The 57,174-nt window shown below is 55.2% G+C and carries 57 protein-coding genes and 2 pseudogenes (1 of these 59 only partly in view); 21 read left to right on the plus strand and 38 right to left on the minus strand.

Annotated elements, in window-relative coordinates:
- Positions 1-53: 53 nt before the first annotated feature.
- From U869_RS0106635 to U869_RS0106680, 10 genes are all read right to left on the minus strand, one after another.
- Positions 54-1,373, minus strand: coding sequence for an ATP-binding protein (locus U869_RS0106635; RefSeq protein ID WP_025120825.1), 1,320 nt, complete (start codon positions 1,371-1,373; stop codon positions 54-56).
- 5 nt (positions 1,374-1,378) lie between these two features.
- Positions 1,379-2,059, minus strand: coding sequence for a response regulator transcription factor (locus U869_RS0106640; RefSeq protein ID WP_025120824.1), 681 nt, complete (start codon positions 2,057-2,059; stop codon positions 1,379-1,381).
- 197 nt (positions 2,060-2,256) lie between these two features.
- A complete protein-coding gene (gene cysM / locus U869_RS0106645; protein WP_025120823.1) occupies positions 2,257-3,138 on the minus strand; it encodes a cysteine synthase CysM in 882 nt (293 codons plus the stop codon).
- A 74-nt stretch (positions 3,139-3,212) separates the two neighbouring features.
- Positions 3,213-4,301, minus strand: coding sequence for a sulfate/thiosulfate ABC transporter ATP-binding protein CysA (gene cysA, locus U869_RS0106650; protein ID WP_025120822.1), 1,089 nt, complete (start codon positions 4,299-4,301; stop codon positions 3,213-3,215).
- Positions 4,291-5,166, minus strand: coding sequence for a sulfate/thiosulfate ABC transporter permease CysW (gene cysW / locus U869_RS0106655; protein ID WP_025120821.1), 876 nt, complete (start codon positions 5,164-5,166; stop codon positions 4,291-4,293). The genes cysA and cysW overlap by 11 nt, the downstream gene beginning before the upstream one ends.
- Entirely contained in the window at positions 5,166-5,999 is an 834-nt protein-coding gene (cysT, locus tag U869_RS0106660; protein ID WP_024527114.1) for a sulfate/thiosulfate ABC transporter permease CysT, read from the minus strand. The genes cysW and cysT overlap by 1 nt, the downstream gene beginning before the upstream one ends.
- On the minus strand, positions 5,999-7,021 hold the full coding sequence (locus U869_RS0106665) for a sulfate ABC transporter substrate-binding protein (RefSeq protein WP_025120820.1): 1,023 nt from the start codon (positions 7,019-7,021) through the stop codon (positions 5,999-6,001). The genes cysT and U869_RS0106665 overlap by 1 nt, the downstream gene beginning before the upstream one ends.
- Positions 7,022-7,325: 304 nt before the next feature.
- Positions 7,326-8,225: a Dyp-type peroxidase gene (locus tag U869_RS0106670; RefSeq protein ID WP_025120819.1), complete on the minus strand. Its 900-nt coding sequence runs from the start codon at positions 8,223-8,225 to the stop codon at positions 7,326-7,328.
- 149 nt (positions 8,226-8,374) lie between these two features.
- Positions 8,375-8,959 (minus strand): RpoE-regulated lipoprotein, encoded by a 585-nt coding sequence (locus tag U869_RS0106675; RefSeq protein WP_025120818.1) that lies wholly within the window; start codon positions 8,957-8,959, stop codon positions 8,375-8,377.
- 120 nt (positions 8,960-9,079) lie between these two features.
- Positions 9,080-9,544 (minus strand): DUF2919 domain-containing protein, encoded by a 465-nt coding sequence (locus tag U869_RS0106680; RefSeq protein ID WP_025120817.1) that lies wholly within the window; start codon positions 9,542-9,544, stop codon positions 9,080-9,082.
- A 158-nt stretch (positions 9,545-9,702) separates the two neighbouring features.
- Here U869_RS0106680 and U869_RS0106685 point away from each other — a divergent pair, with 158 nt between their 5' ends.
- Positions 9,703-10,095, plus strand: coding sequence for a YgiW/YdeI family stress tolerance OB fold protein (locus U869_RS0106685; RefSeq protein WP_025120816.1), 393 nt, complete (start codon positions 9,703-9,705; stop codon positions 10,093-10,095).
- A gap of 207 nt (positions 10,096-10,302) precedes the next feature.
- Here the strand turns inward: U869_RS0106685 and U869_RS0106690 are convergent, their stop codons facing one another.
- Positions 10,303-10,728 carry a GNAT family acetyltransferase gene (locus U869_RS0106690; RefSeq protein WP_021807072.1) on the minus strand — a complete coding sequence of 142 codons (426 nt, stop codon included), beginning with the start codon at positions 10,726-10,728 and terminating at the stop codon, positions 10,303-10,305.
- A gap of 272 nt (positions 10,729-11,000) precedes the next feature.
- Between U869_RS0106690 and amiA the strand changes: the two genes are divergently transcribed.
- The 3 genes from amiA (at position 11,001) to U869_RS0106705 (ending at position 13,326) form a co-directional block, all read left to right on the plus strand.
- Positions 11,001-11,882, plus strand: a complete 882-nt coding sequence (gene amiA / locus U869_RS0106695) for an N-acetylmuramoyl-L-alanine amidase AmiA (RefSeq protein WP_025120815.1) — start codon at positions 11,001-11,003, stop codon at positions 11,880-11,882.
- Positions 11,883-11,950: 68 nt separating this feature from the next.
- A complete protein-coding gene (gene hemF / locus U869_RS0106700) occupies positions 11,951-12,871 on the plus strand; it encodes an oxygen-dependent coproporphyrinogen oxidase (protein WP_025120814.1) in 921 nt (306 codons plus the stop codon).
- Positions 12,871-13,326: a YaiI/YqxD family protein gene (locus tag U869_RS0106705; RefSeq protein WP_024527105.1), complete on the plus strand. Its 456-nt coding sequence runs from the start codon at positions 12,871-12,873 to the stop codon at positions 13,324-13,326. Before hemF ends, U869_RS0106705 begins: the two co-directional genes overlap by 1 nt.
- Positions 13,327-13,408: 82 nt before the next feature.
- On the opposite strand, the gene U869_RS0106710 is transcribed toward U869_RS0106705, so the two are convergent.
- From U869_RS0106710 to U869_RS0106725, 4 genes are all read right to left on the minus strand, one after another.
- Positions 13,409-15,649: a TonB-dependent receptor domain-containing protein gene (locus U869_RS0106710; RefSeq protein ID WP_025120813.1), complete on the minus strand. Its 2,241-nt coding sequence runs from the start codon at positions 15,647-15,649 to the stop codon at positions 13,409-13,411.
- Between the two features lie 128 nt (positions 15,650-15,777).
- Positions 15,778-17,913, minus strand: coding sequence for an oligopeptidase B (locus tag U869_RS0106715; protein ID WP_025120812.1), 2,136 nt, complete (start codon positions 17,911-17,913; stop codon positions 15,778-15,780).
- A gap of 92 nt (positions 17,914-18,005) precedes the next feature.
- Entirely contained in the window at positions 18,006-18,806 is an 801-nt protein-coding gene (locus tag U869_RS0106720) for an energy transducer TonB (RefSeq protein ID WP_025120811.1), read from the minus strand.
- A gap of 102 nt (positions 18,807-18,908) precedes the next feature.
- Positions 18,909-19,748, minus strand: a complete 840-nt coding sequence (locus U869_RS0106725) for a ChaN family lipoprotein (protein WP_025120810.1) — start codon at positions 19,746-19,748, stop codon at positions 18,909-18,911.
- 186 nt (positions 19,749-19,934) lie between these two features.
- Between U869_RS0106725 and mmuP the strand changes: the two genes are divergently transcribed.
- On the plus strand, positions 19,935-21,347 hold the full coding sequence (gene mmuP, locus U869_RS0106730; RefSeq protein ID WP_025120809.1) for an S-methylmethionine permease: 1,413 nt from the start codon (positions 19,935-19,937) through the stop codon (positions 21,345-21,347).
- Complete coding sequence (gene mmuM, locus U869_RS0106735; protein ID WP_025120808.1) at positions 21,337-22,275, plus strand: homocysteine S-methyltransferase; 939 nt, start codon at positions 21,337-21,339, stop codon at positions 22,273-22,275. The genes mmuP and mmuM overlap by 11 nt, the downstream gene beginning before the upstream one ends.
- A gap of 46 nt (positions 22,276-22,321) precedes the next feature.
- Here the strand turns inward: mmuM and maeB are convergent, their stop codons facing one another.
- The 3 genes from maeB to U869_RS0106750 form a co-directional block, all read right to left on the minus strand.
- Positions 22,322-24,601: an NADP-dependent oxaloacetate-decarboxylating malate dehydrogenase gene (gene maeB / locus U869_RS0106740; RefSeq protein WP_025120807.1), complete on the minus strand. Its 2,280-nt coding sequence runs from the start codon at positions 24,599-24,601 to the stop codon at positions 22,322-22,324.
- A gap of 190 nt (positions 24,602-24,791) precedes the next feature.
- A complete protein-coding gene (locus U869_RS0106745) occupies positions 24,792-25,193 on the minus strand; it encodes a M15 family metallopeptidase (protein WP_025120806.1) in 402 nt (133 codons plus the stop codon).
- Positions 25,183-25,509, minus strand: coding sequence for a phage holin, lambda family (locus U869_RS0106750; RefSeq protein ID WP_025120805.1), 327 nt, complete (start codon positions 25,507-25,509; stop codon positions 25,183-25,185). The genes U869_RS0106745 and U869_RS0106750 overlap by 11 nt, the downstream gene beginning before the upstream one ends.
- A 439-nt stretch (positions 25,510-25,948) precedes the next feature.
- Between U869_RS0106750 and tal the strand changes: the two genes are divergently transcribed.
- A complete protein-coding gene (tal, locus tag U869_RS0106755; RefSeq protein ID WP_025120804.1) occupies positions 25,949-26,899 on the plus strand; it encodes a transaldolase in 951 nt (316 codons plus the stop codon).
- Positions 26,900-27,115: 216 nt separating this feature from the next.
- Here the strand turns inward: tal and nudK are convergent, their stop codons facing one another.
- The 9 genes and pseudogenes from nudK to napF all read right to left on the minus strand — a co-directional run bounded on the left by nudK (position 27,116) and on the right by napF (position 33,798).
- On the minus strand, positions 27,116-27,691 hold the full coding sequence (gene nudK, locus U869_RS0106760; RefSeq protein ID WP_025120803.1) for a GDP-mannose pyrophosphatase NudK: 576 nt from the start codon (positions 27,689-27,691) through the stop codon (positions 27,116-27,118).
- Positions 27,692-27,815: 124 nt separating this feature from the next.
- On the minus strand, positions 27,816-28,433 hold the full coding sequence (gene napC, locus U869_RS0106765) for a cytochrome c-type protein NapC (protein ID WP_025120802.1): 618 nt from the start codon (positions 28,431-28,433) through the stop codon (positions 27,816-27,818).
- A pseudogene (locus tag U869_RS32855) lies at positions 28,420-28,524 on the minus strand (hypothetical protein); the annotation flags it as partial. The pseudogene U869_RS32855 and the gene napC, both read right to left, overlap by 14 nt.
- Positions 28,478-28,894: pseudogene (gene napB, locus U869_RS0106770) on the minus strand (nitrate reductase cytochrome c-type subunit); the annotation flags it as partial. The pseudogenes napB and U869_RS32855, both read right to left, overlap by 47 nt.
- The gene (napH, locus tag U869_RS0106775) at positions 28,891-29,802 is read right to left on the minus strand and encodes a quinol dehydrogenase ferredoxin subunit NapH (RefSeq protein WP_025120800.1); all 912 of its coding nucleotides are present in this window, start codon (positions 29,800-29,802) and stop codon (positions 28,891-28,893) included. The gene napH and the pseudogene napB, both read right to left, overlap by 4 nt.
- Complete coding sequence (gene napG, locus U869_RS0106780; RefSeq protein WP_025120799.1) at positions 29,802-30,554, minus strand: ferredoxin-type protein NapG; 753 nt, start codon at positions 30,552-30,554, stop codon at positions 29,802-29,804. Before napG ends, napH begins: the two co-directional genes overlap by 1 nt.
- Before the next feature lie 10 nt (positions 30,555-30,564).
- A complete protein-coding gene (napA, locus tag U869_RS0106785) occupies positions 30,565-33,051 on the minus strand; it encodes a nitrate reductase catalytic subunit NapA (protein ID WP_025120798.1) in 2,487 nt (828 codons plus the stop codon).
- Positions 33,048-33,314 carry a chaperone NapD gene (napD, locus tag U869_RS0106790; RefSeq protein ID WP_025120797.1) on the minus strand — a complete coding sequence of 89 codons (267 nt, stop codon included), beginning with the start codon at positions 33,312-33,314 and terminating at the stop codon, positions 33,048-33,050. Before napD ends, napA begins: the two co-directional genes overlap by 4 nt.
- Complete coding sequence (napF, locus tag U869_RS0106795; protein ID WP_025120796.1) at positions 33,301-33,798, minus strand: ferredoxin-type protein NapF; 498 nt, start codon at positions 33,796-33,798, stop codon at positions 33,301-33,303. The genes napD and napF overlap by 14 nt, the downstream gene beginning before the upstream one ends.
- 370 nt (positions 33,799-34,168) lie before the next feature.
- On the opposite strand from napF, the gene narQ reads away from it, so the two are divergent.
- Positions 34,169-35,851: a nitrate/nitrite two-component system sensor histidine kinase NarQ gene (narQ, locus tag U869_RS0106800; protein ID WP_025120795.1), complete on the plus strand. Its 1,683-nt coding sequence runs from the start codon at positions 34,169-34,171 to the stop codon at positions 35,849-35,851.
- A 125-nt stretch (positions 35,852-35,976) separates the two neighbouring features.
- The gene (narP, locus tag U869_RS0106805; RefSeq protein WP_025120794.1) at positions 35,977-36,609 is read left to right on the plus strand and encodes a nitrate/nitrite response regulator protein NarP; all 633 of its coding nucleotides are present in this window, start codon (positions 35,977-35,979) and stop codon (positions 36,607-36,609) included.
- A gap of 27 nt (positions 36,610-36,636) precedes the next feature.
- Here narP and U869_RS0106810 read toward each other — a convergent pair whose 3' ends face one another.
- The gene (locus tag U869_RS0106810) at positions 36,637-36,915 is read right to left on the minus strand and encodes a helix-turn-helix domain-containing protein (RefSeq protein WP_025120793.1); all 279 of its coding nucleotides are present in this window, start codon (positions 36,913-36,915) and stop codon (positions 36,637-36,639) included.
- 287 nt (positions 36,916-37,202) lie between these two features.
- Between U869_RS0106810 and acrD the strand changes: the two genes are divergently transcribed.
- Positions 37,203-40,322 carry a multidrug efflux RND transporter permease AcrD gene (gene acrD / locus U869_RS0106815; RefSeq protein WP_025120792.1) on the plus strand — a complete coding sequence of 1,040 codons (3,120 nt, stop codon included), beginning with the start codon at positions 37,203-37,205 and terminating at the stop codon, positions 40,320-40,322.
- A 126-nt stretch (positions 40,323-40,448) separates the two neighbouring features.
- Here acrD and ypfM read toward each other — a convergent pair whose 3' ends face one another.
- Positions 40,449-40,508 (minus strand): protein YpfM, encoded by a 60-nt coding sequence (gene ypfM / locus U869_RS32860; protein WP_137751254.1) that lies wholly within the window; start codon positions 40,506-40,508, stop codon positions 40,449-40,451.
- Between the two features lie 217 nt (positions 40,509-40,725).
- On the opposite strand from ypfM, the gene U869_RS0106820 reads away from it, so the two are divergent.
- Both U869_RS0106820 and U869_RS0106825 read left to right on the plus strand, forming a co-directional pair.
- Positions 40,726-41,205 (plus strand): tetratricopeptide repeat protein, encoded by a 480-nt coding sequence (locus U869_RS0106820; RefSeq protein WP_025120791.1) that lies wholly within the window; start codon positions 40,726-40,728, stop codon positions 41,203-41,205.
- A 10-nt stretch (positions 41,206-41,215) separates the two neighbouring features.
- On the plus strand, positions 41,216-41,647 hold the full coding sequence (locus U869_RS0106825) for a GNAT family N-acetyltransferase (RefSeq protein ID WP_025120790.1): 432 nt from the start codon (positions 41,216-41,218) through the stop codon (positions 41,645-41,647).
- Between the two features lie 11 nt (positions 41,648-41,658).
- On the opposite strand, the gene U869_RS0106830 is transcribed toward U869_RS0106825, so the two are convergent.
- The gene (locus U869_RS0106830) at positions 41,659-41,982 is read right to left on the minus strand and encodes a hypothetical protein (RefSeq protein WP_025120789.1); all 324 of its coding nucleotides are present in this window, start codon (positions 41,980-41,982) and stop codon (positions 41,659-41,661) included.
- Between the two features lie 174 nt (positions 41,983-42,156).
- Between U869_RS0106830 and U869_RS0106835 the strand changes: the two genes are divergently transcribed.
- Genes U869_RS0106835 through U869_RS0106850 form a run of 4 tightly spaced genes read left to right on the plus strand, consistent with a single transcriptional unit; the run spans position 42,157 to position 44,526 of the window.
- Complete coding sequence (locus U869_RS0106835; RefSeq protein ID WP_025120788.1) at positions 42,157-42,543, plus strand: ArsC family reductase; 387 nt, start codon at positions 42,157-42,159, stop codon at positions 42,541-42,543.
- Entirely contained in the window at positions 42,540-43,667 is a 1,128-nt protein-coding gene (gene dapE / locus U869_RS0106840) for a succinyl-diaminopimelate desuccinylase (protein WP_025120787.1), read from the plus strand. The genes U869_RS0106835 and dapE overlap by 4 nt, the downstream gene beginning before the upstream one ends.
- Positions 43,664-44,338, plus strand: a complete 675-nt coding sequence (locus U869_RS0106845) for a M15 family metallopeptidase (protein WP_037408558.1) — start codon at positions 43,664-43,666, stop codon at positions 44,336-44,338. The genes dapE and U869_RS0106845 overlap by 4 nt, the downstream gene beginning before the upstream one ends.
- A 2-nt stretch (positions 44,339-44,340) precedes the next feature.
- A complete protein-coding gene (locus tag U869_RS0106850; protein ID WP_025120785.1) occupies positions 44,341-44,526 on the plus strand; it encodes a YpfN family protein in 186 nt (61 codons plus the stop codon).
- Between the two features lie 29 nt (positions 44,527-44,555).
- On the opposite strand, the gene ypfH is transcribed toward U869_RS0106850, so the two are convergent.
- From ypfH to U869_RS0106865, 3 genes are all read right to left on the minus strand, one after another.
- Positions 44,556-45,245, minus strand: coding sequence for an esterase (ypfH, locus tag U869_RS0106855; protein WP_025120784.1), 690 nt, complete (start codon positions 45,243-45,245; stop codon positions 44,556-44,558).
- A 106-nt stretch (positions 45,246-45,351) separates the two neighbouring features.
- Positions 45,352-47,361 (minus strand): tRNA(Met) cytidine acetyltransferase TmcA, encoded by a 2,010-nt coding sequence (locus tag U869_RS0106860; protein WP_025120783.1) that lies wholly within the window; start codon positions 47,359-47,361, stop codon positions 45,352-45,354.
- 56 nt (positions 47,362-47,417) lie between these two features.
- Complete coding sequence (locus U869_RS0106865) at positions 47,418-48,284, minus strand: neutral zinc metallopeptidase (protein ID WP_025120782.1); 867 nt, start codon at positions 48,282-48,284, stop codon at positions 47,418-47,420.
- A 261-nt stretch (positions 48,285-48,545) separates the two neighbouring features.
- Between U869_RS0106865 and U869_RS0106870 the strand changes: the two genes are divergently transcribed.
- Positions 48,546-49,466: an Rpn family recombination-promoting nuclease/putative transposase gene (locus U869_RS0106870; protein WP_037408556.1), complete on the plus strand. Its 921-nt coding sequence runs from the start codon at positions 48,546-48,548 to the stop codon at positions 49,464-49,466.
- 76 nt (positions 49,467-49,542) lie between these two features.
- Here the strand turns inward: U869_RS0106870 and purC are convergent, their stop codons facing one another.
- From purC to dapA, 3 genes are all read right to left on the minus strand, one after another.
- Positions 49,543-50,256, minus strand: coding sequence for a phosphoribosylaminoimidazolesuccinocarboxamide synthase (purC, locus tag U869_RS0106875; protein ID WP_025120780.1), 714 nt, complete (start codon positions 50,254-50,256; stop codon positions 49,543-49,545).
- 166 nt (positions 50,257-50,422) lie between these two features.
- Positions 50,423-51,475, minus strand: a complete 1,053-nt coding sequence (gene bamC, locus U869_RS0106880) for an outer membrane protein assembly factor BamC (protein WP_025120779.1) — start codon at positions 51,473-51,475, stop codon at positions 50,423-50,425.
- Between the two features lie 16 nt (positions 51,476-51,491).
- The gene (gene dapA / locus U869_RS0106885; RefSeq protein WP_025120778.1) at positions 51,492-52,373 is read right to left on the minus strand and encodes a 4-hydroxy-tetrahydrodipicolinate synthase; all 882 of its coding nucleotides are present in this window, start codon (positions 52,371-52,373) and stop codon (positions 51,492-51,494) included.
- Positions 52,374-52,482: 109 nt separating this feature from the next.
- Here dapA and U869_RS0106890 point away from each other — a divergent pair, with 109 nt between their 5' ends.
- The gene (locus U869_RS0106890) at positions 52,483-53,088 is read left to right on the plus strand and encodes a glycine cleavage system transcriptional repressor (protein ID WP_071998208.1); all 606 of its coding nucleotides are present in this window, start codon (positions 52,483-52,485) and stop codon (positions 53,086-53,088) included.
- Positions 53,089-53,090: 2 nt separating this feature from the next.
- Positions 53,091-53,555, plus strand: a complete 465-nt coding sequence (gene bcp / locus U869_RS0106895) for a thioredoxin-dependent thiol peroxidase (RefSeq protein WP_021178751.1) — start codon at positions 53,091-53,093, stop codon at positions 53,553-53,555.
- Positions 53,556-53,599: 44 nt separating this feature from the next.
- On the opposite strand, the gene U869_RS0106900 is transcribed toward bcp, so the two are convergent.
- Positions 53,600-54,676 (minus strand): AI-2E family transporter, encoded by a 1,077-nt coding sequence (locus U869_RS0106900; RefSeq protein WP_025120776.1) that lies wholly within the window; start codon positions 54,674-54,676, stop codon positions 53,600-53,602.
- 302 nt (positions 54,677-54,978) lie between these two features.
- Here U869_RS0106900 and U869_RS0106905 point away from each other — a divergent pair, with 302 nt between their 5' ends.
- Positions 54,979-56,448 (plus strand): M48 family metallopeptidase, encoded by a 1,470-nt coding sequence (locus U869_RS0106905; protein ID WP_025120775.1) that lies wholly within the window; start codon positions 54,979-54,981, stop codon positions 56,446-56,448.
- Between the two features lie 21 nt (positions 56,449-56,469).
- Positions 56,470-56,823 carry an arsenate reductase (glutaredoxin) gene (gene arsC / locus U869_RS0106910; RefSeq protein ID WP_025120774.1) on the plus strand — a complete coding sequence of 118 codons (354 nt, stop codon included), beginning with the start codon at positions 56,470-56,472 and terminating at the stop codon, positions 56,821-56,823.
- Positions 56,824-56,867: 44 nt separating this feature from the next.
- Here arsC and U869_RS0106915 read toward each other — a convergent pair whose 3' ends face one another.
- Positions 56,868-57,174, minus strand: partial view of an MFS transporter gene (locus U869_RS0106915; RefSeq protein ID WP_025120773.1) — the final stretch only. 1,019 nt of this gene lie beyond the right edge of the window; only the last 307 of its 1,326 coding nucleotides appear in the window; its start codon lies beyond the right edge, outside the window; it ends in the stop codon at positions 56,868-56,870.

Below are 57,174 nucleotides of genomic sequence, written 5' to 3' on the forward strand. Positions count from 1 at the left end.
CCGGTCTGTACAGGGAGAGGGTCGGGGTGAGGGGCTGAATAACCATCTAGCGCTTAGCTCCAGCGTGGCACACGCAGCGTGATCACCAGGCCGCCCTGCTCGCCGTTATGTGCCTCAACCTGTCCACCGTGGGCCAGTACCACTTTACGGGTGATCGCCAGGCCCAGGCCGTAGCCTTTACCGGACATCGCCGATTTCACCCGGACAAAGGGATCAAAGATGCTGGAAAGCTTCGACTCTTCTACCCCCGGCCCCTGATCGCTGACTTGGATCTGGAACGACTGGTCGATGCGTGTCAACGCCACCGTAACCCGCTGGCCGTGGCTGGAAAAACGCAGGGCATTACGCACAATGTTCTCCACCGCCCTACGCATCAGTTCGGCATTGCCTTTCACGGTGTATTCCACATCGGAGCTGGCCTGCAAAACGATCTCTACGCCTGGGATCTGCGCCTCGTAGCGCGCATCATTGACCACCGCCTCCACCAGCCCGTAAAGGTCGAAATACTCCTCGTCATCCGGCAAGCTGTTGTTCTCGGTACGTGACAGCGCCAGCAGTTCGCCAATCATCTTGTCCAACCGCCCGGCTTCATGCTCAATCCGCTGTAACGAGTTCTCCACGTTGCTCGGATTTTGCCGCCCCAGACCAATAGCCAGCTGCAAGCGGGCCAGCGGTGAACGCAACTCATGGGAGACATCATGCAGCAATTGCTCACGGGCGCTGACCAACACTTCCAGCCGCTCTGCCATGCTGTCAAAGTCACGCGCCACCTCGGAAAGTTCGTCATGCCGCCGCCGCATCGCCGGGAACAGCCGCACCGCCAGATCGCCCTGCGCCACCCGCTCAAAACCGGCGCGCAGTTGTCGCATCGGGCGCGTCAGGTTCCAGGCCAACATGGCGCTGAACAGCAACCCCCCCAGCCCACCGACCCACACCATCGGTTCCGGAATGTTCAGTAACCGCCAACGCTTGGCTGGCCGGTATTCGGCCCGTAGCCCTTCCACATCGTAGCTCAGCAGATAGCCCTGGTTGTCAGCTCCTTTGACCCATTCCACCATCTTGGTCGGCCTTTCCTTTACCTGGCTTTGCTCTGGTTCCTCAGCAGGAGGTTGAGCCGCTGGCGTCACGCTGAAGAAGCGCCGCTCAACTTCGGGCCAGTCTTCAACCATCGCGTTCAAAGCCGGCATTCCACCACTGTGTAACACCGAGGCCGCAGAGGTCAGTTGCAGACTGACAATACGCCGGGCCATGCTGTTTTCCGGCGATTCATGGCGATTGCCGTAGAACGCGAACGTCACCCACAGCGCCTGGGTCATGATGATAAACGTCAGCCAGAAACCGAGCAGTATTTTCCAAAACAGTCTTCCGCGCATCGGCATTACCTGATGCGGTAACCGATACTGCGCACGGTTTCAATGCTCAGTCGATTATCCGTTAGCGCGCCCAGCTTCTGGCGGATGTTGCTGATATGCACGTCCACGCTGCGATCGTAAGCCTCGCGCGGCCGCCCCAGCCCTTTCTCTGACAGTTCATCCTTCGAGACCACTCGTTCAGGCGAACGCAACAGCAGCTCCAGCAGATTGAACTCAGAGGCGGTGAGATCGAACGCCTTTCCTTGCCATGCGCTGCTGCGGGTGGACGGGTTGAGCGTCAATTCGTTAAAGCTCAGAACAGAAACTTTATCCACCGCTTCCGGCTGCTCTTCAAACCGGCGCAATACCGCGCGCAGGCGTGCAACCAGTTCGCGCGGATAACAAGGTTTGGGCACGTAGTCGTCGGCCCCCATCTCCAGGCCGATCACCCGGTCGATATTGTCACCCTTGGCCGTCAGCATAATGATCGGCAAGCGGCTCTTTTTACGTACTTCGCGCAGCACGTCGATGCCGCTCATGTCCGGCAGCATGATATCGAGGATCATCGCGGTATAATCGCCAGAAAGCGCCCCATCCACACCTGCCTTGCCGGTCAGCACCAGGGACGCGTTGAATCCTTCAGCCGTCAGGTATTCGCTCAGCATGGTGCCAAGTTCCAGATCGTCATCGACCAATAAAATTTTCATGCTCACTCCTTCGCTGATTTGCCGCCATTTTCGCGTCTATTGCCCCGCAACGCAGCCGGTTTTACCTAATCCTTACAATATGCGAACGCTGGCAGAAAATCGAATTGGAGACATTGGGAAGAGGGTCGGATAAAAGGCAAGAAGGGTATTAGAAAATCGGTAGTGGAGTGAACATGCCACTACCGACAATCACTCGGCTATGAGAATACGCCGGTAGACAGATAGCGGTCACCGCGATCGCAAATAATGGCGACAATGACGCTGCCAGGGTTGGCCGCAGCGATGCGTAACGCACCGGCTACGGCACCGCCGGAGCTGACGCCACAGAAGATACCTTCGCGCTGTGCCAGTTGGCGCATGGTCTGTTCCGCTTCGCTTTGTGCCATATCCAGCACCTGATCCACCAGCTCAGAGCGAAAAATGCCCGGCAAATAGGCCGGTGACCAACGGCGGATCCCCGGAATGCTGCTACCTTCAGCGGGCTGTAATCCGATGATCTTCACCTGCGAACTTTGGCTTTTCAGATAGCCACCAACGCCGGTAATGGTGCCGGTGGTACCCATGCTGGAAACGAAATGGCTGATGCGGCCTGCGGTCTGTTGCCAGATTTCCGGCCCGGTGGTAGTGAAATGTGCGTAGGGATTATCCAGATTATTGAACTGATCCAACACCTTGCCCTGCCCCTGCTGCTGCATCTCCAGCGCCAGATCACGCGCCCCTTCCATCCCCTGTTCGCGGCTGACCAGGATCAGTTCGGCACCATAGGCACGCATCGCCGCCTGGCGTTCCATGCTCATGTTTTCCGGCATCAGCAGCTTCAGCGTGTAGCCTTTCATCGCACAGATCATTGCCAGCGCGATACCGGTATTACCACTGGTAGCCTCGATCAGCGTGTCGCCCGGCTGGATTTCACCGCGCAGTTCCGCCTGCTGGATCATCCCCAACGCGGCACGATCCTTCACCGAACCCGCCGGATTGTTGCCCTCCAGCTTGACCCAGATTTCACTGTCCAGCCCCTCGGCCAGTCGTTGTAGTTTTACTAACGGTGTATTACCGATGCACTGTTCCAGCGTGGTCACAATCGTTGCCTGTATATGAAGTAAAAAGGCAACCCAAAGGTTGCCTTGAAATGGGAGTAATAGGTTAGAAACTATCAGGCGCTTTTCGCTAACGCAACCGGTTGTAGCAATTGTTCACCGGCGTAGAGGCGGGCATTCAGGCTGCCAACGTAATAACGGTCGCCGCGAACTGGCGTGACATGGCCTTCCGACATAATCACGCTGATCGGCTCCTGATGCCAACCAATCGGCTGTACGGTCAACTGCCAGAAATGGCCGCGTGGGCTGACTTCCAACACCTGTACCGGCAATGGGCAGCGGGTGCTGCAATCGGTGCCGATCTCCATTTCCCACGGACGCAGGAACAGCTCGACACTGCCCTGGTGCATTGGCTGGAACGACAGCGGCCATTGGTGAGCGCCCACAAACAGTTGGGAACCACGAATTTCACCGTTCAGGCGGTTCACTTCGCCCATAAACTCCAGCACGAAACGGGTTGCCGGCTCGCGCATGATCTCGGTCGGCGACCCCACCTGTTCGATATTCCCCTGGCTCATCACCACGATACGGTCAGCGACTTCCATCGCTTCTTCCTGATCGTGGGTGACGAACACGCTGGTGAACTTCAGTTCTTCATGCAGTTGACGCAACCAGCGGCGCAATTCTTTACGCACCTGAGCATCCAGCGCACCAAACGGCTCATCCAGCAGCAGGATTTGGGGTTCTACCGCCAACGCACGCGCCAAAGCCACACGCTGCTTCTGGCCACCGGAAAGCTGCGACGGGTAGCGGTTGGCCAGATGACCCAACTGCACCATCTCCAGCAACTGTGTGACTTTCTGTTTGATCGCCGCCGCATTCGGACGTTCGCGGCGTGGCAACACGCTCAGGCCAAAGGCGATATTGTCGAATACCGTCATATGGCGGAACAGCGCATAGTGTTGGAACACGAAACCGACACGGCGGTCACGCGCATGCACGCGGCTGACATCGGTGCCGTGGAAGCCCAGCTTACCGCTGCTCTGGCTTTCCAGCCCGGCGATGATACGCAGCAAGGTAGTCTTGCCAGAGCCTGACGGACCTAACAGCGCCACCATCTCACCGGAGGGAATATCGAGCGAGATATCGTTCAATACCTTGGTACGACCAAAAGACTTGTTGATACCGTTAATCTCAATGCTCATGATTTTCCTCCCGCTCGAGACGCGCATCCTGACGCGCCAGGCGCCATTGCAGTCCGCTTTTCAAAAATAGGGTGACGATCGCCATCAGGGTCAGCAGTGCCGCAGCGGTAAATGCCCCGGCGGTGTTGTAATCCTGATGCAGTAATTCCACTTGCAGTGGCAAGGTATAGGTCTCGCCACGAATAGAGCCGGACACCACCGATACCGCACCAAACTCGCCAATCGCGCGGGCATTGGTCAGCACCACGCCGTACAACAATGCCCAGCGGATGTTCGGTAAGGTGACACGGCGGAACATCTGCCAGCCGGAAGCGCCCAACAGCACGGCAGCTTCGTCTTCCTGGCTGCCCTGGCTCATCATCAGCGGCACCAGTTCACGCACCACAAACGGACAGGTCACGAATATGGTGACCAACACCATGCCCGGCCAGGCGAACATCAGTTGAATGTCGTGGGCATCCAGCCAGCCGCCAATCGGGCCGTTGGTGCCGTAAAACAGCAGATACAGCAGCCCCGCCACTACCGGCGACACCGCAAACGGCATATCAAACAGCGTCAGCAGCAGTTGACGGCCTGGGAAGGTAAAGCGTGTGACCAACCAAGCCAGCAAAGTCCCGAATACCAGATTGACCGGCACGGTGATCAGAGCCACCAGCACCGTCAGCCAGATGGCGTGCAGCATGTCCGGATCCGACAGGTTATGCCATACAGCGCCCACACCGGAGGAGAATGCCTCGATAAAGATCATCACCATCGGCACGACCAGCAGCAGGATGGAGAACAGCGCGCCGATGGCGATCAGCGTCCACTTCCCCCAATTCACGCGTGGACGCGCTGCGCCGTTCAGGGCGGTAACATCAGCCATCAGTGACCTCCAATACGGCGGCCAAAGCGGCTCTGCAAAGTGTTAATCGCAAACAGCAGCAACAGCGATGCCGCCAGGATCACCGAGGCAATCGCACTGGCTGCCGGGTAATCGAATTCCTGTAAGCGCACAAAAATCATCAAGGACGTCACTTCGGTTTTCCAGGCGATATTGCCGGCGATAAAAATCACCGCGCCGAATTCCCCCAGGCTGCGGGTAAACGACAGCGCCGTCCCCGCCAACAGCGCGGGTGCAACCTCTGGCAATACCACACGGCGGAAGCTCTGCCAGCGGGTCGCCCCGAGCGTTTCGGCAGCCTCTTCATACTCCGGCCCCAACTCTTCCAGCACCGGTTGTACCGTGCGCACGACGAAAGGAATGCTGGTAAAGGCCATCGCTACCGCGATCCCCAGCCAGGTGAATGAAACCTTGATATCAAAATGCGCCAGCCATTGACCGTACCAGCCGGTGGTCGAAAACAGCCCCGCCAGCGTCAGACCGGCCACCGCCGTAGGCAGCGCAAACGGCAAATCCATCAGGCCATCCAGCAAGGAGCGACCAGGAAACTCGTAACGGGTCAGGATCCAGGCCATCAACATGCCAAATACCGCGTTGAAAATACTGGCAACCCCTGCTGCCAACAGCGTCACTTTATAAGCGGCTACCACCTGTGGATTGGTGATCACTTCCCAATACTGTGCCAGGCTCATCTGCGCCAGCTGCATCACCAGCGCGCTGAGCGGCAACAGCAAAATCAGGCAGGTGAAAAGCAGGCTGCTTCCCAGACTGAGAGTGAACCCAGGCAGAACCCGCTTGCTGGCCATCGAAAACATTACTTATGCCCTGCCGCTAACAGTTGATCCAATTCACCACCGGTTGCAAAGTGGGCAGTCATTACCTGCGGCCAGCCGCCAAACTGATCTTCCACGCTGAACAGCTTGGTGTCTGGGAACTGGCCTTTGGCCGCCGCCATCACCTGCGCGTCATTAACGCGATAATAGAAGCTGGTGATCAGTTTCTGCGCCGCCGGGCTATAGAGATAGTTCAGGTACTCTTTCGCCACCTGCTCGGTGCCGTTTTTCTCGACGTTTTTGTCCACCCAGGCTACCGGGAACTCAGCCAGAATATCGACCGGTGGCACGATCACTTCATATTTGTCTTCACCGTACTGTTTGCGGATGTTGTTCACTTCCGATTCGAAGCTGATCAGCACATCACCCAGGCCACGTTCGACAAAGGTCGTCGTTGCACCACGGCCGCCGGTATCAAACACCACCACGTTCTTCAGGAAGCGGGTCATGAACTCACGGGTCTTGGCCTGATCGTTGCCGTCGGCCTGGCTGGCAGCACCCCAGGCGGCCAGATAAGTGTAACGGCCATTACCAGAGGTTTTCGGATTCGGGAATACCAGCTTCACGTCATCACGCACCAGATCGCTCCAGGTGTGGATCCCTTTCGGGTTGTCCTTGCGTACCAGGAAGGCCATGGTGGAATAGAAAGGTGAGCTGTTGTTCGGCAGGCGTTGCTGCCAGTCTGCCGGGATCAACTGGCCACGGTCGTGCAGGATTTGCACGTCGCTGACCTGGTTATAGGTGACGACATCGGCACGCAGACCCTGCAAAATCGCCAGCGCCTGTTTGGAAGAGCCGGCGTGGGACTGCTTGATGGTCAGTTTGTCGTTCGGATGCTGCTGATCCCACTGCTTTTCAAAACCAGGATTCAGCGCGGAAAACAGTTCGCGGGAGACGTCATAAGAGCTGTTGAGCAATTCTGCCGCCGAGACCGTGCCGCTGGCTAACAATGCAGCCACCAGCCAACCTTGCAACAGCGTATTTTTTACCCGGGAATGTTTCATTCTGCACCTTATCACTGAGTCTTGCCGCCGGGCTTACGCCCTGATTATGACCAGTGTATTTATAACTTGATGCAGACCTGTAACGCTTTTATATACCGTTTAGTGATTTTCAAGCATCAAACGCTATAAGGCAGGAGGGGAGCGGTTCACCGCAGAGGGAGGGGAAAACCGGGGCCAGCGGAACTGGCCCAGGAATGATGGCAAAGCGGCAATGCTGGCGAGTTTGTCTTGTAGGGGCGCCGCATGCTGCGCCCTTTAGCCGCATGCAGAGCCCGTTTAACCGCCCACATAGGAGCCAATCAAATTAAAGCGACATCAAACGCGTCAGTGAAGGTGCAAAGTAGTAACTGCCGGTCACCGCACGGCTGAAACGCAGCATTGCATCATGCTTGCCATCCAACTCGCCGAACATGCTCAACAACTGCTGTTCGATGTTATGCAGACGCGCGCAATAGGCGATGAAATACAGGCCATGTTTGCCGCTGGCGGTGCCATAAGGCAGGCTCTGGCGCAAAATTTTCAGCCCTTTGCCGTCTTCTTTCAGATCGACACGGCTGACGTGCGAGGTATCTGGGCGTTGCTCCGGCGGCAGCTCTTCGCTGTCGTGCTTGGTGCGGCCAATGATCTGCTCTTGCTGCTCGGTGGTGAAACGCTGCCACTGGCGCAGGTTGTGCTCGTAACGCTGTACCAGCACGTAGCTGCCGCCTTCGTCTTCTTCGCCTGCGCCAATCACCGCCACTTCTGGGCGCTGCTCGCCCTGCGGGTTTTCGGTGCCGTCGATAAAGCCGCTCAGATCGCGCTCTTCTACCCAGCGGAAACCGTGCGTTTCTTCTTCAATGCGAATAGTGTTGCCAAACGCGGCCAGAGCGGCCTGCGCCAAGGTAAAGTTGACGTCATGACGCAGCGATTGAATATGGATCAGCATATCGCGCTGAGTTGCCGGTGCCAGCCCTTTGCCCAGCGGTGCGAAAGGCTTCAGTTCTTTGGCACCCTGGCCGTTGGAAAGGTCATGCCAAACGTCGGAACCAAAGGCAATCACCGCCCCTAAATGCGCATCTGGAAACTGTTGCTGCAACTCGCCGAGCACCTGACAAAACTGTTTGCAACCCTGGCGCAGATCGACGAATTCGCCCTGCACCATCGCTTCCATAAAAATGCCAAAACGGCAGTGTTCCAGCAGGATGCCGCTCTGAACCTGTGTCATGTTGTTGTCCTCAAGACCTGAATCGGGTAACAGGTTTCCCTGTTATAAACGCGTAATAGCATAACGTATCGCAGGCTGATTGCCTTGCCCGAACGCAAAGAAAATAGGGTTTTAGGCGGGCACACCGGTAGGTGCGCCCACAATGAGAATTATTGCGCTTTGGCATGCCAGATGATTTTGCTCACCGTCCAGCTTTGCAGGGTATCATCCGGTGGGATCAGATCTTGCGGGCCAGCCCATTTGCCAGTGAAGATATAGCTGACATTGCGGCTTTGCTCCGCCACGCATTCGACCTTGCCGGCATCCTCGCCTTCGGCCGGTCTACAGGCACCGTAGGCCTTGCTGAACAGTTCGCTAAACGGTGTGCCCAGCTTGCTGCCCCATTCGGTGGCGATCTTGGCGTCCATCACGTCAACCCGCTGCACGTGGCCTTTCGGTTCCCCGGTGATCACCAGCTTCACGTCATCTCCGTCCAGCGCCTGGAAGTAGGACACAATCTGCCCCTGGTTGGTCGCCATCCCGCCACGCATGCGGTAGTTGTTATTCAGACCCTGACCAATCGCCGCCTCCGTCATAGGGGTACCGGCTCCCACATCACCGACGCCTTTAGCGCTCACCTGCACGCTGCCGCCAAACCAGTTGAACGGCGACAGGCTGGACCAGGAAAAGTTTGACATGGCCGAACAGCCGGTCAACAACAGCGGTAGCCCTAACAGCAGTGGGCGAATATTCATTCATAGCTCCTTAACATCAAACACATCGGCGACAGGCAGGCTCTCATAACCGCGGAGGCTGCGCCATCAATTGCCAGATTGGAGTGCGTAAATTGGGAAAAGTGCCGCAGTTTTTAACAATTAACCGGCCTCATCCTGCGGGATAAAACAGGCGCGCAAACGCTGATTCATTAACAGATACCCCATCGCCAGTACATCCAGCAGCACCAGCAACAGATCCAGCGGAGGCTCATTGCTATCTTGCTGCCACAGGCTGTAAAGCGAACCAAGCAGTGCCGCTGCCAGCGAAACCACCAGCACCCAACGCCAACAGCGCCACAGACGGGGCCAATGCTGGCGGCGGCCGCCAATCAGAAAGGCCAACGCCGCCGGTAATCCCAGCAGCATGCCGTACCAAAAACGCTGGCTATCCGGGTAAAACAGTTGCAGCAGGCCGCTGCCCTGATCGCGGGAGGTTCCCGCCATCACAAACAGCAGCCAGGTACGAGCCTGCAAGATCAGTACGCCCCAAAACCACAGCGGCAACCGTAGCATACCGTGCTGATCGTAATCGTCCGGTGAAAACCGGTGTGTTGACGCCTTCAAACGCTGTTCCTTGCCGATGTTATGATTACCCTTGCAAATGGCGGCAACGATCCCCAATTTCAATGTCCAGCTTAAGAAGCTCTTAAGATCCTTATGGTTTAATCAGGCTATCTCCCGCTGACGGGAAATTATTCAGACCACTGATAAGGAAGACTCAGATGAAAAAGATCGCTTTACTTACCCTCATCGCATTATGCAGTGCCCCCGTTCTGGCTCAACAAGGCGGATTCCTGGATCCTAACGCGCAGCAAACTCAAACCACTACCCAAGGCGGCTTTTCCGGCCCAAGTGCCGCACTGACCACGGTAGATAAGGTCAAGTCACTGAGCGACGATACCTGGGTGATGTTGCAGGGCAATATCGAACAGCGCGTCGGTGATGATACCTACACCTTCCGCGATGCCACCGGGACACTGACGGTCGAGATCGACAAAAAACGCTGGAACGGTCAGACCATCACCCCAAAAGACAAAGTCCAGTTGGAAGGGAAAGTGGATAAAGACTGGAGCAACGTAGAAGTGGATGTGAAAAACATCAAGAAATTGCCATAATTCTCCCCCTCACCCCAACCCTCTCCCACAGGGAGAGGGAGCTGATTCGGAGCCATGGTCAGGTACCGTGGCTAAACTGTAACTCAGTGCAAAATGGGGCTGATTCGGAGCCGTGGTCAGGCAATCTTCTCTAACGAATAACGAACTCGATCGGTCCCCTCTCCCTGTGGGAGAGGGTTAGGGTGAGGGGACATTAGGCACAACAATCTAATACTCCTGATCCTCGATCAGCCGTTTCCCGAGGCTGGTAATCGCCTGGATCTCGTAGCCGAGCTTTTCATACATCTCGATCACGGTATCGTTATCTTCACGCACCATCAGCTGAATTTTTGGGCAGCCGCGCGCAATCAACTTTTTCTCCAGCCGACTAATCAGCGCATTGGCAATGCCGCGCCCGCGATAGTCTGGGTGAACGCCCAAATAATAGGCCGAGCCACGATGACCGTCGTAACCCCCCATCACCGAGCCAACCACCTCACCGCCCACTTCCGCCACCAAAAACAGATCCGGATCGTGGTTCAGTTTGCGTTCAATATCCATCTCGGGATCGTTCCATGGCCGCAACAGGTCGCATCGCTCCCACAGGGTGATGACCTCTTCAAAGTCGTCTTGCCGAAATACGCGAATTTCCATTAATGTTCGCCGCTGTTAATTAATAGGTTTATCTGCTTATTGCGTGATTATTCACTGTTAACCGCCGTGTTTCAAGCCACCGGGCGCTAGCTATGGGTGATAACTTGCCATACTGCGGATCATCTTAAATTGATAGTAGTTGGCTTACGCCAACCTGCCAACGTCACCCTCCGCAAGCCAGGTAATAAATGGCAATAGTTATCAAGTCGATTAATGAGTATCAATACGCTATAACGTCGCGAAATAGATTGATCGAGTTGGAGCCGCGCGTGATGAAGAAACAGAGCAAACCCTACCTCAATTTTACCCCCCTCACCGCTGCACCGACCCGCCGCCAACTGCTGCTCTCCGGCCTGGCTTTGGCCCTGCTCGGTGGCAAAACCGCCCCCACTCAGGCCAATATGCTGCAACCCAAGCCGCACAGCAAACCGCTGCCCAAGGCCACGGGGAGCAAAAGAGTAGTGATGATCGATCCCGGCCATGGCGGTATCGACTCCGGTGCTGTCGGCCATGAAGGCTCGCAGGAAAAACACGTGGTGCTGGAAATCGCCAATCATGTACGGCGTTTTTTGCATGAGCACGAACATGTAGAAGCCCGCCTGACCCGCGAGGAGGACGAGTTTATCCCGCTGTTCCAACGCGTGGAAATTGCCCACCAGCATCAGGCCGATCTGTTTATCTCGATCCATGCCGATGGCTTTACCAGCCCGGATGCCGCCGGAGCCTCGGTGTTTGCCCTTTCCAACCGCGGAGCCAGCAGCGCGATGGCACGCTATCTCTCCAATAAGGAGAACGCCGCCGATGACGTCGCGGGGGGCAAATACAAAGATCAGGACAACTATCTGCAACAGGTGCTGTTCGATCTGGTGCAAACCGACACCATCAATAACAGCCTGACCCTGGGCCGCCACGTGCTCGGGCAGATCAGGCCAGTCCATCGCCTGCACAGCGAGAGCACCGAACAGGCGGCGTTTGCCGTACTAAAGTCCCCTTCCATTCCTTCGGTATTGGTAGAAACCTCTTTTATCACCAACCCTGGTGAGGAACGCCTGTTGGGAACGACAGCCTTTCGCGAAAAAATTGCGCGCGCCATTGCCGACGGCGTGATCAAGTTCTTCCAATATTACGACATACACCAACGCAAAACGCACTAGGCCTGCAAAATACGAGGCGAAAAGGTATACTTGCCGCCCTGTTCAGTTACCCGTTGTGAATAACCCGTATGAGTTTACCCACCGTTGCCGCAGTAAAAACCTTCCTGCTGGCGTTGCAAGACCAGCTTTGTGAGCAGTTGGCCCAGGCCGATGGCAAAGCCAGTTTTATCGAAGATCGCTGGACGCGCGAGGAAGGCGGCGGTGGCCGCAGCCGGGTGCTGACTAACGGCGCGGTATTCGAACAGGCCGGGGTAAACTTTTCCCACGTTTCCGTTGCCGCGCTGCCCGCCTCTGCCACCGCACATCGTCCAGAACTGGTCGGGCGCAGCTTCCAGGCAATGGGCGTATCACTGGTGATCCATCCACTCAGCCCTTACGTTCCCACCAGCCATGCCAACGTACGCTTCTTTATCGCGGAAAAACCGGGAGAAGAGCCAGTATGGTGGTTTGGCGGCGGCTTCGACTTAACGCCCTTTTATGGCTTTGCAGAGGACGCCATTCACTGGCACCGCACCGCACAACAGCTCTGCGCGCCCTTCGGTGACGACGTCTACCCGAAATACAAAAAGTGGTGCGACGACTATTTCTTCATCAAACACCGCAACGAAGCTCGTGGCATCGGCGGCCTGTTTTTTGACGATCTCAATACCCCGGATTTCGACAGCTGTTTCGCGTTTACCCAAGCGGTTGGTGAAGGTTTCCTGGCAGCCTATCTGCCGATCGTGGAAAAACGTAAAGCACTGCCTTGGGGTGACCATCAACGCCAGTTTCAGCTGTATCGCCGTGGCCGCTATGTCGAGTTTAATCTGGTGTGGGATCGCGGTACGCTGTTCGGCCTGCAAACCGGGGGCCGCACCGAATCGATCCTGATGTCGATGCCGCCATTGGTCCGTTGGGAATATAACTTCCAGCCCGCCCCCGACAGCCCGGAAGCCGCGCTATACCGTGACTTCCTGCCGGTGCGCGACTGGCTACAGGAGCAACCATAATGCAGATTTGGGTCGATGCCGACGCCTGTCCGAACGTGATTAAAGAAGTGCTGTTCCGTGCCGCCGACCGCGCAGCGATGCCGGTAACCCTGGTGGCAAATCAGCCGCTGCGCACGCCACCGTCCAAATTTATCCGCACCTTGCAGGTTGCCGCAGGCTTTGACGTGGCGGATAACGAGATCGTGCGCCGCTGTGAAAAAGGCGATCTGGTGATCACCGCCGATATTCCGCTGGCCGCCGAAGTGATAGAAAAAGGTGCTATAGCCCTCAATCCACGCGGCGAGCGGTATACGCCAGACACCATTCGTGAACGCCTGAACATGCGTGACTTTATGGATACTCTGCGCTCCAGCGGTATCCAGACCGGAGGGCCGAATACCCTCAACCAGCGCGATCGCCAGCAGTTCGCCAATGAGTTAGATAAATGGCTACAACAGGCGAAGCGGGCTAACTAGCGTTGGGTGATGCCCTTCACCCCCAACCCTCTCCCACAGGGAGAGGGAGCCAGTTCCAGTGCCGTATGCTGCGCCTCTTGAACTAGAAACGCACCTCGCCGCCAAACAGATAGGTCCGTCCGCGAGCGGTGTTGGCCGCAGTGGCATCGTCCCCCTGGATCGGCAACATATTCAGCTTGTTAAGCGCGTCGGAATAGCTTTTGTCCATCACGTTCTGCACGCTGAACTTCAGCAATACGTTGCGGTTGATCTGATAGGTGCTGTACAGGTCGATCACGGTGGGAATATTCGGCATCTCCTGTTTCATCAACTGTCCGGTTTGCTCACTCGTTTCATAGTCTGGAGAAAGGCGGCGAGCCTTGCCGGTATATTTGATGATGCTGCCTACGGTCAACGTTTCATCAAAGAAACGCAGCCCGCTATCCAGCGTGAAATACATGTCCGGCAATTCGTTGATATCTCCCGCACCAAAATAGCTACTGGCGATAGAAGTCGGTTGGTCGGTGTGCTGTTTGCTGAATGAGGCGCGGGCAAAGCCACGGCCAGCATCGTAGTTGGCTTCCAGCTCAACCCCATGAGTGCGCACCGGCGTCAGCGAGTTAACGTAGATATACATATTATCCGAGAATTCCTCGCTTTCATCGCTCCAGTCATTCTGCAAGTTTTCACCCAGGCTGCACTTGCGGCCATTGCGGCACACCATGTACGACTCACTGAAGATATAGTTTTTGATTTTACTGGTATAAACCACCGCCTTAAAGCGTAGGGTATCTTGCTTGAACAACAGATCGTTACCGCTGAGGTTAAAGCCCGCCTGCCAGGTTTCTGACCGCTCGCCCTTCAGGAATGGGTTCATCGAAGCGCCGCCGGAGTTGGAGTAGAACACTTCCTGAATATTCGGTGCACGCATGGATTTACTGTAGCTGGCAAAGGGTTGCAGCCAAGGCGTAACCTGCGCGGACAGCATCACCGAAGGGTTAAATCCGTGTTCCTTCAGATTGATGTTGGCGCCGCCCTGCGGAAAACACTGCACCCGCAAATCACAGGCCGGTTTATAGCCGCTGAGCTTGTTGTTGGCATAGTTCAGATTGAGATCGAGCTGGTAGATATCACGGTTGAGTTGCAAACCGGTATACAGGCTGGCGATACGCTGATCGCCCGACGGCGCAAAGGTGTTGTTCTCAATCGCCTCGTGCGCCGTCTGCGGATCCTCTATCTGCGACTCGACGTGCTTTTCGTACTGGTTACGCATCAGTTTGCCGCCGTAAGTCAACGCCACGTCGGTCTGCCACAGGTTGAAGCGGCTGGTATTATTGATATCCAGCGCGTCGGAGCGGTTTTCCGCATTGGTATTAAAGAAAGTGAACAGCGAATCGCTGTCATATTTCTGATTACCCTTGCTATGGCTGGCGGTAATATTCACATCCACCAGTTCGGAGAATGGCGCATAATGATACTTGATATAAAAGTCGTTGCTGTCGATATCACGGCGCGAGAATTTATTCTGGTAAGTACGGGCAGACAGTTCAATGCTGTTATATTCGTTGGGCTTGATATCTACCTTGAACAGCTGCGACTTGGGGTTTTGCTTCATAAACTCGTCGTAGCCAAAATCCTCACTGCTCACGCCGTCGCCGTTGTTAAAGTTGGAATAGATGGAACTACCGCTAATGGCCGCCATCACGCCCAGACTGCCGGTATCGCTGAACGCGCCACCTTTAGCCCCGACGGCGATCATCCCACTGCGGCCAATGCCGTTGCTCCCCACAGAAAACTTGGTGCGCACGCCAAATGGGTTGTCAGCAAACACCACATCATCCACACCGATTGTGCGGAAGTTGGCGCTACCGGCCAACGCATTCACCCCAGACGCACCGCTGTTTTCCCCCCGAGCCACATCAACGCCGACAATAAAGTTCGGGTCAATCAGCACCCCGGATTGGTTATTGGTGGAGCCATGTGACATGACGCCGGAGGTTGAGGTGCCAAAATAGCTCTGGGTAACGCCATCAACCATGGTATTGACCCGGCCAAAGCCGCTCATGCCACGGATATTGACGCTAACCGCCCCCTGACTGGGATCGATTTGCGTAAAGGTACCGGGCATACTGCGCAAGATATTATCTATCGACTGTAGGTTTTTACTCTCGTCACGCGAACTGAATGCTCCTGGTTTTTCCAATGCCTCCTGCTCGCTGTTATTCGCCACCGCCGAAACGTTCAGCGGGCTGAATGTCGCCTGGCCTTTATCATCTGCGGCCAGCAGCGGGCCAGCCAAAACCATACCGGTGCCAACGGCACCAATAAACAGTTTGATTTTCATAATTCCCCTAAAGTATTGCTATCAAAGTCAGAAATGATCAGTGCTCAGCAAAAAATACCGTAATAAAAACGGTGAAGACTTATTGTTGTTATTTTCCATGCGGCCATTAAGCCGCATGGCCAAACGGGTTATTGCTGTGTTTTTTCATCCATCGCCAAAATAAAGCTGTATTCCAGGGCGCTATTTTCCAACCGGCTTAAACGCCCCGATTTACCGCCGTGCCCTGCGGACATATCCGTAGACAGCAGCAGCACCGCATCCCCTTGCTGGAATTGGCGCAGTTTCGCCACCCATTTGGCGGGTTCCCAATACTGCACCTGCGAATCGTAGAGCCCGCTGGTGACCAGCAGATTCGGGTAATGCTGCGCTCGCACGTTATCGTACGGGCTATAGGACTTGATCAGCGCGTAGGGCTGCGGCTGGTTAGGATTGCCCCACTCTTCGTATTCACCGACGGTCAGAGGAATGCTGTCATCTAACATAGTGGTCAGTACATCAACAAAAGGCACCTGCGCCACCACCGCGTTATACAGTTGGGGAGCCTGATTGATCACCGCCCCCACCAGCAAACCACCGGCACTACCCCCCATGGCGTAAATACGTCCCGGTTGCCCGTAATGCTGGTCGATCAGCGCCTGGGTGGCATCAATAAAGTCGTTGAAGGTGTTTGGCTTGTACGCCAACTTGCCCTGTTGATACCAGTTTTGCCCAAGCTCGCCGCCGCCGCGCACGTGGATCAGCGCATAGACAAAACCGCGATCCAGCAGGCTGATGCGGTTGGCGCTGAACGCCGGGTCCATGCTCATGCCATAGGCACCGTAGCCGTAAACTACCAGCGGACTTTTGCCAGGTGTGAATTTGGCACGGTTATACACCAGTGAGACCGGCACCTTGACCCCGTCGCGGGCGGTGATCCACAAACGTTCACTGTGATACAGGCTGGGCTCAACGCCCTTCACTTCCTGCTGTTTCAGCAATTGCCGGGTGCCACTATTCAGATCCCACTCATAGGTGCTGGTTGGCGTAGTCATGGCCGAGTAGCCATAGCGCAGACGGTCACTTTGCGGGTCCGGGTTAAAGCCAAGCCAGACCATATAGCTGGCATCATCAAACGGAATGCTGCGCTGCTCACCCCCTTGCCAGGCAATCTGACGCAGATGCACCAACCCTTCACTGCGTTCTTTCACCACCAGCCAGTCACGAAACAGGGCAAAGCTTTCCAGCTCGCTGCTTTCCTGTGGGGCGATCAATGGCCGCCAAGGCTGACTAGCGGACGCAGTCTGGTACAAACCGAAATGCGCGCTTTGATGATTGGAACGCAGATAAAACTCACCGCGATAATGGTCGAGGTAATATTCGCACCCGGCCTGACGCGGGGCAAAGAGTTGCACCGGGCTTTGCGGCTGGTTGGCGTCGATCAGGCGTACTTCGGAAGTGGTATTGCCGCTGATGGTGACGATCACGTAATCCCGCGAAGAGGAACGATCCAGGCTCAGGTAAAAAGCCCGATCGTTTTCCTGATATACCAGCTTATCATCGGCAACAGACGTACCAAATTGATGGCGGTATATCTGATAGGGTGACAGGGTTTGGGGATGATTGCGTACATAGAACAGGCTGTTGCCATCGTTGGCCCACACCATATTGCCAGAGGTGTTTTCAATCACCTCCTTGGCCCAGTCACCACTGGCCAGATCGCGCAGGGAGATGTTGTATTGCCTGCGGCCCTGGGTATCTTCTGCCACGGCCAGGCGGCGGTTATCTTCACTGACCGCCAACCCGCCCACCCGATAGTAATCCTGACCCTGAGCGCGCTGATTGGCATCCAGCAACGTCTGCCAGGCAGAGTCACCCGCCACCGCCTGCCGCTGGTAGACGGCAAACTCTTTACCTGCATCGATGCGTTCCTGGTAGCGGTAGCCGTTGAACTGGTAGGGAACCGAGCGGTCTTCCGGACTCATGCGGCCAAGCATCTCCTGATACAACCGATCGCGTAACGCCTGATACGGCTGCATCATCTGCTCGGTATAACGATTTTCGGCCGTCAGATAGGCCAACACCTTATTATTCTGGCGCTGGTCATCGCGCAGCCAATAATAATTATCGATGCGGGTTTCACCCTGGGCGGTTAATTTATGCGGAATAATGTCAGCCTGGGGCGGGCTTATCACCGCTGCGCTGGCAGTGCTTAATAACCCCATAAAAATCAGAAGATAAGCAGTAGAACGCCTGCGATAACGAGCCAATTGAACACGCAATGTCATAACCCCTCACGATAATTTGAACGTAGCAAACCCCTCTCCTGTTGCGCACAACCAGAGATAAAGCCTGATGGGTAAAACCTTTTTTGGCTGGCTTACAACAGCGCCAGATTAAAATCCACCGCCATGGTCACGGCAACCTTGCCTTGGCGTAACATTTCCACCGGTGGCGTAGGTAACGGCTGCGCACGCATAATCACCGCCAATGCCTCACGATCTAATGATGCGGTGGCTGAGGGCGTTTTAAGCATGATATCGGCCACTCGCCCCTGAGCATCCACCACAAAGCTCACCACCGGAGCCCCCGAGCGCTGCCGCCGTTTGGCATCTGCCGGATAGCGCTTCACACGGTTGAGTAGCCCTTTGACCTGACTTTCCCAGGAAAGCTTGGCCTGCGCCTGCGCGGTGGAATCACTGTTTAACGGGGCGGCTACCCGCTGCGCCAGTTGTTGTGCCTTGGGAGCGGACGAGCTGGCTGCCGCAGCGTGCGTGACGTCTTGTTCTTCCTCCATCGGAGCCGGCGGTTTTGGCGGCGCTTTACGCCGCTGCTTATGCGCATTCTTGTTGCGTTCGGCCACCACAATTTTTGCCGCTTCAGCACGCGCCAACTCTGGCATTTCCGGCTCTTGCTGCTGTTGCACAGGCTGTGCCGCCGCACTCTGTGCCTGTTGCTGCAACCCCAACGGCAACGGCTCTGGCTGGCTTGGCGCTTCGATCTGCGCCGCCCAACTGAGCATGATTGCCGGTGGCGGCATCAGAACCGGCGGCAGCAACGTTTGCGGCCAGTAAAACAGCGACACCAGCGCCAAATGAGCGCCCAGTGCATACAGTAAACCACGCCCCCAGCGCGGCTGCGGCCAAGCCGCAACCTGAGGGCAATAAGGCTGACTAAACATAGGGATATTAGATTACCTAATCGCGAATGATTGCAGATCACATTTGCTAATGATAATCATTTGTAAATGTTAATGACAGATCTTTTCGCAATCCTGACGTAATCATTTTGCGATTGGCGTAACCCACAGGTAATCCGCCATTGAGCGATCGATGGCGACACCCTGCTCAGCCAGCATCAACACTGTAAATTGGGTTCCGGGCTGTATGTCCTGAATGTGCAACGGCACACCGACCGTTCTGGAGGCGTGATAGCCGCCCACCATCAGTAATGCCGGGGTTGGCGCGGCCAGTAAACTTTCGGCCATACGACGATCGCGCTGCTGTTGAATAGCAAGCATGGCATGCAACTGCACCTCATCAATTTTGCCGTCATGGGAGTCACGAATGGTGGCGGCTAACGCCTGCTGGACTTCTGGCCGCACGGAGAGTTGGCCTTTGGGGAATTCAGGCCGTTGATAAAACGCCATGATCTCGCTGCGATCGAGATTGGCGGACAGCAAAGGATAAGGCGCGCGCATGGCCGCCATCACCACATCGCCGTACATCGGCCATTTCCAACTGGCTTGCCAGACAATCAGTTCTGCAACGCGGCTATCACGTACCGTCGGATCGGTTTGCAGCCACTGCTTCACCTCATCCACCTTGGCCTGTTGGCCAGGCGTGATCATTTCCATCAGGACACTGCCCTGCGGCCGCTGCTGCGCTAACTGCTCCACCAGCCACAGTTCGATCTGGTGATGACAAAAGTTGTCATGCTTTTCACCCACAATCACCCGAGGTTGAACGGCCAGACGCGTCAGTAACTGTTGCGGCGTCAATACCTCACCGCTGCGCAAATCAACAATCTTACCCAATGTGGCAATGTCGCTTTTCGGCGAAGAACTCGGCCCTTGGCTACAGGCCGTCAGAACCAGCGTGGCTAACAAGATCAGAAACTTCATTGTCGTTTTTCCTTACACAAAAGTGGCGATATTATAGATAATAATTATCATTTGCATATAGGGATTCTCAGTACCTGGCAGCGGCTAGCCGTTATTTTTCGTTATCGTGTTTTGAGTTACGTTGATTTCGTGACATAGAGCGGGTATAACTTACGGCCATGTAGACGTCCATATGGATAGATTGTTATGCAACCTGCTGCCGCCGAAGGGCAATTCAAACGCACCATGAAAGCCCGGCATCTGGTGATGCTGTCGCTGGGAGGCGTAATCGGTACCGGTCTGTTTTTCAACACCGGTTACATCATCTCCACAACCGGAGCACTGGGAACCTTATTGGCCTATATTATTGGCGCTCTGGTGGTTTATCTGGTGATGCTGTGTCTGGGGGAACTTGCCGTCGCCATGCCGGAAACCGGCGCATTTCACGTCTATGCGGCACGCTACCTTGGCCCGGCAACCGGCTATACCGTCGCCTGGTTGTATTGGCTGACCTGGACCGTCGCGCTGGGTTCTAGCCTGACAGCCGCCGGTTTCTGTATGCAATATTGGTTTCCACAATCGCCAGTCTGGCTGTGGTGCCTGATTTTTTGTGCCGCCATTTTTCTGCTCAATGTCGTGACCACCCGTTTCTTCGCCGAAAGTGAATTCTGGTTCTCGCTGATCAAGGTGATCACCATCCTGGCGTTTATCGTGCTGGGGGGCGCGGCCATGTTTGGCCTGATCCCGATGAAAGATGGCACGCCAGCGCCGTTCCTGAGTAATCTGACCTCATCAGGTTGGCTACCCAATGGCACGTTACCGATCCTGATGACCATGGTAGCGGTTAATTTCGCGTTCTCCGGTACCGAGCTGATCGGCATTGCGGCAGGGGAAACCGAAAATCCGGAAAAAGTGGTGCCCTGGGCCATCCGCACCACGGTGATCCGCCTGATGGTGTTCTTTATCGGCACGGTATTTATTCTGGCAGCGCTGATCCCCATGGAGCAGGCCGGGATCGTCAAAAGCCCGTTTGTCCTGGTCTTCGAACGTATCGGTGTCCCTTATGCCGCCGATATTTTTAACTTCGTGATCCTGACCGCCATTCTTTCGGCCGCCAATTCCGGGCTGTATGCTTCGGGCCGCATGCTGTGGTCGCTGGCCAATCAGCGTACTCTGCCCGCCTATTTTTCACGGGTGAATGCGCGCGGTATTCCAATGAATGCGCTGACGTTCAGCATGCTCGGCGGCGTGCTGGCGTTGTTGACCAGCGTGATCGCGCCCGACACGGTGTTCGTCGCTCTGTCTGCCATCTCCGGCTTTGCGGTCGTGGCCGTCTGGCTGAGCATCTGCGCCGCCCACTACGTTTTTCGCCGCCGTTATCTGCGCAGCGGTCAGCCGATCGAAGGGCTGAAATACCGCGCACCAGGCTATCCGCTGACGCCGATTGTCGGTTTTGCGCTATGTCTCTTGGCCTGTATCGGTCTGGCGTTCGACCCAGAGCAACGTGTGGCGCTGTATTGCGGCCTGCCGTTTGTGGCGATCTGTTATCTGGCCTATTACCTGACTCGGCGCACCGGGCAGAAAAACCTACTGAATACCGGAGAAGAACATGTCGGTTAACAACCCTTTGGCCGCCTTGCTGGCCGATAACCGCACGTTGGTGTTGGACGGGGCTATGGCCACCGAACTAGAGGCCAGAGGTTGCGATCTCACCGATCCACTGTGGTCGGCAAAAGTGCTGATTGAAAACCCGGAGCTGATTTACCAGGTACATCTGGACTACTTCAAAGCGGGAGCACAATGCGCCATTACCGCCAGCTACCAGGCCACGCCCCAAGGGTTTTTACGCCGGGGCCTGGATGAGTCGCAATCACTGGCAATGATCGCCCAAAGCGTCCACCTGGCACAACTTGCCCGCACCGATTACCTGGCCCAGCATCCGCAGCAATTGCCTTTGCTGGTTGCCGGTTCGGTCGGCCCTTATGGTGCTTATCTGGCGGACGGTTCAGAATATCGTGGCGACTACCACCTGCCGCAAGCAGAGATGATCGCATTCCATCGTCCGCGCATCACCGCCCTGACCAACGCCGGAGTGGATTTGCTGGCTTGTGAAACGCTGCCGTCGTTCGCCGAATTACAGGCACTGCTAGCGTTGCTAGAGGAGTTCCCAGCGCTGGGGGGATGGTTCTCTTTCACCCTGCGTGATAGTCAGCATCTGAGCGACGGCACGCCACTGGCTGTTGTCATGGCTGAACTAAACGGTAACCCGCAGGTTCTGGCGGTCGGCGTTAACTGTATCGCGTTGGAAAACGTCACCCCGGCGCTGCAACAACTTGCTGTACTGAGTGATAAACCGTTACTGGTTTACCCTAACTCCGGCGAGCACTACGATGCGGTGAGTAAAACCTGGCATAGCTGCGGTAACCAACAGCATCAGTTGGTGAATCAGCTGGCAGACTGGCAGCATGCCGGAGCCCGCTTGATTGGCGGCTGCTGTCGCACCACCCCTGCCGATATTCAAGCCATTGCCGAGCGCTGTAACGCATAAAAAAACCCCCTGAGGCCAAAGGCCGCAGGGGGTCACGTTCACGCCATCACAGCGGTTGAGTCTGAGCTTCCACTACCGCCAACGCTACCATGTTAACGATGCGGCGCACTGAAGCGATCGGCGTCAGGATATGCACCGGCTTGGACACGCCCATCAATACCGGCCCAACCGTCACGCCTTCGGAAGAGGAGACGCGCAGCAGGTTGTAGCTGATACGCGCCGCTTCCATACTTGGCATGATCAGGATGTTGGCCGAGCCTTTCAGCGGGCTGTCCGGCATCAAATCCTGGCGAATGCTTTCCACCAACGCAGCGTCACCGTGCATCTCACCGTCGATCTCCAACTCTGGCGCCATCTGATTGACCAGCTCCAGCGTTTTACGCATCTTGCTCGCCGACGGGCAGTTGGAAGAGCCAAAGCTGGAATGGGACAACAGCGCCACTTTCGGTTCAATCCCGAAGCGCCGTACCGTATCCGCGGCCATCAGGGTGATTTCGGCCAACTGTTCCGGCGTTGGATCGTCGTTGACATAGGTATCGGCGATGAAGGTGTTGCCGCTTGGCAGCAGCAAGGCATTCATGGCGCCAGCCACGTGTACCCCTTCACGGAAGCCGAACACTTTTTCCACCACGTCATAATGCTCATGGTAGCTGCCGATGGTGCCACAAATCATGGCATCGGCCTCCCCACGGTGCAGCATGATGGCGGCGATCAGCGTTGGGTTGCCGATCACGGCACGGCGAGCCTGCTCCTGCGAAACACCACGGCGCTTCATGATCTGGTAATACTCACCCCAGTATTCATTGAAGCGTGGATCGGACTCGTTGTTCACCACTTCAAAATCTTTGCCCGGTGTGAGTTGCAGGCCAAGTTTCTTCAAGCGCATTTCAATCACGCTCGGACGCCCCACCAGGATCGGATAAGCCAGCCCCTGCGACACCATCTCTTGGGTGGCATGCAGTACGCGCTCCTCTTCCCCTTCGGCCATCACCACGCGTTTCACTTCTTTTTTCGCTTGGGAGAAGATCGGCTTCATAAACAGGTTGGTTTTGTAGACGAACTCGGTCAGTTTCTCTACATAAGCATCAAAGTCTTCGATCGGGCGCATTGCCACGCCGGAATCCATGGCGGCCTTGGCCACCGCTGGCGCGATCTTGACGATCAGGCGCGGGTCGAACGGTTTTGGAATGATGTATTCCGGGCCAAAGGAGAGATCCTGATCGCCATACGCCGACGCTACCACGTCGCTCTGCTCTGCCAGCGCCAGATCGGCAATGGCGTGCACGCAGGCCAGCTTCATCTCTTCGTTGATGGTGGTCGCCCCAACATCCAACGCACCGCGGAAGATGAACGGGAAGCACAACACGTTGTTCACCTGGTTTGGATAGTCAGAACGGCCGGTACAGATAATCGCGTCTGGGCGTACCGCTTTCGCCAACGGTGGCAGAATTTCCGGTTCCGGGTTAGCCAGGGCCATGATCAGCGGATCGCGTGCCATGGTTTTCACCATGTCTTGCGTCAATACGCCAGGGCCGGAGCACCCCAGGAAAATATCGGCATTGGGAATGGCATCACCCAGCGTACGCTGGCCGTTATCCACGATGGCATACGCCGCCTTGGTTTCTTCCATCTTGGCGTCGCGGCCTTGATAGATCACGCCCTTGGAATCACAAACGGTGATGTTCTGTTTGCTCAGGCCCAGCGCCACCAGCAGGTTCAAACAGGCAATGGAAGCTGCACCTGCACCTGAGACCACCAGACGTACGTCGGAGATGTTTTTCTTCACCACCCGCAGACCGTTCAGTACCGCTGCAGTAGTAATAATCGCCGTGCCGTGTTGATCGTCATGGAATACCGGGATCTTCATGCGCTCGCGCAGCTTCTTCTCAATATAGAAGCACTCGGGCGCTTTGATATCTTCCAGGTTGATGCCGCCAAAGGTCGGTTCCAGCGCGGCGATCACGTCAATCAGCTTGTCAGGGTCGAGTTCATCGACTTCGATATCGAACACGTCAATACCAGAAAACTTCTTAAACAGAACCCCTTTGCCTTCCATGACCGGTTTACCCGCCAACGCACCGATATTCCCCAGGCCCAGTACCGCAGTACCGTTGGAGATCACCGCGACCAGGTTTCCTTTGGCGGTATATTTATAAGCGGCCAGCGGGTCGGCGGCAATTTCCAGACAGGGAGCTGCCACACCCGGCGAATAGGCCAAGGCCAGATCGCGCTGGGTGGCTAGCGGTTTGGTCGGCGATACCTGGATCTTCCCTGGGACAGGAAACTGATGGAAATCAAGGGCACTCTGTTTGAGCTGTTCGTCCATTATGGGTTCCTTTGCTTTCTTCTTTTATGATGAGGTAAGGCAATAACGCTGAACTAGTATAGTGAGAGAATCGTCACAAACTTTGAAGCGTGCCATAACCTTGGGCGAAACTTGTAAATAAAAGTTAAAAGGAAGTTAAGCGAACAGAAAAGCAACAGTTTTTATGGCCCCAGAAGTGACCGCAGGCCGCTCAAGCCGGATAATCTTTGAACGGCAATTGGAAATGTGGCCCATCTTTCAGCGTTTTCCATCCCCCACCCCATTCGACGTTGATGCCGCACTCCAGCCCCGCACGCTGCACCGCCGAGGCGATCTGGGCATAGTAATCCCACTCCCAGGACACCGCCCCTGAAGGCATAGCCACGACGTCAACCGCATGCCCGGTAAGGTGGCGGCTTCTCAGCGTTTGGCTTTTCCCCTCACGCAATAAATCCCGCTGCCGAGCCATAGACCGCAGCCCTTCGGTGATGGAGAACGGCACCAGCGAGTAACGCAGCGCCAGACGCATCACTCGCACCAGATCGGGATGCACCCCAAGCAGGTTTTTCTCGCTACGTGCATTAAATTGAACCTCCATGCGTTCACTTATCATTTTTAAATCCTGTTTTTCTGCCAATAAATTTTTTAATTAACTCACCAAGGTAATCCGCACCGAGGAAACCAATTAATACGCTGATGGTATTGGCCCATACCAACTCCAACCCCATCAGCGATAACAGGTCACGCACGGTTAATGCCAACAAGGCACAAATACCGGCATTTAATAACCGGTGGCGTAATGGCATATTCAGATAAGCTCCTTTTAATAACGCCATGCTGCCGGCTAAAAGGGCATTGAACACCGGTTGCAGATATTCACAGACTCGCTGAATGATTGCGCCAACAGCGTCTGGCTCAAAGCTAGACATAGCTCCTCCTGTTTTTTTTAGTCACACGCCCTTGCGCGGCCTTTTCGAACGCTCAATAAAAGTAAGTGGCGTGAACCCCAGATGAATATCTGGGGGAATAACGGAATAACACGTTCTATTTAATTAACGAGGCAAGAAAGACCACCGTTACTGATTAGCTCGACAATCCCATAAGCATAATTATACCGGCAACCACGAGGCTGTCGTTTGCTTTACGTTGTTCGAGCGCTCAACGGACAAGAGAGGGAAATCGTCGTAAATCTGCTCAACCCGTTGCTCTCCACCAAGCTCAGGATCACGTGGCGTACTTCCTAATTGTTATCATCCATCGCAACAATCAGAAAAAGCGTATTTCATTCACTGGTCATATGATGCAAGGTGTTGACCATAATGCAACACGTTCTCATTTACCGTAATGTCTTTGGGCAAGGAGCTATAAATGAACCAATTAGACGCACTCAAACAGTTGACTGTGGTCGTTGCCGACAGCGGTGATATCGAATCAATCCGTCAGTTCGAACCACAAGATGCCACCACCAACCCTTCGTTGATCCTCAAGGCCGCGGCGCTGCCGCAGTATAAGCCACTGATCACCGAAGCGTTGGACTACGCCCGCCAGCAAGGCGGCAGCAAGGAAACCCAACTGATTAATGCCAGTGACAGATTAGCGGTGAATATCGGGGTAGAAATTTTAAAAAGCGTGCCGGGCCGTATCTCCACCGAGGTGGATGCTCGTCTGTCCTTCGATCGTGGTATGTGTGTGGCTAAAGCGCGCAAACTGATCGGCATGTATCAAAGCCAGGGGATCGATAAATCCCGCATTCTGATCAAGCTGGCCGCCACCTGGGAAGGGATCCAGGCGGCTGAAGAGCTGGAAAAAGAAGGTATCAACACCAACCTGACGCTGCTGTTCTCCTTTGCTCAGGCTCGCGCCTGTGCCGAAGCTGGCGTGTTCCTGATTTCACCGTTCGTTGGTCGTATCTACGATTGGTATCAGGCCAGACAGCCGATGACCGATTATGATGCCGAGCAGGATCCGGGCGTTAAGTCCGTCCGTGCCATTTATGAATACTACAAACAGCACCGCTATCAGACCGTGATCATGGGTGCCAGCTTCCGCAAGGTTGAGCAGATCCTGGCGTTGGCCGGCTGTGACCGTTTGACCATTGCGCCTAACCTGCTGGAAGAGTTGAAGCAGAGCAATCAGCCTATCGAACGTAAACTGACGCCATCGGTTGAAGGGTTCCACCAGCCCGCGCCACTGGCCGAAGCCGAGTTCCGCTGGTTGCATAACCAGGATGCCATGGCGGTGGAGAAGTTGGCCGAAGGCATCCGCCTGTTCGCCGTAGACCAGCAGAAGCTGGAAGATATGCTGGTAGCGCAGCTGTAATGCTTTGAAAGTAGGTGAGATAAAACCCCTCACCCTTACCCTCTCCCACAGGGAGAGGGAACCGATCGAGTTCCCCCTCCATTACAGAAGTTCGCCTGACCAACGTTTCGCCCCCCTATTTTGCAATAAGTCACTATTCGTTCACCGCATCTGACCATATCTCCGCATCAGCTCCCTCTCCTTGGGGAGAGGGTTGGGGTGAGGGGACAACCAGAACTACTCCATCACCCGATGGATCTGTAGATACTGCAACAGCATGATGGTTTTACCATCCTTGAGACGACCATCAGCGATCATCGCAATGGCCTCACCAAACGGCAACTCCACCACTTCAATATCTTCATCCTCAATGCCGCCACCGATGGTTTGCCGCTCATCATCCTGATACTCGGCAATAAAGAAGTGAAGTATTTCCGTGACGCCACCCGGCGACATATAAGCCTCAAAGATCTTTTGCACCTGCGAAACCTGAAAACCGGTTTCCTCAACCGCTTCACGGCGGGCGCACTGCTCAGGCTGATCGTCATCCAGCAACCCGGCACAAGCTTCCAGCAGCATGCCCGTGGTATTGCCGTTGACGTAGGTTGGCATGCGGAACTGGTTGGTCAGCACCACAGTGCCCTTGGCACGGTTATACAGTAGAATGGTCGCCCCGTTGCCGCGATCGTAGACCTCGCGTACCTGTTCGATGGTGCCACCATTTTTACGTTTCAAATCAAAAGTATATTTATTCAAAACGTACCAGTTGTCCGATAACAGCTGCTTTCTGATATTTTCAATTTTCGACGACATATTCCCTTCTTACGTTAGCCCATTCACTCCAACCTATCGCTACTAGCAAAGCGCAGCCACGGCAGATTTGCAACAAAAAACCCCGCAGGCCTTGGAGCACTGCGGGGTTTTCATCAACCAGAGTTTAGAAGCCGGTAGGCACTCCGTGCATGTCTGGCAGTTTATGCGCAATCCCTTTATGACAATCGATACAGGTTTTGCCTTCGGTAATCGCTTTGTCATGCATCTTGGCCGCCACGGTTTTCTGCGCGGTGAAATCCATATACTCGAAGTTGTGACAGTTACGACACTCCTGCGAGTTATTGGCCTTCATACGCGCCCACTCGTTGCTGGCCATCGCCAAGCGATGTTCTTCAAACTTCTGCGGCGTGTCGATAATGCCAAATATTTTGGCATACAGCTCTTTACTAGCCTTCATCTTACGCAGCATCTTCGGGCCCCACTCGTGCGGGACGTGGCAATCCGGACAGGTGGCACGCACGCCGCTGCGGTTATTGTAGTGCACCGTCTCCATATACTCTTCGTAGACGTTTTCACGCATTTCGTGGCAGCTGATACAGAATTTTTCGGTGTTGGCCGCTTCCATACCGGTGTTGAAACCGCCCCAGAAAACGATCCCGGCTACAAAGCCCAACAGCAGCAAAGTCCCCAGGGCCAACCTGCTCGGCCTGCGCAACCAGCGCCATAACCGGCGGATCGGCCCGGCCTTTTTCTCGGATGTTGTGGTATTACGTTCGGCCATAGCTCCCCCGCTTAGTGCCCAAAGCCCTGCATTGGCTTGAAATCATTACCGACGATTGGTGCCGCATCGGTTTGTGGTACGTGACATTGCAGACAGAAATAACGGCGTGGAGCGACTTCCCCCAGTACCTTGCCATCGCTGTCCATAAAGTGTGTCGGGCTGATGCGCGGTGCCCCGGTGGTGCGGTAATGCTCCACGCCGTGGCACTGCAAGCAGCGGTTAGTGTTTTTGCTAATCTGGTAGCCGTCGACGCTATGCGGGATCATCGGCGGCTGATTGACATAGTTTAGTGCCATCTTTTCCTGCTGCTTGGGCATTTTTATCTGCCCTTCAGCGGTGCCGGAAACCTCTGGCGATTGCTTGAGATCGACATCGCTGGCGGCAAACGCGGCACTGGCAACTACCAGTGTTAACAGCGCGCCCCACAGGGAAAGCTGCTTTTTCAGGACATTGCTGGTCATTTTTTGGCTCCCGAATAATGAAATTTGCTCTTAATTTCGAATACGTTTTCTGCACAAACGTCGATACAACGTCCGCAGGCAATACAGGCATCACTGGCAACCTGTGGTGTGCCTTTTTTGACTAATAATGGCTCACGCAGGATCTGCGGTTCCGGGCAAACATGAAAACAATCCATGCAGCGTGTACAGTTATCACGGTTCTCCGCGCTGATCTGCACCACACCTTGGCTACCAATGGCACCGTACAGCGCACCCATTGGGCAAAGATGGCCACACCAGCCATGTTCGACCACCAGCAGATCGAACAGGAACAGCGCCACAATCAACCAGATGCCAGCACCAAATGCGGCACCCAGCCCTTTCAGCCAGGCTAATGCCCCTTCCCCGCTGCTGCCGTGGATCAGCCCGCGCCCCATCAGGGCCACCGGATTAATCCATTCCCAGATCAGCGTGCCACTCACGGCGCTGCCAATCAGGACAACAAACAAGATGCCGTAGCGCAGGGAGCGAGGCAGGCTAGCCGATTGACGCAGGCCCAACTTGCGCCGCAGCCAGGCCGCCAGATCGGTCACCGGGTTGACCGGGCAAACCCAGCCGCAAAACACCCGATTACCGATCAGGCCGTAGATCAGCACCACCACCGCCCCAACCCACACCAGCCAGGCTGGCCAATGCCCAGCCAACAGGCTTTGCAGCATCATCAACGGATCCGTTAACGGCACCGTCTCCGCCAATAGGCTGGCGCTGTAGTTGCCGCGCAGGATCCAGACGCCCCACAGCGGGCCTGAGAGAAACATCAACAAGATCAGCAGTTGACTGCAACGCCGCAGGATCAGGAAGCGATTGCTGCGCAACCAGCCATGACGCAGACGGGCATCACGCCCGGCTTGAGCGACTGGATTAGCCATCATTCACCTCCCTTTACACCGCGTGCCGGCAATGTGAGACCTTCCGGCACCAGTGATTGCCCTGCGCGCTGCTTTTCCTGCCAGCCCCAGCGATAGTGTTCACCCAACTGGCCACGCGCCAGTTCCATCGGTAACACCTTGATCGCCGCCTGCTCCAATACACAAGCCTGCTCACACTTGCCACAACCGGTGCAATCCTGGCTGTGTACCGTTGGCAGGAACATGGCGTGCTTGCCGGTGCGTACGTTGTGTTGCAGCTCCAGCGTGATAGCCTTGTCGATCTGCGGGCAAACCCGGTAACACACATCGCAACGCAGCCCTTGCCAGTTCAGACAGTTTTCATGATCCAGCAACACCGCCAGCCCCATCCGCGCCTGATCGATATCCGTCAGTTTCGGATCCAGCGCACCGCTCGGGCAGGCCACCACACACGGGATGTCTTCACACATCTCGCAAGGGATATCCCGCGCCACAAAGTACGGCGTTCCCGCCGCCTTCGGCGACAACAGCGTCGCCAGTTTCAGCGTCTGGTACGGACAGGCTTGCACACACTGGCCACAGCGAATGCAGGCGCTATCAAACGCCCCTTCGGCTAGGGCACCCGGTGGCCGCAGCGTCAGACCATCACGCGCCTGGGATTGCTTTTGTTGCAATCCCAGCAGCACGCCAATCCCTGCCAATCCGGCCACACTGCGCGCGGCATCCCGTAGGAAACGCCGCCGGGCTGGTGTTTTATCTCGTTGCTGGCTCATTCCGTTGGCCTTATACCTTCTCCAGTTTCACCGCACACTTCTTGTAGTCGGTCTCTTTCGACAGCGGATCGGTTGCGTCCAGCGTCAGGTTGTTGACCAGTTGTGCGGCATCAAAGAACGGCATATACACCAGACCTTTCGGTGGGCGGTTACGGCCACGGGTTTCGACGATGCTTATCACTTCGCCACGGCGTGACAGTACTTTCACCTTGTCGCCACGGCGCAGATTGCGACTCTTGGCATCCAGCGGATGGATAAACAGCACCGCTTCCGGGAAGGCTCTGTGCAATTCTGGCACCCGACGTGTCATCGAACCGGTATGCCAATGTTCCAGCACACGGCCGGTGGACAACCACAGATCGTATTCCTGATCCGGGCTTTCCGCCGCAGGCTCGAACGGCAGTGCGAAGATCACCGCTTTACCATCTGGCTTGCCATAGAAGCGCACGCTTTCACCGGCTTTCACATAAGGATCGGTCCCTTCACGATAACGCCACAGGGTTTCTTTGCCATCCACCACCGGCCAGCGCAGACCGCGCGCCTGATGGTACATATCAAAGGCAGCCAGATCGTGACCATGACCACGGCCAAAACCGGCGTACTCTTCAAACAGCCCTTTCTGGATGTAGTAACCAAATTCGCGAGACTCGTCGTTCAGTTGATCGGCCGGGATCTCTTCCAGTTTGTATTTGTTCACTTCACCGTTGGCGAACAGCACGTCGTACAGCGTTTTACCGCGGTATTCCGGCTTCTGGTTGATCAGCTCGGCAGGCCACACTTCTTCCACCTTGAAGCGTTTGGCAAATTGCACCAACTGCCACAGGTCGGATTTAGCCTCACCCGGTGCTTTCACCTGCTGATGCCAGAACTGGGTACGGCGCTCGGCATTACCGTAAGCCCCTTCTTTCTCAACCCACATGGCGGTAGGCAAGATCAGGTCGGCGGCCAACGCACTCACCGTTGGGTACGGATCGGAGACCACGATAAAGTTGCGCGGATCGCGCCAGCCCGGCATACGTTCTTCGTTGATGTTTGGCCCGGCCTGCATATTGTTGTTACACATCACCCAGTAGGCGTTCAGCTTGCCGTCTTTCAACGCACGGTCTTGTGCGACCGCGTGCAGCCCGACTTTTTCCGGGATGGTGCCGGCTGGCAGTTGCCATTTCTGTTCGGCAATCTGACGGTGCTTCTCGTTGGTCACCACCATGTCGGCTGGCAGACGGTGGGAGAATGTCCCCACTTCACGCGCGGTACCACAGGCAGAAGGCTGACCCGTCAGCGAGAATGGCCCACAGCCCGGCTTGGAGATTTTACCGGTCAGCAGGTGCAGGTTGTAGCACAGGTTATTAGCCCAGACGCCGCGAGTATGTTGGTTGAAGCCCATGGTCCAGTAAGACACGACCTTCACATTCGGGTCGGCATACAGTTTAGCCAGCGCTTCCAGTTGGTCTTTCGGCACGCCACTCATTTCGGCGGTCTTTTCCAGCGTGTATTCCGCCACAAAAGCCTTGTAGTCTTCGAAGCTCATCGGCTCCGAAGCATCGCTGCCCGGGTTCTTCGCCGCTTTTTCCAACGGATGGGTTGGACGCAGGCCGTAACCGATATCGGTCACCCCTTTGCGGATATTGACGTGCTGCTTGAGGAAATCCTGGTCAACCGCATTGTTCTGAATAATATAGTTGGCGATGTAGTTCATGATCGCCAGATCGGTCTGCGGAGTGAACACCATGCCGTTATCCGCCAGCTCGAAGCTGCGGTGTTCGAAGGTAGAAAGTACCGAGACGTTGACCTTGTCATTACCTAGGCGGCGGTTGGTAATGCGCGACCACAAGATCGGGTGCATTTCCGCCATATTGGAGCCCCACAGCACGAAAGCGTCGGCCTGCTCGATATCATCGTAGCAGCCCATCGGTTCGTCCATGCCGAAGGTGCGCATAAAGCCGACCACCGCAGACGCCATACAGTGGCGCGCGTTCGGATCGAGGTTATTGGAGCGCAGGCCCGCTTTGAACAGTTTGGAGGCCGCATAGCCTTCCCATACCGTCCATTGGCCGGACCCGAACATACCAACCGATTCTGGCCCTTTTTCCTTCAGTGCCCCTTTGAATTTTTCTTCCATAATGTCGAAGGCTTGCTCCCAACTGATTGGGGTAAACTCACCTTCTTTATCGTACTGCCCATTCTTCATACGCAGCATTGGCTGTGTCAGACGATCCTTGCCGTACATGATCTTGGGCAGGAAGTAGCCTTTGATACAGTTCAGACCCCGGTTAACCGGAGCATCCGGATCGCCCTGTGAAGCCACCACGCGGCCATTTTGGGTACCGACCAGAACGCCACACCCGGTGCCGCAGAAACGGCAAGGTGCTTTGTCCCATTTGATTTCGTCACCGCCACCGACCACGGCTTGGGCGACCGTTGGGATCGTCAGCCCGGCAGCTGCGGCAGCAGCCGCTGCGGCGTTCGCTTTCATGAAGTCTCGACGACTGAGTTTCATGGCATTACCTCACCTTGCTCATCCTGCTGGTGATAAACCAGCGACACTGCCAACACGCCTTCCAGATTGCGCGTCGACTCAATTTTTTCCAGCAACGCCTGGGAGCTTGCTGCTTGCATAACGACGACTAACTTGCCTTGCTGCTGGTCCTGTGTCGGAATTTCTGTATCCGGGATGGCCAGCAGCGTCGCAATCAGCGCCGGGAATTTATCTGGCCGGGCCTGCACCATCAACCCGCTTACGTGCCATTCACTGCTCATTATTTTCACTCCGGGTTATTGCAATCGCCGAGGTCGGGCAACCGGCAACGCAGGCTCCGCAACCGTTGCACGCCGCCGCCTCGAGCGCCGGTTGGGCTATGCCGCCCAATCGTGGCCGAAAACGGATCGCCTGCGTTTCACAACTGTCCTGACAGCTGCGACATTCAATCCCCTGCATCGCCAGGCAAACGGCCGAAAACGACGCGACCTGTTGCCAGGGTTGGTGCTCAGGAGGGTAAAACAGTGGGGCTTCGCAGGCATCTGCGCATTGTCGGCAGAAGGTACATTCCGCGCGTTGAAAATCGATTTCGGGATAACCGCCGCTGCCGCTGATCAACACGCCGGTTTCGCAGGCGTTGACGCAAGCCTGGCATCGGGTGCAACCCGCAAGGAACAGAGGGGCTTCACGCGACCACGGAGGACGGATCGCATCAGTTTGATGACGCCATTGTCCGCTGAGCAATCTGCGTCGCGACAATTCGGCCATTCGGGTTATCCTTCAAAGTTGGCAACACGCGCGCGTGTAAAAATTATAGTGTGATTTTATTATTTTTTTGTCTCGAACAACGGGTTCAAGGCAAGGATAAAGTAAGCCTATCGGGGGGAGTAGATAATCACCCTTTATGGGTAAAAGTGGGTATTACTTGCGCCAGATCAATCGCTGATGGCCGATATAGTGCATTTTGCCAGCAGGAGCACACACAACCGTTATTTACTTGATTATATAGCGAAGTTTTATTTAGTCAGGGATCACCCGTTTGGTAAAAATCGCAATGCTTTTTGCTGGCAAAAGTTATAATTTGACGGCGCATGACACCCGGCGGCCCCGGTCGGCCAATCACCAGAAGGACGCTTAATTGCTCGTAAAACGCTCAGTGACAGCCAGCCTGGCGAAGGCGCTGATAGGTATCGTGATCCTTTCCATACTGTCTACCGGATTGGCACTCACCACCGTGGCTGGTAGCCTGCGGGATGCCGAAGCGATTAATATCGCAGGATCGTTGCGCATGCAGAGCTACCGCCTGGCGTATGAGCTTGCCAACGGTTCCAGTGAATTGCAGCGGCATCTGATGCATTATCAACAGTCGTTGATGGCACCTGCCCTGATGGAACTCGATCGATTTTACGTGCCTGAAGATGTGCGGCAGAAATATCTGGCGCTGCGCCGGGCCTGGCTGATACTGGAAAAGCAGATCCTCGCCGGTCACCCGGAAAACTATCAGGCCAACGTGGCCAGCTATGTCAATCAGATCGACCATTTTGTCTTGGCGTTGCAGCGCTATTCCGAACAAAAGCTGGCCATTGTCGCCGCAATCAGCGTGATGGGTTATATCGCCATTATTGCCCTGGTGCTGTTCTGCATCCGCTTTATGCGCCGCCAGGTGGTCACCCCGCTTACCCGCCTGGTGGATGCCAGCCTGCGGATGCAGCAACGTGATTTCCATTACCCGCCGCTCGACGTCTCACTACCCAATGAACTGGGCGTGCTCTCGCAAACCTTCACCACCATGTCTGGCGAACTGGCCAAGCTCTATCAATCGCTTGAGCAGAAAGTGCAGGAAAAGACCGAGCGCCTGCAACAGGCCAACCGCACGCTGGAAGTGCTCTACAGTTGCTCCCAGGCGCTGAGCGTGGGGCAGTTGGATCAACGGGCGTTCGAGAAGGTGTTGAGCATCATCAAGCTGAGCGAACAATTGCACTGCATACGGCTCCAGGTGGCTGACAGCCTCAGCCAATGGCAAGTCAGCAGTGGTGAACCCGTGGCGGAGCTGGCCTGGCATTCACTGACGATCATGCAGGACAACAAACCGTTGGGCAGCCTGAGCTGGCAACATGAACAACAGCCGCCTCATCCACATCTGATGCAAAGCGTGACTAATATGCTCAGCCGTGGGGTGTACTTTAACCGGGCGCAAAAGCAGCATATGCAGTTTTTGTTGATGGAAGAACGCTCCACCATCGCCCGCGAACTGCACGATTCGCTGGCCCAGGCGCTGACGTTTTTGCGCATCCAGCTCACCCTGCTTAAGCGCACCCTGGCTGGCCATTCATCACAGGCGGATGAGATCATTGATGATTTTGATCGAGCACTGGCGGATGCTTACCGCCAATTGCGCGAACTGCTGGCCACCTTCCGCCTGAGCATTCAGGATGCCGATCTGAACGCCGCGTTGCAGCAGGTATTAGAACCATTAAAACTGCTGACCAGCGCGCGGATTCAGTTACACTGTCGGCTAGCCTCGCAGGCGTTGAATGCCCAACAACAGGTTCATGCGCTACAGATCGTACGTGAAGCCGTGCTTAATGCCATCAAACACGCCGATGCACAGGAAATTGTGATCCACTGCGAAGTCTCCCCCAGCGGAGACAACGAGATCATCATCAGTGACGACGGCTGCGGCATCGATAGCCTGGACGAACCCGAAGGCCATTACGGGCTAACCATTATGAGCGAACGCGCAACGCGCCTGAACGGAACGTTACAAATCAGGCGTGCTCATGCCGGGGGGACAGAAGTCTGTCTGACCTTTCCGCCATAAGGGCCAACAGCATTGCACGGCGGCCATACGAGCCGAACGACAATGCTAATTACGACTATATTTTAAGAGTCAGCTTTACTGCCTGCATTACGCAGTAGCTTTACTCGCTACAGGGAGCATGTTTTATTGTGATTAAAAATTTCCGAGTAATGATCGTGGACGATCACCCGCTGATGCGGCGTGGCATCAAACAGCTGCTGGGGCTGGATCCGACTTTCACCGTGGTGGCGGAAGCCAGCAGCGGTGCTGAAGCGATCGCCCTGGCCGCGCAGTTCACGCCAGACGTGATCCTGCTCGATCTGAATATGAAAGGCCTTTCCGGGTTGGATACGCTGAAAGCCCTGCGCGATGAAGGGGTGGATGCTCGTATCATCGTGCTGACCGTTTCCGACTCCCGCAGCGACGTCTATGCCCTGATCGATGCCGGTGCCGATGGTTATCTGCTGAAAGACAGCGAGCCGGAACAACTGCTGGAACATATTCGCCAGGCCGCCGAAGGCCAGAACGTGATTAGCGACGCGGTAGCGGACTATCTCTCATCGCGTAGCGAGCAGCACGATCCCTTTGCCGACCTTACCGAACGTGAGCTGGACGTGTTGCAGGAAGTGGCGCGCGGTATGTCGAACAAGCAGGTCGCGGCTCAGTTGCATATTTCTGAAGAGACGGTGAAAGTGCACATCCGCAACATGCTGCGCAAGCTTAACGTGCGTTCGCGTGTGGCAGCAACCGTGATGTATCTGGAATCGAAAAGCCAGTAATGCTTCCCCGGCATGCCGGGGGAACATTCAATCTATCGCCGCCAGCAGCATCTCATGATGCTGATTAACCCAACCTTGGTTGAGCGGCCCCCAACTTACCAACTGGTAATAACCGGCGTTATTGCGCACCCCTTGTTGAACAAACTGCAACTCCAGGCCCAGGCCAGGCAGCGCTTTCAATACGTCCTGCAAGGTACGGCGCGGCCAACCGGTCAGTTCCATCAGGCGCGGCACGTTAGGGTGTTCATTAGTGCTGATCAGCCAGCACAGGTAAAGACGACGAGCAAATACCGGGTTAATTTCCATGCTAAACTCCTGCGGCAGAAAACTTCCTGATTATTTCACCGTAACGCAATAAAATCGCCATAATGACGCGTTGCGTTACGCTGCAATGTGTAACTGTAGATTTCTACTACTGTTATTTACATTATCTCCTTTTTTTCTCCACGCTTTATCTTCGCTTGACGAGTAAAGTGCAGTAGCACCTTTGGGTACAATGAAATCCTGCGACAGCCCGGCCACCAGTAAGCGCCAGGCATAAGCATAACTGATGCTGTCACAAATAGAACAAGTCACAACGAGGTTCATGCTGCATGGCCAATTTTTTTATTGATCGCCCGATTTTTGCCTGGGTTCTGGCAATTATTCTTTGCCTGACGGGGACGTTGGCGATTTTTTCTCTACCTGTTGAACAATATCCGAATCTCGCTCCGCCAAACGTGCGTATCAGTGCGACCTATCCGGGGGCGTCGGCGCAGACGCTGGAAAATACCGTTACCCAGATTATTGAACAGAACATGACCGGCCTCGACAACATGATGTATATGTCGTCCCAGAGCACCAATACCGGTCAGGCCTCGGTCACACTGACCTTTGATGCTGGCACCGATCCCAACGAGGCGATGCAGCAAGTGCAGAACCAGCTGCAATCGGCCATCAAGCGATTGCCACAGGCGGTACAACAACAAGGCGTGACGGTATCAAAATCTGGCGACACCACGCTGATGATGGTGGCCTTTGTCTCCACCGATGGCAGCATGGATAAGCAGGACATCGCGGACTATATCGTCTCCAACCTGCAAGACCCACTCAGCCGTATCAACGGGGTGGGCAGCATGGACGTTTACGGTTCGCAATACGCCATGCGTATCTGGCTGGATCCGAACAAGCTCACCAGCTACCAGCTCACCACCCAGGATGTGGTCAACGCCATCAGTTCGCAGAACGCCCAGGTGGCGGTAGGCCAGTTAGGTGGATCTCCTTCCGTAGATCAGCAGGCGCTGAACGCCACGATCAACGCCCAATCCCAGTTGCAAACGCCGGAGCAGTTCCGCCAAATCACGCTGCGCGTCAATCAGGACGGTTCGCTGGTGACATTAGGTGACGTTGCCACAGTGGAATTAGGCGGGGAAAACTATAACTACCTCAGCCGCTACAACGGTCTACAGGCGGCGGGGATGAACATCAAGCTGGCCTCCGGTGCCAACGAATTGCAAACCGATCAACTGGTCAAGGCCAAGATCGCCGAGCTTTCCCAGTATTTCCCTCATGGGCTGGAAGCCAAGGTCGCCTATGAGACGACACCATTCGTGCAGGCGTCGATCCATGACGTAGTAAAAACCCTGTTGGAAGCCATTTTGCTGGTGTTCCTGGTCATGTACCTGTTCTTGCAAAACTTCCGCGCCACGCTGATCCCCACCATCGCCGTACCCGTGGTGCTGTTGGGCACCTTCGCCATCCTTTCGGCCTTCGGCTACAGCATTAACACCCTGACGATGTTTGCCATGGTGCTGGCGATCGGCCTGTTAGTGGACGACGCCATCGTGGTGGTGGAAAACGTAGAACGCGTGATGAGTGAAGAAGGCCTCTCCCCAAGAGACGCCACCCGTAAATCCATGGGCCAGATCCAGGGCGCATTGGTGGGGATTGCCATGGTGCTTTCGGCGGTATTTATCCCGATGGCCTTCTTCGGCGGCACTACCGGGGCTATTTATCGCCAGTTCTCGATCACCATCGTTTCCGCGATGGTGCTTTCGGTACTGGTGGCCATGATCCTCACCCCGGCCCTATGTGCCACTATTCTCCAGCCGATCGCCCAAGGCCATCATCACGGCAAACGCGGTTTCTTCGGCTGGTTTAACCGCATGTTCAACCGCAATACCGAGCGCTATGAACGTGGGGTGGCGCGCGTGCTGCATCACAGCGCCCGCTACATGGTGATTTACCTGTTGCTGCTGGCCGGTATGGCACTCCTGTTTATCAAGCTGCCAACCTCGTTCCTGCCGCAGGAAGACCGTGGCGTATTCACCGTACAGGTACAGTTGCCCGCAGGCTCCACCTTGCAGCAAACCACCAAGGTGGTGGAAAAGGTCGAGCACTACTTCCTGACCGAAGAGAAAGCCGATGTGCTGTCGGTGTTCTCAACCATCGGTGCCGGGCCTGGCGGTAATGGCCAGAACGTCGCACGTCTGTTCTTGCGCCTGAAGGACTGGGATCTGCGCACCTCAGGGGCCAACAGCTCGTTCGATATCATCGATCGTGCCACCAAGGCCTTTAGCAATATCAACGAGGCACGCGTCATCGCCAGCAGTCCGCCCGCAATCACCGGGCTGGGGAACTCTTCGGGCTTCGATATGCAGTTGGAAGACCACGCAGGACTGGGGCACGCCAAACTGATGGAGGCTCGCGATCAGTTACTGCAACTGGCGGGGCAAAACCCGCAGCTGTCACGCGTGCGCCATAATGGCCTCGATGACAGCCCACAATTGCAAATCGATATCGATCAACGCAAAGCGCAAGCGCTGGGCGTGTCGATCGACGATATCAACAACACCCTGTCCACCGCCTGGGGCTCCACCTACGTCAACGACTTCTTAGACCGTGGGCGGGTGAAAAAAGTGTACGTCCAGGCCGGAGCAACCTTCCGCATGCTGCCAGAGGATATTAACAAGTGGTATGTACGTAACAAGAGCGGCGGGATGGTGCCCTTCTCCGCCTTCGCCACCTCTCATTGGGAATATGGTTCACCGCGTCTGGAGCGCTACAACGGCAACTCTACGGTAGAAATTGTCGGTGAGGCCGCCTCTGGCGTCAGTACCGGTACCGCAATGGATGAAATGGAAAAGCTCGTCAGCCAACTACCAACCGGTTTTGGTTTGGAATGGACGGCGATGTCCTACCAGGAACGTCTGTCTGGTTCTCAGGCTCCGGCGCTCTATGCCATCTCGCTGCTGGTGGTATTCCTGTGTCTGGCAGCCCTGTATGAAAGCTGGTCGATCCCGTTCTCGGTCATGTTGGTGGTGCCACTGGGGGTGATCGGTGCCGTCACGGCCACCTGGCTGCGCGGGCTGGAAAACGATGTGTACTTTCAGGTGGGGCTGTTGACGATTATCGGGCTGTCGGCCAAGAACGCCATCCTGATCGTAGAGTTTGCCAACGAGCTGAACCACAAAGGCAAGGATCTGATGGCGGCAACGCTGGAAGCTTCACGCCTGCGCCTACGCCCTATTCTGATGACCTCGTTAGCCTTTATCTTCGGTGTGCTACCAATGGCAATCAGTTCCGGGGCGGGCTCAGGTAGCCAACATGCGGTAGGTACCGGGGTGATGGGCGGCATGATTTCAGCCACCGTGCTGGCGATTTTCTTTGTACCGCTGTTCTTCGTCCTGGTACGCCGCCGCTTCCCTGGCAAAGTGGGCAAACCCACTGAATAACGGGCGTAAAAAAAGCAGCTTCGGGAAACCGAGGCTGCTTTGCTAAAGACTTAATATTGTTACCCTAGGTGCTTTAAATAAAAACAAATCAAATAGCCTTATTCAAGCCTTAAACCCTATATGGCGTTAGTTACCTAACATCTCATCAATAAAGTCTTTCCAGTTTTTTAACTCACGATCAACCATGATACTTCACAACCTCCGTTATTGGACGCAGGGATTCTACGCCGGTTTTTTGACCAAGTGAAGCCTTTTGGGAACGATGCCGGTGAGAGAAAGCGGGGGCTAGCACACATTTTCAAGTTAATCAGAAATCTACCTGGTTTTTATATTTCTTGTCGGATCAATATCCGCGTAGTAGCGTGCTGATGGGTTTAAAAAAACACCGTTGAAAGGGAAAATCATGTCTTCGACCATCACCATCGAGCAACTGAAAGAGCAAGGCCGCTACCAGGAAGCCAGCGAACTGGCCCAGCAGATGCTGCAACAGGCACCGCTGGATGCAACGCTGCATTATCAACTGGCCTGCCTGTACGATGTGCAGGGCTTTGAGCAGCAGGCCATTCCCTGCTATCTCGCCGCCTTACAGTACGATCTGCCGGCACAATTACGCCAGGAAGCCTGGCTTGGCCTGGGCAGCACCTATCGCGCATTAGGGGAATACCAGAAATCACTCAACACCTTTGATAAGGGGCTCAGCGAGTTCCCACAGGCTAAAGAGATCACCCTATTTCGGGCCATGACGCTCTACAATCTGGGTGAAACCAAACAGGCGGTGGCCGATCTGCTGATCCTGCTGGCCGAGACTTCTGCACATACCGAGATCAGCAGCTACCAGCGTGCTATCCAGCAATATGCTGCTGACTTGGATCGTATTGGCTGAGGAGAACATGATGGAGATCATCACCGATTTACGTAGTTGTCATATCGATTGGCAGCAACTGGGCCAATTGCTGGCCGCTGCCGGGCTAGGCGAACGCGATCCGCAGGTCTTACAGAAGGTGTATCAAAACAGCCAGTTCTGTTACTGGGGATTTATTGAGGGGGAGTTGATGGCTACCGCTCATGCCATTAGTGATATGACCTCGGTAGCTTACCTGGCCGATGTCGCCATCGATCCGCGCTTTCAGGGGTGCGGTTATGGTCGGCAGTTGATGGATCACGTTATGCGAGATCTGGCTCCGTTGGGCAAAGTGTTTATTTACTCGGTGCCGGATAAACTGGCATTTTATAAGCGATATGGCTTCCACGATCTGACTACCGGCATGGTATATGCCGATGGGAACGCGCTGGAACGGTTACAGAACAGCGGATATGTGCGTTGAGTATCAATTGGCTAGCGATCCTTGAGGTAAAATAACGCAGATTTAATGTAGAGCCTCAACGGCGTAAGGTAATAAGCAGGAATTATTACCATAAGTATCATCAAGACTATAATTCCGAAACCAAAAAATCCGTCTTTGAGAACTGTTCCAGTCGTAAAAATAATTAATATCACCGCTAAAATAAGACCTGCCCTAATCGTCCTTTTACCGATATCTCTGACTGAATAGATAATATCAAGGTCAAAAATTTTGGCATTTTCTGTTATTTTGCGAATCTCACGTTTGGTGAAGCCAGATCCCAATAGCAACCCGTTCACTCTTTTGATCTTTTTCATTAGTCAACCTCATGACACCAGATGCTATCGCCACTGAAAAGGTGTTGCAAGCCTCAAAACCCACAGCCGTCTGGATCTAAGCCCCGTTTTCCCGCATTATCTCTATATAGACGAGCGGTACCCTCACTCATCGTTCCGTACAGATTTTGACGATTAAAAGGTAGCTTTTACGCCATGACAGACAAACCGCAGCACGCCTCGCTGACCATGTTCGGCATCAAAAATTGTGACACTATCAAAAAAGCCCGCCGCTGGCTGGAAGAGCACGGTGTAGCCTACCAATTTCACGACTACCGCGCAGACGGGCTGGACGAACAGCTGTTGCGTGATTTTGTCGCACGCCTGGGTTGGCAGCCATTGTTGAACACTCGTGGCACCACCTGGCGTAAACTGGATGAAGCCCAGCGCAATGCCTGCGACAACGCCGACGCCGCCATCGCTTTGATGCTGGAGCAACCGGCAATTATCAAACGCCCCCTGCTGGATGATGGTAAAGGCCATGCCCTGTTAGGTTTTAGCAGCGAAAGCTATCAGCAATTTATTACCGAGGTTAACTCATGATCTGCCCTGTTATCGAGCTGGCACAACAGCTTATCAAGCGCCCTTCCCTCAGCCCGCATGATGAAGGCTGCCAGGAGCTGATGATTGCCCGCCTGCAAGCGATCGGTTTTACCGTCGAACCCATGAACTTTGGCGATACACAGAACTTCTGGGCCTGGCGCGGCCAGGGCAGCACGCTGGCATTTGCTGGCCACACCGATGTGGTGCCTACCGGTGACGAGAAAAATTGGGATAACCCACCGTTTGAACCGGTGATCCGCGACGGCATGCTTTATGGTCGCGGAGCCGCCGATATGAAAGGCTCCCTGGCTGCCATGCTGGTGGCTGCCGAACGTTTCGTTGCCGCCAACCCCGATCATCAGGGCCGTCTGGCATTTCTGATCACCTCAGACGAAGAGGCCAGCGCCACTCACGGCACTGTGAAGGTGGTGGAAGCCTTGATGGCTCGCAACGAGCGCCTTGATTATTGCCTGGTCGGCGAGCCTTCAAGCACCGACCGGGTCGGCGACGTGGTAAAAAATGGCCGTCGTGGCTCGATGACAGCCAACCTGCGCATCCATGGTATTCAAGGACATGTTGCCTATCCACATCTGGCCGATAACCCGGTTCATCGGGCTATTCCTGCCCTAAACGAACTAGTCGCGATTGAGTGGGATCAAGGCAACGAATTCTTCCCGCCAACCAGCATGCAAATTGCCAACGTGCAGGCAGGTACCGGTAGCAACAACGTGATCCCGGGCGAAATGTTCGTGCAGTTCAACTTCCGCTTCAGCACCGAGCTTACCGATACCCTGATCAAACAGCGGGTACAGGAACTGCTGGATCGCCATAAGTTGAACTACAGTATCGATTGGTGGCTGTCTGGCCAACCTTTCCTGACCGCACGTGGTGCATTGGTTGATGCCGTAGTCAACGCCGTGGAACACTATGCCGAACTCACACCACAGTTGCTGACCACCGGCGGCACCTCTGATGGCCGCTTTATCGCCCAGATGGGCGCACAGGTGGTTGAACTGGGACCGGTTAACGCCACCATCCATAAAGTGAACGAATGCGTACATGCGGCCGATCTACAGTTACTGAGCCGCATGTATCAGCGTATCATGGAACAGTTGGTCGCATGATCAGCGCAGAAATGCTCACCGGGCGCTCAACGGAGCACCTCACCGTACTGAGCGGCAATCATCGGCTGCAACCCGCCGCAGTGCTGGCCTTTCAGGCCATGCAGCAGGCGGCGAAAACGGCAGGCTTTGATCTGCAACCGGCCAGCACCTTTCGCGATTTTGACCGGCAATTGGCGATCTGGAATGGCAAGTTCTGCGGTGAACGGCCAGTATTAGATCAGCACAGCCAGCCAATGGATATCCAGCCGCTGTCTGCAGCCGAGCGTTGCGAGGCGATCCTACGTTGGTCAGCCTTGCCGGGTGCCAGCCGCCATCACTGGGGCAGCGATCTGGATGTCTACGATCCGTCGCTCTTACCGGAAGGGCAAAAGTTGCAGCTGGAGCCTTGGGAATATGAAGCCGAAGGTTATTTTTATCCGCTAAATCTTTGGCTGACGGCGCATATGGCCGAGTTTGGTTTCTATCGTCCGTTTACCGCCGATCAGGGTGGCGTGGCAGTGGAACCCTGGCATTTGAGTTATCGCCCGCTGGCGCAGGAGGCCGAACATTTGCTGACGCCCGAGCTGCTGCTGGCAGCCTGGCGGGATAAGGACGTTGCAGGTGCATCATGGCTCGCAGGCCATCTGCCCGCAATATTCTCGCGTTTTATTCGCCCTGAAGGAAAGGTGTAAACATGCATTGGTTAGCTGACTACTGGTGGATAGTTCTGGTGATCCTGGTAGGTATGGTCATTAACGGGATCAAGGAATTACGCCGTCTTGACCACCGCAAGTTCCTGGCTAACAAGCCGGAATTGCCCCCCCACCGCGATAACAACGCCAAGTGGGATGACGAAGAAGACTGGCCCAAAAAGAAATAACGTCAGGGCGCACATCAGCGCCCTGCGGTTTATTTAAAGGCGATCAGATCGCCTCGTTTACCAAACATCGCCTCTTCCCAATAGCGCTGTGGCACGTAGTAATGCAAACGCTCCAGTGCAGAGTTCATCATGCCAGCGCTGATCGCATGCCCGACACCTGGCTCAATATCCAACGTCACGTCCCCGCCAACGGCCTGTAGTTTAGCCTCTGCCGCTTGCGCATGTTGCACCGCAATAACGCCATCCGTTTCACCATGGATCAGGTGAACCACGCTGTCACAGAAACCGGCCTCCGGCAACTGGGCAAAACGCCCGCTGAAGGCCACCACTCGCCCGGCCAGTTTGGCTTCGGCCTTCAAGCCTTCCAGCGCCATGATTGACCCCTGAGAAAAACCAACCAGAGCGGTGCCTGCATAGCCCACGCCGCTGTGTTGCTGCCAGTAGCGCACGGTTTCAACAAAGGTTGGCATCACTTCGGCAATACGCTGTGCGCGGTTATCTTCAGTGATCCCCTGCACCGAGAACCATTGGCGACCCTCACCGTTGCCAAAAGCAAACGGGCCACCGATGCTCACTACCAAGGCCTGCGGGAAATCTTTGGCGAAGTAACTGCCGATCTCCCCCATCGCCACCGGGTTATCCCCTACACCATGAAACAGCAGGATCAGTTGCTCTGCCGGTGTTGCGGGGCTTTGGACAACGAAATGTGAATGTTTCATGGGGACTCCTCAGGTTAAATACGTCCGGGTTGCCCCGGTCAATGTTGCTTACTATACGCTGTGGAGAAATCAGGGAAATCGGGTTTTATTGAACAACTCTTTCCATTTATTGCAACGATTGTGTCCATTGCTGCCAATAGCAACAGCGTTGCGTATTGAGTTGAGCCAATGCTTGCCCAGCCTCTTGTCGCCAAAGGCGCAGCAAGGCTTTTTGGCCGCTCAAACCATATTGGGCAACACACTGAGCCGTGGTTTGTTGTTGCTGTAAATGTGCGCGCAAGGCCGCACAAGGTAACTCACTGGTTAGCAGTAAACGTTGTAGCGCCCCTAGACTAGCCTCTAATGGCCGATGCGCAAAGGCAAAGCCTGCCAGCTCGCGCCAGTCTTCTTCGTTTAATACGGGATCGGCATCTTCGGTAAATTCCAGCAACAGATCGCTACGTTGCCGCAACCAGCGCCAATCGCGCGCCAGATGCTTATGCGCCGCATGGCACAGGTTTTCACCTTGCTCGCTGATAGGAAGTAACGCCATTGCGGTATAACAACCGCTACTGGCTTCCGGTTTGTTGCCGATCCGCACCAGGGTGAAGCCACAGGATTGCCAAAACCGCCACAACGGCTCGGTATAGCCGAAGCTGACGGAAAGAAAGTCCAGCCCCTGTGCGCTACGCTTCTGTTGTTCGATCAACTGGCTGGCGATCCCTTGTTGACGCAACTCCGGCAATACGGCGATACGGGTAATACGGCGAGAACGCAGCGTAGGTGCCCACCATTGGCCGCTATGCGCCGCCAGAGATTGCGCCACCAGGTTGCCACGCGGCCTGCGGCGGCCCGCCCAAACCTCATGAGACAGTTCAGCCTCCAGGCCACCCTCATCCACCAGCCATAACGCCCCAACGACTTCATTACCCAGCGTTGCCGCACTGAAATGCATGCCTGGCGCATCCATCAGGCGGCGTAAATCCAGCGGTGAAGTACGATAGTGTGCGCTACAGAGCAAGGCATAGAAACGCCGTAACCGTTGCGGATCGCCGCACAATTTAGACTGCTCAATTGATGTGATCGTTGGAGGTTGTCTGGCAGCAGACCATACCGGCTCTTCGTTAAACAGCAAGGCATGATCGATGACACGCTCCAGAGCATCGCCCTCAGCCCAACGCATGGGCTGCTGCAAACTTAGCGGCTGCCAATGCGCTAAACCGGCGCAAAACTTCAGCAAAAATCCACGCCCAGTACCTTCGTAGCCCTGCACCGTCGTAGTAAGTAAAACGCGTGGGAAATAGCTCATTAGTTGCTGCAATAACGGGCCAGGGATCGCTGCGGCCTCATCCACCAGCAGCCAACCAACACCACTTGCATAATGTTCAACACAATGTTGCAGCAAGGCGTCTGGCGCCCAAAACTGCGCCCGCCCTGCAGACCACTCGCTGGCAACGTCGGTCGCGGCGCGGCTAGGGCCAGTGATCCAACAGGCTAGCGGACTGTTTGCCATCAACATTCCCGCTACCGTGGATTTCCCCCGGCCACGCGCGGCGGTTAATACCCAGATGCCTGAGTCTGCCGCCAGCAACCGGCCTAAAATGGCCTGCTGTTCGGCCGTTGGGTTGCCATCTGGCTCCTGCCACGTCTGACGCTCCGGCAAGGGAGCCAGATACAGCGATTCACCTTGCCGCCAGATTGACACTTCGCTATCGGCCAGCAATTGCTGTTGCAGGTGGTGGATAAAGTGGGGAGTCGCGATCGGTTGCGGGCAATCGCTCCAACGTAGGCTGTCGCTGTCGGGTTGCTGCGCCCAGCGTTGCCAGGAGGGTACCAACAACAGCAACCAGCTTCCCGCGCGTAGCGCGCCGCAGAGTTGGGCCAATGCCTCAACGTCGAGGCCTTCGGTCGCATCAAACACCGCATGCAACCGCTCTTGCCCCAACAGGGTTTTGACCGCGCCACTTGCCAGCGCATCGCTCCCAACGGGTACATCATTACCGACCCAAGGCCAGTCGCCCGGCAATTGGGTCACCAGTTGTTGTGCCTGAGCTCGGCACCATTGCGGCTCACCGCTGAGCACCAACAGCCGCCGAATACCCTGCCGCTGCATGTGTTGCTGCATTGTTTGTAACATTAGCATTGGGACCTGAAAGCAGAGTGCCGGGCTCTAAGCACCGGCACTGAGTCATATCAACGAGAGGCGAAGGTGTTGCAGGTATTAGGATCGCCGCTGTCGAACCCTTGCTTGAACCAGGTATAACGCTGCTGCGAGGTGCCATGGGTAAAGCTGTCCGGTACCACTCGCCCCTGACTTTGCTGCTGCAAACGGTCATCGCCGATCGCCTGTGCGGCATTCAGCGCGGCCTGGAGATCGCCCGCTTCCAGCATTTGCTGTTTCTCTGCATAGTGACCCCAAACGCCAGCAAAACAGTCGGCCTGTAGCTCCATTTTCACCGACAGGCGGTTAACCTCAGCCTGGCTGGCCCCTTGCTGCATCTGACGAACCTTGCGCTCGATCCCCAGCAGATTCTGCACGTGGTGGCCCACTTCATGCGCAACCACATAGGCCTGGGCAAAGTCGCCGCCAGCACCCAGCTTGGTTTTCATATCCTGGTAGAACGAGAGGTCGATATAGACCGTATCGTCCGCCGGGCAATAGAACGGCCCCATTACCGACTGGCCGGTACCGCAACCGGTACGCGTCGCGCCTCGGTACATCACCAGTTTGGGATCCTGATAGTTTTTCCCCATATGCTTGAAGATCCCCTGCCAGTTATCTTCGGTAGATGCCAGCACCACCGAGGTAAATTTGGCCAGTTGATCGTCCTGCGGGCTGATGTTGGCACTTTGCTGCTGAGTTTGTGGCGAGACATCTCCGCCGTTCAATAGGGGAGTCAGATCGACCCCGTAGTAACCGGCAACCAGCACCACTACCAGAATGATCAGGCCACCTTTGCCGCCGATAGGTATCCGTGGCCCGCCACCGCCGCCCAGACCGGAAGACTGCCCACGGCGATCCTCGACATTGTCACTCTCACGACGCCCTTGCCAACGCATAAATAAACTCCAAATGTGATCGGAAAACTTGCTCTGGTTACTATTATAAGGCGTTGGCGGCGGAGGGAATGCAGTAATTTTCTGGAAAGTGGGGAATGAGGGATCGAAGGTGGCGGTTTAGTTCGTTTACCTCTTCCCCCAAAGGCTGTCTCTTGAGCAAATTTTATGATCAACAGACTTTGCGAGTCGGATCCAGAGCCAAGGCAGCTGCAATGTGAACCATTGAAAGCCTGTGATAGTTTTTTTATGTTTTGTCCAGGGATGACCGACATGAAAAAAACCACGTCCACTTTGCATGATGCCGTATTCAAAAAGTTTCTTACCCATCCGGATACGGCCCGTGACTTTCTGGAACTGCACTTGCCGTCTGTATTGCTGCAAGCTTGCGATTTGAGTACGTTAAAACTGGAACCCGGAAGTTTTATCGAAAGGGACCTGCGCGCCTATTACTCCGACGTGCTCTACTCGTTGCAAACTGACAAGGGAGACGGGTATGCGTATGTTTTGATTGAACACCAAAGCTCTCATGATAAACATATGGCATTTCGTTTAATACGCTATGCCATCGCAGCAATGCAACGCCACCTAGAGACAAAGAACGACCAGCTTCCGCTGGTGATCCCAATACTCTTTTATCATGGCCAAGTGACACCTTATCCCTATTCCATGAACTGGCTGGCTGAATTCAGTGAACCAGAACTGGCAAGGCAACTCTATGCAGGGGATTTTCCGCTAGTTGACGTTACCGTCATTCCTGACGATGACATCATGCAACATCGCCGCATGGCCATTCTTGAGTTACTGCAAAAGCACGTACGCCTGCGCGATCTGGCTGAGCTCCAGGAACAACTGGTCACATTATTGCTGACCGGATACACTACTAAAGAGCAACTGATATCGCTGATCAACTACATGTTGCAAGCAGGGAGCACGACTGAACCGGAGAGGCTGATCCGTGAATTGGCCAGCCGTGCACCAAGACATGAGGAGGAATTGATGACTATTGCAGAATATCTCGAGCAAAAAGGTTTCAAAAAAGGAATAGAGCAAGGCATTGAGAAAGGCGAACATGGAGCGGCTGTAAAAATAGCCCGTTCCATGCTGGCCGATGGTTTCGACCTGGCTAAAATCATGAAACTGACCGGGCTTTCGGAAGACGATCTGGCGAAAATCCGCCAGTAAACCGTCTATAGTGGCGGAGTCAACGAACTCACCACGCCCCTCTTCTATGAGCAGAGGGGCGCAATATTGATAACGATTAGTCCAGCTTCACACCGATACGGCGAGCGACTTCCTCGTAGGCTTCAATCAGACCACCCAGGCTCTGACGGAAGCGGTCCTTGTCCATCTTGGCCAGGGTATCTTTATCCCACAGGCGGCTACCATCCGGTGAGAACTCATCACCCAGCACCACTTCGCCGTTGAACAATCCAAACTCCAGCTTGAAGTCGACCAGGATCAGATCTGCATCGTCAAACAGTTTGCTCAACACGTCATTCGCCATGTAGCTCAGCTCACGCATCCGCGCCAAATGTTCTTTGCTCACCCAGCCGAAGGTTTCGCAATAGGATTCGTTCACCATTGGGTCATGCATGGCATCGTTCTTCAGGAACAGATCAAACAGCGGAGGATTCAGCGGCAGGCCTTCTTCAATGCCCAGGCGTTTGACCAATGAACCTGCGGCGCGGTTACGGATCACACACTCAACCGGTACCATCTCCAGCTTTTTCACCAGCACTTCGTTATCTGACAGCAGGCGTTCCATCTGCGTTGGGATACCCGCCTCCTCCAGCTTGCTCATAATGAAATGGTTGAACTTGTTGTTCACCATCCCTTTACGATCGAACTGCTCAATGCGCTGACCATCCAGTGCTGACGTATCGTTACGGAATTCCAGCACCAGCAGATCCGGGTTTTCGGTGGTGTAGACGGTTTTTGCCTTGCCGCGATACAGTTCAGCTAGCTTTTGCATCTTAACTTACTCCAATGAGGTGGTACCTTCCGGCTGCCAGGCAGCCTACCGGGCACAAAATTGACCTGATAAGTTCTTTGGTTTGCTGATAACTATTGTGCCAAATCTGCGACGCAAACGATACCGTATCAGCAAAACAAAAAGGGGCCGTAGCCCCTAGATGTAATTATTTAACGCTGGTTTTACTGAAAGCCGTCTGGAGCACCCCGACTAGCGCATCGTTCTGCGACTGGGTCAACGGTTTACCTTTGGAATCGATAAATTGCAAACTGGTACGGTTATTCAAATCACCGACCTGCAGCTTGTAATCACCCTCTTTCAGTTCAGGATTTTTAGCACCCAAGGCATCCCAATCGCTGCTGCTCAGGGATTTATAGGTGACGGCGACGGTACCCTGCGGACGGCTGCGGTCACCCACTTTCATCCCCAGTTTCTCCAGTACCGGTGGTAAGCGATCCCACACAACCGTGTACGGAGCACGCACGATCAGCGTCGGCAAGCCGGAGTCATCCGCACCGCTCTGCACGTCCAACACGCCAATACGGTTGGCGGACTGGCTGCTCGACAGGTTGTCCTGCTTGTCCAGGCCTTCAACAATGGTGTTCATCATCATCGTGTTATAGCGTTGAACTTGAGAAGGGTCGGTAACCTTGTCGGTTTGCACTTGCTGGCGCAGTTCGAGGGTTTTCACCACCAGCGCCTGCTGGTAGCCTTGCTGCTGTACCGTGATCTGGTAACGGCCTTCGTACTGGTTGTCTTCATCCAGACGATTCCACTTCACCCAGTCGGTGGTCAGCGTTTGGCTGGCATCCGTACGTGAGGCGATCGGAATGTTTTTCGTCTGCAACAGGCTGGCTACGCGTGACCACAGGTTTTGGTTCTGCGGGCTGCTTTCCAGCAGCAACGTACCACTGTCACCCGCGTATTGAGCACGGGAACCACTCAACAGAGCCAGTGGCTGTGCCGGTGGGCGAATATCCAGTTGCTTGCCAACCGCGCCTTTTTGCGCACTTGCCGGAACTTCATAATTACCGGATTGTACCGGCAGGATCAGGCCGGACGGCGCGCTCATCGGTTTGAGCGGTGCGGCGTCAAGATAGGCCTCATCGCCACTGACCTGGCGTTTGTAGCGCTGATCGGTAGAACAAGCCGCCAGCGTCATCACCAGCGCTAATCCCACGACCGTTGCTAGCGTCGACTTTTGCAATGAATAAGCCATCAAATTTCCCTAAAAGTTACAGCAAACCGGCGCTTTTCAACGCACGCTCCACGACAGGACGGGCAGCGTCGGTCAACGGCGTCATAGGCAGACGCATCGTATCGGTTGCCATCAATCCCAATGCCTTACAGGCCCATTTCACCGGGATTGGGTTTGCTTCTACGAACAAATCCTGATGCAAAGGCATCAAGCGCTGATTCAAACGGCGGCCTTCGGCAAAGTTGCCTTGCGCCGCCAGACGGCAAAGTTCAGCCATTTCACGGGCTGCCACGTTAGCCGTCACGGAAATCACCCCTTTGCCACCCAGTTGCATGAAGTCCAGACCGCTGGCGTCGTCGCCGCTCAGCAAAATGAAGTCTTCATCATCAACCAGCACTTGGATCTGACTAACACGACTTAAGTTCCCTGTTGCCTCTTTAACGGCAACAATATTCTTAATTTTGGCCAAACGAGCGATCGTTGGCGGCAGCATGTCACAACCGGTGCGCGAAGGCACGTTATAGAGGATCTGCGGCAGATCGGTGCTCTCGGCAATGGCTTTGAAATGCTGATACAGACCTTCCTGGGTCGGCCTGTTGTAGTAAGGCGTAACCGACAGGCAGCCCACGACACCGGTATTGCCGAAACGCTGGGTCAGCGAGATAGCTTCACTGGTGGCGTTGGCACCCGTGCCAGCGATGACCGGAATACGGCCTGCGGCCAGTTCCAGCGTCTGCAATACCACGTCCACATGTTCGTCATGGGCCAGCGTGGCGGACTCACCGGTAGTCCCTACGGAAACGATCGCCGCGGTCCCACTGGCTACATGATAATCAATCAGTTTTTTTAGGCTCGCACGATCGACAGCACCTTTGGTGTCCATCGGCGTAACCAGTGCAACAATACTTCCCGTAAACATTGGCCGTCCCCTTCGCAAACAAGTCACTCATGGTACTTTTGTCACCTATCCAAAAGCAAGCAAACAACGTGTCGTAAGCGCTTGGCAGGCGGTTTTTTTTGTGTTTACCATGGTAACCCCATTCAGTACGACAGGAAGCTGCATTTTGCCTAAGCCTGATGAACACTATCTGGTGATCACCGCACTGGGCGCCGATCGCCCCGGTATCGTCAACGCCATCACCCGCCACGTCAGTAGCTGCGGGTGCAATATCGAAGATAGCCGTCTGGCCATGCTGGGTGAAGAGTTCACCTTCATCATGCTGCTTTCAGGTAGCTGGAACGCGATAACCCTGATCGAATCCACCTTGCCGCAAAAAGGCGCCGAGTTGGATCTGCTGATCGTGATGAAACGCACAAACTCGCAAGAAAGACCGCCAATGCCAGCTACAGTGTGGGTACAGGTTGAGGTAAAAGACTCCCCGCACATCATCGAGCGGTTTACCGGCCTGTTTGATTCGAGCCAGATGAACATTGCCGAACTGGTATCGCGGACTCAACCCGCGCAGGGCGAGCGGCCTTCGCAGCTCTATATCCAGATCACTGCTCACAGTTCCGGCGGCCAGGATGCGACAAATATCGAACAAGCCTTTTATCGCCTATGTACAGAATTGAATGCGCAAGGCAGTATTAGCGTGGTGAACTATCCACAGCATGATGAGAAAGATGGAGAGTAGTGATGAGCCCATTGAAAGCCGGTGATACAGCGCCGAAATTTAGTTTACTCGACCAGGATGGCGAGGAAATTAATTTGGCCGACTTCCAGGGACAACGAGTACTGGTTTACTTTTATCCCAAAGCCATGACGCCAGGTTGTACCGTACAAGCCTGCGGGTTGCGGGACAACATGGACGAATTGAAAAAAGCGGGCGTCGAAGTGCTGGGTATCAGCACCGATAAACCCGAAAAGCTCTCGCGTTTTGTTGAGAAAGAACTGCTCAATTTCACGCTGCTATCCGACGAAGATCATCAGGTAGCTCAGCAGTTTGGCGTTTGGGGCGAGAAAACCTTCATGGGCAAAACCTATGACGGTATTCACCGTATCAGCTTCCTGATCGGCACCGACGGCAAGGTTGAGAAAGTGTTTGATGATTTCAAGACCACCAATCACCACGAAATCGTTCTGAACTACCTACAGCAGTAAATGAGTAAAGCGCAGCAACTGATGCTGCGCTTTATTTTCCCGCCTTATTTCACCTCGTCGCCCACATCAACCAGCATGTCATCCGGCCAGGCATGGATCACGGCTTTCACCAGCGTCGCCAACGGGATGGCAAAGAATACGCCCCAGAAGCCCCACAGGCCGCCAAAGATAATCACCGAAAGAATAATCACCAGTGGATGCAGATTGACCGCCTCGGAGAACAGGATCGGCACCAGCAGGTTTCCATCCAGGCCTTGCACCACCAGATAAGCGATAATCAGCGTCCAGAAGTCGGCACCAACGCCCCACTGGAACATCGCCACTACCACCACAGGGATCGTCACCAGCACCGCGCCGATGTAGGGGATCAGCACCGAAAGGCCGACCAGCACCGCCAACAGCAGGGAATAGCGCATATCCAGGATGAAGAACACCAGATAGGTCGCGACCCCAACGATCACCATCTCCAGCACCTTGCCGCGAATATAGTTGGTGATCTGCTGGTTCATTTCGATCCACACCTGTCCTGCCAGCCCACGGTTACGCGGCAGCACGCGGCGGACCGCGTTGATCATCTGCTCTTTATCCTTCAGCAGGAAAAACGCCATCAGCGGTACCAGGATCAGGTAGATGGCTAGCGTCAGCAGCCCAACCAGTGAGGCCAGCGAGAACTTCACTACCGATTCGCCCATCCCCGACAGGCGCTCACGCAGGTTCTGCGCCATCATATCGATGATGCCCGCATCCACCAGTGCCGGATAGCGTGTCGGCAAGGTCGCCGCATACTTGTAGAACTGATTGAGCATGCCCGGTAAATCGGTCATCAGGTTAATGCCCTGCTGCCAGGCGGTTGGCGCGACCACGAACACCAACAGCATGGCAATACCGCCAAATACGATCAGCATAAGGCTCGCCGCCCAGGTGCGTGAGCATCCCAGGCGCTGAAGACGTGCGGTAGGCCACTCCAATAGGTAGGCAAGCACCAGCGCCACCAGCAAGGGGGTCAAGATACCGTGAAAAAAATAGAGGATGCAGAACCCGGCCACCAGGATCACCAACAGCGCGATAGCCTGCGGATCGGTGAAACGACGTCGATACCACTGTAATAACATCTCCAACATCAGAGATTGCTCCTTATTCCATCAATGGGGTGAGGCTCGCCAATCCCTGTGCGGCCGAGCAGGTATGACATGATTTTTAAATATTTTTAGCCCGGTTATCACCGTGCAAATGTTTCAATGTGGGCTGTGGCTGGCTATGATGTGATAGCGTTATGCCGCTCAGGCGCACGATCCCCTGAAAATGCATTTTTGTGAGCCAACGCACTTTCTCGCTGATTGTACTGGAGAGTCTGGCACGGAAGAAGAACTCTTATCTGATGCTGACGTCTTAGTTGATGACTTTATTGAGGGATTGCCAGACTATGACCATCCGGTTGACCAAAACAGCGCTAACAGTCCTGTTGCTCGGCTCGCTTTGCACCTCTGCGTTGGCGCCGGTAAACGCCCAAACGCAAGACCAACTGCCGGATATGGGCACCTCCGCAGGGGGAACGTTGAGCATAGGCCAGGAACTGACCATGGGCGATTTTTACGTGCGGCAACTACGCGCCAGCGCCCCATTGATCAATGACCCGCTATTAACCCAGTATATCAATCAGTTGGGTAACCGGCTGGTGGCCAGCGCCTATTCGGTGCGTACCCCGTTTCACTTCTTTTTAGTGCGTAACGACGAGATCAACGCCTTTGCCTTCTTCGGTGGCAACGTGGTGCTGCATTCGGCCCTGTTCCGTGAGACCGACAACGAAAGCCAGCTGGCCTCGGTCCTGGCGCACGAAATCTCGCACGTCACCCAGCGCCACCTGGCCCGCGCCATGGAAGACCAGCAACGCAATGCACCGCTGACCTGGGTGGGCGCATTGGGCTCGATACTACTGGCGATGGCTAACCCAACCATGGGTATGGCTGCACTGAGCGGTACGCTGGCAGGCACGCAGCAGGGCATGATCAGCTTCACCCAGGCGAACGAACAAGAAGCCGATCGCATTGGCATTCAGGTTTTACAGCGCGCCGGGTTCGATCCGGAAGCCATGCCAGACTTCCTGCAAAAGCTGGCCGATCAATCCCGCTACGCCTCCAAACCACCGGAAATGCTGCTGACGCACCCCTTGCCGGATAGCCGCCTCTCGGACGCCCGTAACCGTGCCAACCAAATGCCACGCCATCTGGTGCAGTCCAGCCAGGACTATCTGCTGGCCAGAGTACGTGCGCTAGGCATGTACAGCTCGGAAGGCTACGGCCTGACCGAAGACGTGCTGGATACCTACAGCAAAGGCAACATACGCGAACAGATGGCGGCCAAATATGGCCGGGCGATCCTGTTCTACGAAGCTAAAAAGTACGATCAGGCCCGCAATATCATCCAGCCAATATTGGCGCAGGAGCCGAAAAACGTCTGGATGCTGGATCTGATGACCGACATTGACCTGGGGCAAAATAAAGCGGCCCAGGCCATTGCCCGCCTAGAGGCGGCCAATGCGGCGCAAAGTAATAACACGGTGCTGCTACTCAACCTGGCGAATGCCTATGTTGAAGGCGGCCAATCGGCCAAAGCGTCAAAAATCCTCAATCGCTACACCTTTGCTCACCCGGACGATCCGAACGGCTGGGATCTGTTGGCCCAGGCCAGTGCCGCCCAAGGGTTACGCGATGAAGAACTCTCTGCCCGGGCTGAAAGCATGGCGCTGGCAGGCCGCCTGGATCAGGCCATCGGCTTGCTCAGCAACGCCAGCTCATTGCAAAAGCTGGGAAGCCTGAAACAGGCTCGCTACGACGCACGTATCGATCAATTACGCCAATTGCAGCGAAGCTTCAGCAAGTTCCAACGCAGCTGATTTGAACAAGGAAACAGAAACATGAAAACCGTCACTATTTATCACAACCCACGCTGCTCGAAGAGCCGTGAGACGCTGGCGCTGCTGGAACAGCATGGCGTCGAGCCGCAGGTGGTGTTGTATCTGGATACGCCGCCTTCCGTCGCTGAGCTGAAAAAAATGCTGCAACAGCTCGGTTTCACTTCGGCCCGCGAATTGATGCGTAAGAAAGAAGATCTCTACAAGGAGCTGAAACTGGCGGATGAGACCCTGAGCGAAGAGCAACTGCTGCAAGCGATGGTGGCCAATCCGAAACTGATCGAACGCCCAATCGTGGTCAAAGGCGGCAAAGCCCGCATTGGCAGACCACCCGAGCAGGTGTTGGAAGTCTTGTGATCCCGTGACAGCAAGCCGGGCGTTGATCCGCCCGGCGGCTGAATTTACAACGGTGTATGCGCCGTTTCCCGCGCGGCGATCAACGCCCACAAGGTAATCAACAGAGCCAGTGCGACGTAGGCCGAAATCGCCAGCGTACTGTCAAAAGAAGTAAACAGCGAAGCAATGATCAGCGGCGCAAAACCTCCCCCCACGATCCCTGCCAAAGTATAAGCCAGCGAAGAACCGGCATAGCGCACCCTGGTCGGGAACTGTTCGGTGATAAAAGCCGCCTGCGGGCCGAACATCGCCGCATGGATCAGCAGGCCAACCACCACGGCGGTACAAATCAACATCGGCTGGCTGCTATCA

Source organism: Serratia sp. H1w, from assembly GCF_000633355.1.
Lineage (GTDB): Bacteria > Pseudomonadota > Gammaproteobacteria > Enterobacterales > Enterobacteriaceae > Chania.

Bases quoted from the DNA above. Each gene is read 5' to 3' on its own strand.
- U869_RS0106635 (WP_025120825.1), bottom strand. From the start codon at position 1,373: ATGCGCGGAAGACTGTTTTGGAAAATACTGCTCGGTTTCTGGCTGACG.
- U869_RS0106640 (WP_025120824.1), bottom strand. From the start codon at position 2,059: ATGAAAATTTTATTGGTCGATGACGATCTGGAACTTGGCACCATGCTG.
- cysA (WP_025120822.1), bottom strand. From the start codon at position 4,301: ATGAGCATTGAGATTAACGGTATCAACAAGTCTTTTGGTCGTACCAAG.
- cysW (WP_025120821.1), bottom strand. From the start codon at position 5,166: ATGGCTGATGTTACCGCCCTGAACGGCGCAGCGCGTCCACGCGTGAAT.
- cysT (WP_024527114.1), bottom strand. From the start codon at position 5,999: ATGTTTTCGATGGCCAGCAAGCGGGTTCTGCCTGGGTTCACTCTCAGT.
- U869_RS0106665 (WP_025120820.1), bottom strand. From the start codon at position 7,021: ATGAAACATTCCCGGGTAAAAAATACGCTGTTGCAAGGTTGGCTGGTG.
- U869_RS0106670 (WP_025120819.1), bottom strand. From the start codon at position 8,225: ATGACACAGGTTCAGAGCGGCATCCTGCTGGAACACTGCCGTTTTGGC.
- U869_RS0106675 (WP_025120818.1), bottom strand. From the start codon at position 8,959: ATGAATATTCGCCCACTGCTGTTAGGGCTACCGCTGTTGTTGACCGGC.
- U869_RS0106685 (WP_025120816.1), top strand. From the start codon at position 9,703: ATGAAAAAGATCGCTTTACTTACCCTCATCGCATTATGCAGTGCCCCC.
- U869_RS0106690 (WP_021807072.1), bottom strand. From the start codon at position 10,728: ATGGAAATTCGCGTATTTCGGCAAGACGACTTTGAAGAGGTCATCACC.
- amiA (WP_025120815.1), top strand. From the start codon at position 11,001: ATGAAGAAACAGAGCAAACCCTACCTCAATTTTACCCCCCTCACCGCT.
- hemF (WP_025120814.1), top strand. From the start codon at position 11,951: ATGAGTTTACCCACCGTTGCCGCAGTAAAAACCTTCCTGCTGGCGTTG.
- U869_RS0106705 (WP_024527105.1), top strand. From the start codon at position 12,871: ATGCAGATTTGGGTCGATGCCGACGCCTGTCCGAACGTGATTAAAGAA.
- U869_RS0106710 (WP_025120813.1), bottom strand. From the start codon at position 15,649: ATGAAAATCAAACTGTTTATTGGTGCCGTTGGCACCGGTATGGTTTTG.
- U869_RS0106715 (WP_025120812.1), bottom strand. From the start codon at position 17,913: ATGACATTGCGTGTTCAATTGGCTCGTTATCGCAGGCGTTCTACTGCT.
- U869_RS0106720 (WP_025120811.1), bottom strand. From the start codon at position 18,806: ATGTTTAGTCAGCCTTATTGCCCTCAGGTTGCGGCTTGGCCGCAGCCG.
- U869_RS0106725 (WP_025120810.1), bottom strand. From the start codon at position 19,748: ATGAAGTTTCTGATCTTGTTAGCCACGCTGGTTCTGACGGCCTGTAGC.
- mmuP (WP_025120809.1), top strand. From the start codon at position 19,935: ATGCAACCTGCTGCCGCCGAAGGGCAATTCAAACGCACCATGAAAGCC.
- mmuM (WP_025120808.1), top strand. From the start codon at position 21,337: ATGTCGGTTAACAACCCTTTGGCCGCCTTGCTGGCCGATAACCGCACG.
- maeB (WP_025120807.1), bottom strand. From the start codon at position 24,601: ATGGACGAACAGCTCAAACAGAGTGCCCTTGATTTCCATCAGTTTCCT.
- U869_RS0106745 (WP_025120806.1), bottom strand. From the start codon at position 25,193: ATGATAAGTGAACGCATGGAGGTTCAATTTAATGCACGTAGCGAGAAA.
- U869_RS0106750 (WP_025120805.1), bottom strand. From the start codon at position 25,509: ATGTCTAGCTTTGAGCCAGACGCTGTTGGCGCAATCATTCAGCGAGTC.
- tal (WP_025120804.1), top strand. From the start codon at position 25,949: ATGAACCAATTAGACGCACTCAAACAGTTGACTGTGGTCGTTGCCGAC.
- nudK (WP_025120803.1), bottom strand. From the start codon at position 27,691: ATGTCGTCGAAAATTGAAAATATCAGAAAGCAGCTGTTATCGGACAAC.
- napC (WP_025120802.1), bottom strand. From the start codon at position 28,433: ATGGCCGAACGTAATACCACAACATCCGAGAAAAAGGCCGGGCCGATC.
- napH (WP_025120800.1), bottom strand. From the start codon at position 29,802: ATGGCTAATCCAGTCGCTCAAGCCGGGCGTGATGCCCGTCTGCGTCAT.
- napG (WP_025120799.1), bottom strand. From the start codon at position 30,554: ATGAGCCAGCAACGAGATAAAACACCAGCCCGGCGGCGTTTCCTACGG.
- napA (WP_025120798.1), bottom strand. From the start codon at position 33,051: ATGAAACTCAGTCGTCGAGACTTCATGAAAGCGAACGCCGCAGCGGCT.
- napF (WP_025120796.1), bottom strand. From the start codon at position 33,798: ATGGCCGAATTGTCGCGACGCAGATTGCTCAGCGGACAATGGCGTCAT.
- U869_RS0106810 (WP_025120793.1), bottom strand. From the start codon at position 36,915: ATGGAAATTAACCCGGTATTTGCTCGTCGTCTTTACCTGTGCTGGCTG.
- acrD (WP_025120792.1), top strand. From the start codon at position 37,203: ATGGCCAATTTTTTTATTGATCGCCCGATTTTTGCCTGGGTTCTGGCA.
- U869_RS0106820 (WP_025120791.1), top strand. From the start codon at position 40,726: ATGTCTTCGACCATCACCATCGAGCAACTGAAAGAGCAAGGCCGCTAC.
- U869_RS0106825 (WP_025120790.1), top strand. From the start codon at position 41,216: ATGGAGATCATCACCGATTTACGTAGTTGTCATATCGATTGGCAGCAA.
- U869_RS0106830 (WP_025120789.1), bottom strand. From the start codon at position 41,982: ATGAAAAAGATCAAAAGAGTGAACGGGTTGCTATTGGGATCTGGCTTC.
- U869_RS0106835 (WP_025120788.1), top strand. From the start codon at position 42,157: ATGACAGACAAACCGCAGCACGCCTCGCTGACCATGTTCGGCATCAAA.
- dapE (WP_025120787.1), top strand. From the start codon at position 42,540: ATGATCTGCCCTGTTATCGAGCTGGCACAACAGCTTATCAAGCGCCCT.
- U869_RS0106845 (WP_037408558.1), top strand. From the start codon at position 43,664: ATGATCAGCGCAGAAATGCTCACCGGGCGCTCAACGGAGCACCTCACC.
- U869_RS0106850 (WP_025120785.1), top strand. From the start codon at position 44,341: ATGCATTGGTTAGCTGACTACTGGTGGATAGTTCTGGTGATCCTGGTA.
- ypfH (WP_025120784.1), bottom strand. From the start codon at position 45,245: ATGAAACATTCACATTTCGTTGTCCAAAGCCCCGCAACACCGGCAGAG.
- U869_RS0106860 (WP_025120783.1), bottom strand. From the start codon at position 47,361: ATGTTACAAACAATGCAGCAACACATGCAGCGGCAGGGTATTCGGCGG.
- U869_RS0106865 (WP_025120782.1), bottom strand. From the start codon at position 48,284: ATGCGTTGGCAAGGGCGTCGTGAGAGTGACAATGTCGAGGATCGCCGT.
- U869_RS0106870 (WP_037408556.1), top strand. From the start codon at position 48,546: ATGACCGACATGAAAAAAACCACGTCCACTTTGCATGATGCCGTATTC.
- purC (WP_025120780.1), bottom strand. From the start codon at position 50,256: ATGCAAAAGCTAGCTGAACTGTATCGCGGCAAGGCAAAAACCGTCTAC.
- bamC (WP_025120779.1), bottom strand. From the start codon at position 51,475: ATGGCTTATTCATTGCAAAAGTCGACGCTAGCAACGGTCGTGGGATTA.
- dapA (WP_025120778.1), bottom strand. From the start codon at position 52,373: ATGTTTACGGGAAGTATTGTTGCACTGGTTACGCCGATGGACACCAAA.
- U869_RS0106890 (WP_071998208.1), top strand. From the start codon at position 52,483: ATGGTAACCCCATTCAGTACGACAGGAAGCTGCATTTTGCCTAAGCCT.
- bcp (WP_021178751.1), top strand. From the start codon at position 53,091: ATGAGCCCATTGAAAGCCGGTGATACAGCGCCGAAATTTAGTTTACTC.
- U869_RS0106900 (WP_025120776.1), bottom strand. From the start codon at position 54,676: ATGTTGGAGATGTTATTACAGTGGTATCGACGTCGTTTCACCGATCCG.
- U869_RS0106905 (WP_025120775.1), top strand. From the start codon at position 54,979: ATGACCATCCGGTTGACCAAAACAGCGCTAACAGTCCTGTTGCTCGGC.
- arsC (WP_025120774.1), top strand. From the start codon at position 56,470: ATGAAAACCGTCACTATTTATCACAACCCACGCTGCTCGAAGAGCCGT.